This window comes from Candidatus Bathyarchaeota archaeon (genome assembly GCA_026014585.1).
Lineage (GTDB): Archaea > Thermoproteota > Bathyarchaeia > Bathyarchaeales > Bathycorpusculaceae > Bathycorpusculum.
Genome location: JAOZIA010000019.1, coordinates 1 through 56,777, shown reverse-complemented (window position 1 = coordinate 56,777; position 56,777 = coordinate 1). Strand labels below are relative to the sequence as shown.

General features: G+C 43.5%; 68 protein-coding genes and 1 tRNA gene (1 of these 69 running past the window's edge). 25 read left to right on the top strand and 44 right to left on the bottom strand.

Annotated features, from left to right (window positions below; translation table 11 throughout):
• Positions 1-120, top strand: the final stretch of a protein-coding gene (locus NWF01_06405; protein MCW4024651.1) for an XTP/dITP diphosphatase. It extends 462 nt beyond the left edge of the window; only the last 120 of its 582 coding nucleotides appear in the window; the start codon falls outside the window, past its left edge; the stop codon is at positions 118-120.
• A 149-nt stretch (positions 121-269) separates the two neighbouring features.
• Here NWF01_06405 and NWF01_06400 read toward each other — a convergent pair whose 3' ends face one another.
• From NWF01_06400 to NWF01_06375, 6 genes are all read right to left on the bottom strand, one after another.
• Positions 270-671: a tetratricopeptide repeat protein gene (locus NWF01_06400; protein MCW4024650.1), complete on the bottom strand. Its 402-nt coding sequence runs from the start codon at positions 669-671 to the stop codon at positions 270-272.
• A gap of 99 nt (positions 672-770) precedes the next feature.
• Positions 771-1,064 (bottom strand): hypothetical protein, encoded by a 294-nt coding sequence (locus NWF01_06395; protein MCW4024649.1) that lies wholly within the window; start codon positions 1,062-1,064, stop codon positions 771-773.
• Positions 1,061-1,813 carry a hypothetical protein gene (locus NWF01_06390; protein ID MCW4024648.1) on the bottom strand — a complete coding sequence of 251 codons (753 nt, stop codon included), beginning with the start codon at positions 1,811-1,813 and terminating at the stop codon, positions 1,061-1,063. The genes NWF01_06395 and NWF01_06390 overlap by 4 nt, the downstream gene beginning before the upstream one ends.
• 20 nt (positions 1,814-1,833) lie before the next feature.
• Positions 1,834-2,256: a hypothetical protein gene (locus NWF01_06385; protein ID MCW4024647.1), complete on the bottom strand. Its 423-nt coding sequence runs from the start codon at positions 2,254-2,256 to the stop codon at positions 1,834-1,836.
• A gap of 101 nt (positions 2,257-2,357) precedes the next feature.
• Positions 2,358-2,801, bottom strand: coding sequence for a hypothetical protein (locus NWF01_06380; protein MCW4024646.1), 444 nt, complete (start codon positions 2,799-2,801; stop codon positions 2,358-2,360).
• A 203-nt stretch (positions 2,802-3,004) separates the two neighbouring features.
• Positions 3,005-3,340 carry a hypothetical protein gene (locus NWF01_06375; GenBank protein MCW4024645.1) on the bottom strand — a complete coding sequence of 112 codons (336 nt, stop codon included), beginning with the start codon at positions 3,338-3,340 and terminating at the stop codon, positions 3,005-3,007.
• 164 nt (positions 3,341-3,504) lie between these two features.
• Here NWF01_06375 and NWF01_06370 point away from each other — a divergent pair, with 164 nt between their 5' ends.
• Both NWF01_06370 and cgi121 read left to right on the top strand, forming a co-directional pair.
• On the top strand, positions 3,505-4,083 hold the full coding sequence (locus NWF01_06370; GenBank protein MCW4024644.1) for a phosphoribosyltransferase: 579 nt from the start codon (positions 3,505-3,507) through the stop codon (positions 4,081-4,083).
• 11 nt (positions 4,084-4,094) lie between these two features.
• Positions 4,095-4,655 (top strand): KEOPS complex subunit Cgi121, encoded by a 561-nt coding sequence (cgi121, locus tag NWF01_06365; protein MCW4024643.1) that lies wholly within the window; start codon positions 4,095-4,097, stop codon positions 4,653-4,655.
• Between the two features lie 644 nt (positions 4,656-5,299).
• Here cgi121 and NWF01_06360 read toward each other — a convergent pair.
• The 10 genes from NWF01_06360 to NWF01_06315 form a co-directional block, all read right to left on the bottom strand.
• A complete protein-coding gene (locus NWF01_06360; GenBank protein MCW4024642.1) occupies positions 5,300-6,292 on the bottom strand; it encodes a hypothetical protein in 993 nt (330 codons plus the stop codon).
• 78 nt (positions 6,293-6,370) lie between these two features.
• Complete coding sequence (locus NWF01_06355; GenBank protein ID MCW4024641.1) at positions 6,371-6,601, bottom strand: DNA-directed RNA polymerase subunit N; 231 nt, start codon at positions 6,599-6,601, stop codon at positions 6,371-6,373.
• Between the two features lie 15 nt (positions 6,602-6,616).
• The gene (locus tag NWF01_06350; GenBank protein ID MCW4024640.1) at positions 6,617-7,027 is read right to left on the bottom strand and encodes a 30S ribosomal protein S9; all 411 of its coding nucleotides are present in this window, start codon (positions 7,025-7,027) and stop codon (positions 6,617-6,619) included.
• Between the two features lie 2 nt (positions 7,028-7,029).
• Positions 7,030-7,476 carry a 50S ribosomal protein L13 gene (rplM, locus tag NWF01_06345; GenBank protein ID MCW4024639.1) on the bottom strand — a complete coding sequence of 149 codons (447 nt, stop codon included), beginning with the start codon at positions 7,474-7,476 and terminating at the stop codon, positions 7,030-7,032.
• Positions 7,477-7,481: 5 nt separating this feature from the next.
• Positions 7,482-7,844, bottom strand: a complete 363-nt coding sequence (locus NWF01_06340; GenBank protein ID MCW4024638.1) for a 50S ribosomal protein L18e — start codon at positions 7,842-7,844, stop codon at positions 7,482-7,484.
• A complete protein-coding gene (locus NWF01_06335) occupies positions 7,841-8,659 on the bottom strand; it encodes a DNA-directed RNA polymerase subunit D (GenBank protein ID MCW4024637.1) in 819 nt (272 codons plus the stop codon). Before NWF01_06335 ends, NWF01_06340 begins: the two co-directional genes overlap by 4 nt.
• 34 nt (positions 8,660-8,693) lie before the next feature.
• Positions 8,694-9,098 carry a 30S ribosomal protein S11 gene (locus NWF01_06330; GenBank protein ID MCW4024636.1) on the bottom strand — a complete coding sequence of 135 codons (405 nt, stop codon included), beginning with the start codon at positions 9,096-9,098 and terminating at the stop codon, positions 8,694-8,696.
• A complete protein-coding gene (locus NWF01_06325) occupies positions 9,095-9,676 on the bottom strand; it encodes a 30S ribosomal protein S4 (GenBank protein MCW4024635.1) in 582 nt (193 codons plus the stop codon). The genes NWF01_06330 and NWF01_06325 overlap by 4 nt, the downstream gene beginning before the upstream one ends.
• A 2-nt stretch (positions 9,677-9,678) precedes the next feature.
• On the bottom strand, positions 9,679-10,152 hold the full coding sequence (locus NWF01_06320; protein MCW4024634.1) for a 30S ribosomal protein S13: 474 nt from the start codon (positions 10,150-10,152) through the stop codon (positions 9,679-9,681).
• A 143-nt stretch (positions 10,153-10,295) separates the two neighbouring features.
• Positions 10,296-11,927 (bottom strand): ATP-binding protein, encoded by a 1,632-nt coding sequence (locus NWF01_06315; protein MCW4024633.1) that lies wholly within the window; start codon positions 11,925-11,927, stop codon positions 10,296-10,298.
• A gap of 313 nt (positions 11,928-12,240) precedes the next feature.
• On the opposite strand from NWF01_06315, the gene pstS reads away from it, so the two are divergent.
• On the top strand, positions 12,241-13,293 hold the full coding sequence (gene pstS, locus NWF01_06310) for a phosphate ABC transporter substrate-binding protein PstS (GenBank protein MCW4024632.1): 1,053 nt from the start codon (positions 12,241-12,243) through the stop codon (positions 13,291-13,293).
• Positions 13,294-13,326: 33 nt separating this feature from the next.
• Here pstS and NWF01_06305 read toward each other — a convergent pair whose 3' ends face one another.
• The 14 genes from NWF01_06305 to NWF01_06240 all read right to left on the bottom strand — a co-directional run bounded on the left by NWF01_06305 (position 13,327) and on the right by NWF01_06240 (position 28,084).
• A complete protein-coding gene (locus tag NWF01_06305; GenBank protein MCW4024631.1) occupies positions 13,327-15,555 on the bottom strand; it encodes an HAD-IA family hydrolase in 2,229 nt (742 codons plus the stop codon).
• A 275-nt stretch (positions 15,556-15,830) separates the two neighbouring features.
• Positions 15,831-16,088 carry a KEOPS complex subunit Pcc1 gene (locus NWF01_06300; GenBank protein MCW4024630.1) on the bottom strand — a complete coding sequence of 86 codons (258 nt, stop codon included), beginning with the start codon at positions 16,086-16,088 and terminating at the stop codon, positions 15,831-15,833.
• 71 nt (positions 16,089-16,159) lie between these two features.
• Entirely contained in the window at positions 16,160-16,480 is a 321-nt protein-coding gene (locus tag NWF01_06295; GenBank protein ID MCW4024629.1) for a 50S ribosomal protein L37ae, read from the bottom strand.
• Between the two features lie 5 nt (positions 16,481-16,485).
• Positions 16,486-17,277 carry an exosome complex protein Rrp42 gene (gene rrp42 / locus NWF01_06290; protein ID MCW4024628.1) on the bottom strand — a complete coding sequence of 264 codons (792 nt, stop codon included), beginning with the start codon at positions 17,275-17,277 and terminating at the stop codon, positions 16,486-16,488.
• Complete coding sequence (gene rrp41, locus NWF01_06285; GenBank protein MCW4024627.1) at positions 17,277-18,011, bottom strand: exosome complex exonuclease Rrp41; 735 nt, start codon at positions 18,009-18,011, stop codon at positions 17,277-17,279. The genes rrp42 and rrp41 overlap by 1 nt, the downstream gene beginning before the upstream one ends.
• The gene (gene rrp4, locus NWF01_06280; protein MCW4024626.1) at positions 18,004-18,741 is read right to left on the bottom strand and encodes an exosome complex RNA-binding protein Rrp4; all 738 of its coding nucleotides are present in this window, start codon (positions 18,739-18,741) and stop codon (positions 18,004-18,006) included. The genes rrp41 and rrp4 overlap by 8 nt, the downstream gene beginning before the upstream one ends.
• 26 nt (positions 18,742-18,767) lie before the next feature.
• A complete protein-coding gene (locus tag NWF01_06275; GenBank protein MCW4024625.1) occupies positions 18,768-19,457 on the bottom strand; it encodes a ribosome assembly factor SBDS in 690 nt (229 codons plus the stop codon).
• Entirely contained in the window at positions 19,454-20,194 is a 741-nt protein-coding gene (locus NWF01_06270) for an archaeal proteasome endopeptidase complex subunit alpha (GenBank protein ID MCW4024624.1), read from the bottom strand. The genes NWF01_06275 and NWF01_06270 overlap by 4 nt, the downstream gene beginning before the upstream one ends.
• A 332-nt stretch (positions 20,195-20,526) precedes the next feature.
• Positions 20,527-20,805 carry a DUF167 family protein gene (locus NWF01_06265; protein MCW4024623.1) on the bottom strand — a complete coding sequence of 93 codons (279 nt, stop codon included), beginning with the start codon at positions 20,803-20,805 and terminating at the stop codon, positions 20,527-20,529.
• Positions 20,802-22,436, bottom strand: coding sequence for a DNA topoisomerase I (locus NWF01_06260; protein ID MCW4024622.1), 1,635 nt, complete (start codon positions 22,434-22,436; stop codon positions 20,802-20,804). Before NWF01_06260 ends, NWF01_06265 begins: the two co-directional genes overlap by 4 nt.
• Before the next feature lie 164 nt (positions 22,437-22,600).
• Positions 22,601-23,017, bottom strand: a complete 417-nt coding sequence (locus tag NWF01_06255; protein ID MCW4024621.1) for a putative metallopeptidase — start codon at positions 23,015-23,017, stop codon at positions 22,601-22,603.
• Between the two features lie 93 nt (positions 23,018-23,110).
• Entirely contained in the window at positions 23,111-24,181 is a 1,071-nt protein-coding gene (locus NWF01_06250) for an acyltransferase family protein (protein ID MCW4024620.1), read from the bottom strand.
• A gap of 108 nt (positions 24,182-24,289) precedes the next feature.
• Positions 24,290-26,905 (bottom strand): cation-transporting P-type ATPase, encoded by a 2,616-nt coding sequence (locus tag NWF01_06245; GenBank protein MCW4024619.1) that lies wholly within the window; start codon positions 26,903-26,905, stop codon positions 24,290-24,292.
• A gap of 117 nt (positions 26,906-27,022) precedes the next feature.
• Positions 27,023-28,084 (bottom strand): acyltransferase family protein, encoded by a 1,062-nt coding sequence (locus NWF01_06240; GenBank protein MCW4024618.1) that lies wholly within the window; start codon positions 28,082-28,084, stop codon positions 27,023-27,025.
• A gap of 277 nt (positions 28,085-28,361) precedes the next feature.
• Here NWF01_06240 and NWF01_06235 point away from each other — a divergent pair, with 277 nt between their 5' ends.
• Positions 28,362-29,309: a hypothetical protein gene (locus NWF01_06235; protein MCW4024617.1), complete on the top strand. Its 948-nt coding sequence runs from the start codon at positions 28,362-28,364 to the stop codon at positions 29,307-29,309.
• Positions 29,310-29,353: 44 nt separating this feature from the next.
• On the opposite strand, the gene NWF01_06230 is transcribed toward NWF01_06235, so the two are convergent.
• Entirely contained in the window at positions 29,354-29,782 is a 429-nt protein-coding gene (locus tag NWF01_06230; protein MCW4024616.1) for a hypothetical protein, read from the bottom strand.
• A gap of 153 nt (positions 29,783-29,935) precedes the next feature.
• On the bottom strand, positions 29,936-31,600 hold the full coding sequence (thsB, locus tag NWF01_06225) for a thermosome subunit beta (GenBank protein ID MCW4024615.1): 1,665 nt from the start codon (positions 31,598-31,600) through the stop codon (positions 29,936-29,938).
• A gap of 284 nt (positions 31,601-31,884) precedes the next feature.
• Between thsB (NWF01_06225) and NWF01_06220 the strand changes: the two genes are divergently transcribed.
• Entirely contained in the window at positions 31,885-32,619 is a 735-nt protein-coding gene (locus NWF01_06220; protein MCW4024614.1) for a thymidylate synthase, read from the top strand.
• On the opposite strand, the gene NWF01_06215 is transcribed toward NWF01_06220, so the two are convergent.
• A complete protein-coding gene (locus NWF01_06215; GenBank protein ID MCW4024613.1) occupies positions 32,616-33,065 on the bottom strand; it encodes a PAS domain-containing protein in 450 nt (149 codons plus the stop codon). The two genes, NWF01_06220 and NWF01_06215, sit on opposite strands and share 4 nt — an antisense overlap.
• A 111-nt stretch (positions 33,066-33,176) precedes the next feature.
• Between NWF01_06215 and NWF01_06210 the strand changes: the two genes are divergently transcribed.
• The 3 genes from NWF01_06210 to NWF01_06200 all read left to right on the top strand — a co-directional run bounded on the left by NWF01_06210 (position 33,177) and on the right by NWF01_06200 (position 35,580).
• A complete protein-coding gene (locus NWF01_06210; protein ID MCW4024612.1) occupies positions 33,177-33,692 on the top strand; it encodes a DUF2096 domain-containing protein in 516 nt (171 codons plus the stop codon).
• Positions 33,693-33,777: 85 nt separating this feature from the next.
• Positions 33,778-34,617 carry a glycosyltransferase family 2 protein gene (locus tag NWF01_06205; protein MCW4024611.1) on the top strand — a complete coding sequence of 280 codons (840 nt, stop codon included), beginning with the start codon at positions 33,778-33,780 and terminating at the stop codon, positions 34,615-34,617.
• 63 nt (positions 34,618-34,680) lie between these two features.
• Positions 34,681-35,580: a glycosyltransferase family 2 protein gene (locus tag NWF01_06200; GenBank protein MCW4024610.1), complete on the top strand. Its 900-nt coding sequence runs from the start codon at positions 34,681-34,683 to the stop codon at positions 35,578-35,580.
• Here the strand turns inward: NWF01_06200 and NWF01_06195 are convergent.
• The 4 genes from NWF01_06195 to NWF01_06180 all read right to left on the bottom strand — a co-directional run bounded on the left by NWF01_06195 (position 35,577) and on the right by NWF01_06180 (position 39,397).
• Entirely contained in the window at positions 35,577-36,431 is an 855-nt protein-coding gene (locus tag NWF01_06195; protein ID MCW4024609.1) for a GDP-mannose dehydrogenase, read from the bottom strand. The two genes, NWF01_06200 and NWF01_06195, sit on opposite strands and share 4 nt — an antisense overlap.
• 156 nt (positions 36,432-36,587) lie before the next feature.
• Entirely contained in the window at positions 36,588-36,833 is a 246-nt protein-coding gene (locus NWF01_06190) for a DNA-directed RNA polymerase subunit K (protein MCW4024608.1), read from the bottom strand.
• Positions 36,834-36,836: 3 nt separating this feature from the next.
• Positions 36,837-38,504 (bottom strand): thermosome subunit beta, encoded by a 1,668-nt coding sequence (gene thsB / locus NWF01_06185; GenBank protein MCW4024607.1) that lies wholly within the window; start codon positions 38,502-38,504, stop codon positions 36,837-36,839.
• A 332-nt stretch (positions 38,505-38,836) separates the two neighbouring features.
• A complete protein-coding gene (locus NWF01_06180; protein MCW4024606.1) occupies positions 38,837-39,397 on the bottom strand; it encodes an amino acid-binding protein in 561 nt (186 codons plus the stop codon).
• Between the two features lie 63 nt (positions 39,398-39,460).
• Between NWF01_06180 and NWF01_06175 the strand changes: the two genes are divergently transcribed.
• The 3 genes from NWF01_06175 to NWF01_06165 all read left to right on the top strand — a co-directional run bounded on the left by NWF01_06175 (position 39,461) and on the right by NWF01_06165 (position 42,620).
• Positions 39,461-40,885 carry a TrpB-like pyridoxal phosphate-dependent enzyme gene (locus tag NWF01_06175; GenBank protein MCW4024605.1) on the top strand — a complete coding sequence of 475 codons (1,425 nt, stop codon included), beginning with the start codon at positions 39,461-39,463 and terminating at the stop codon, positions 40,883-40,885.
• A gap of 70 nt (positions 40,886-40,955) precedes the next feature.
• Positions 40,956-42,080: an ATP-NAD kinase family protein gene (locus NWF01_06170; protein MCW4024604.1), complete on the top strand. Its 1,125-nt coding sequence runs from the start codon at positions 40,956-40,958 to the stop codon at positions 42,078-42,080.
• Positions 42,081-42,134: 54 nt separating this feature from the next.
• On the top strand, positions 42,135-42,620 hold the full coding sequence (locus NWF01_06165; protein MCW4024603.1) for a ferritin-like domain-containing protein: 486 nt from the start codon (positions 42,135-42,137) through the stop codon (positions 42,618-42,620).
• Here the strand turns inward: NWF01_06165 and NWF01_06160 are convergent.
• Together NWF01_06160 and NWF01_06155 are read right to left on the bottom strand one after the other, a co-directional pair.
• Entirely contained in the window at positions 42,599-43,789 is a 1,191-nt protein-coding gene (locus NWF01_06160) for a hypothetical protein (GenBank protein MCW4024602.1), read from the bottom strand. The genes NWF01_06165 and NWF01_06160 overlap by 22 nt on opposite strands.
• A gap of 53 nt (positions 43,790-43,842) precedes the next feature.
• Positions 43,843-44,640, bottom strand: a complete 798-nt coding sequence (locus NWF01_06155) for a molybdopterin-binding protein (GenBank protein MCW4024601.1) — start codon at positions 44,638-44,640, stop codon at positions 43,843-43,845.
• A gap of 142 nt (positions 44,641-44,782) precedes the next feature.
• Between NWF01_06155 and NWF01_06150 the strand changes: the two genes are divergently transcribed.
• Entirely contained in the window at positions 44,783-45,610 is an 828-nt protein-coding gene (locus NWF01_06150) for a hypothetical protein (protein MCW4024600.1), read from the top strand.
• Between the two features lie 94 nt (positions 45,611-45,704).
• On the opposite strand, the gene NWF01_06145 is transcribed toward NWF01_06150, so the two are convergent.
• Both NWF01_06145 and NWF01_06140 read right to left on the bottom strand, forming a co-directional pair.
• Entirely contained in the window at positions 45,705-46,019 is a 315-nt protein-coding gene (locus tag NWF01_06145; protein MCW4024599.1) for a nascent polypeptide-associated complex protein, read from the bottom strand.
• A 286-nt stretch (positions 46,020-46,305) separates the two neighbouring features.
• A complete protein-coding gene (locus tag NWF01_06140; GenBank protein ID MCW4024598.1) occupies positions 46,306-46,770 on the bottom strand; it encodes a pseudouridine synthase in 465 nt (154 codons plus the stop codon).
• Positions 46,771-46,859: 89 nt separating this feature from the next.
• Between NWF01_06140 and NWF01_06135 the strand changes: the two genes are divergently transcribed.
• The 7 genes from NWF01_06135 (at position 46,860) to NWF01_06105 (ending at position 51,323) form a co-directional block, all read left to right on the top strand.
• Positions 46,860-47,420: a multiprotein bridging factor aMBF1 gene (locus NWF01_06135; protein ID MCW4024597.1), complete on the top strand. Its 561-nt coding sequence runs from the start codon at positions 46,860-46,862 to the stop codon at positions 47,418-47,420.
• An 11-nt stretch (positions 47,421-47,431) separates the two neighbouring features.
• Positions 47,432-48,670, top strand: coding sequence for a GTPase HflX (gene hflX / locus NWF01_06130; protein ID MCW4024596.1), 1,239 nt, complete (start codon positions 47,432-47,434; stop codon positions 48,668-48,670).
• Positions 48,642-49,217, top strand: a complete 576-nt coding sequence (locus tag NWF01_06125; protein ID MCW4024595.1) for a tRNA (cytidine(56)-2'-O)-methyltransferase — start codon at positions 48,642-48,644, stop codon at positions 49,215-49,217. The genes hflX and NWF01_06125 overlap by 29 nt, the downstream gene beginning before the upstream one ends.
• A gap of 37 nt (positions 49,218-49,254) precedes the next feature.
• A complete protein-coding gene (locus tag NWF01_06120; protein ID MCW4024594.1) occupies positions 49,255-49,806 on the top strand; it encodes a transcription factor in 552 nt (183 codons plus the stop codon).
• A complete protein-coding gene (locus NWF01_06115) occupies positions 49,799-50,329 on the top strand; it encodes a TIGR00295 family protein (GenBank protein ID MCW4024593.1) in 531 nt (176 codons plus the stop codon). The genes NWF01_06120 and NWF01_06115 overlap by 8 nt, the downstream gene beginning before the upstream one ends.
• A complete protein-coding gene (locus tag NWF01_06110; GenBank protein MCW4024592.1) occupies positions 50,326-51,081 on the top strand; it encodes a DUF2110 family protein in 756 nt (251 codons plus the stop codon). The genes NWF01_06115 and NWF01_06110 overlap by 4 nt, the downstream gene beginning before the upstream one ends.
• Positions 51,082-51,167: 86 nt before the next feature.
• Complete coding sequence (locus NWF01_06105) at positions 51,168-51,323, top strand: hypothetical protein (GenBank protein MCW4024591.1); 156 nt, start codon at positions 51,168-51,170, stop codon at positions 51,321-51,323.
• A gap of 75 nt (positions 51,324-51,398) precedes the next feature.
• Here NWF01_06105 and NWF01_06100 read toward each other — a convergent pair whose 3' ends face one another.
• The 3 genes from NWF01_06100 to NWF01_06090 form a co-directional block, all read right to left on the bottom strand.
• Entirely contained in the window at positions 51,399-51,563 is a 165-nt protein-coding gene (locus NWF01_06100; GenBank protein MCW4024590.1) for a hypothetical protein, read from the bottom strand.
• 88 nt (positions 51,564-51,651) lie between these two features.
• Positions 51,652-51,729, bottom strand: a tRNA-Val gene (locus tag NWF01_06095).
• 57 nt (positions 51,730-51,786) lie between these two features.
• Entirely contained in the window at positions 51,787-52,695 is a 909-nt protein-coding gene (locus NWF01_06090) for a hypothetical protein (protein ID MCW4024589.1), read from the bottom strand.
• Positions 52,696-52,852: 157 nt separating this feature from the next.
• Between NWF01_06090 and NWF01_06085 the strand changes: the two genes are divergently transcribed.
• The 5 genes from NWF01_06085 to NWF01_06065 all read left to right on the top strand — a co-directional run.
• Entirely contained in the window at positions 52,853-53,926 is a 1,074-nt protein-coding gene (locus NWF01_06085) for an ATP-grasp domain-containing protein (GenBank protein ID MCW4024588.1), read from the top strand.
• Positions 53,923-54,411 carry an HAD hydrolase-like protein gene (locus NWF01_06080; GenBank protein MCW4024587.1) on the top strand — a complete coding sequence of 163 codons (489 nt, stop codon included), beginning with the start codon at positions 53,923-53,925 and terminating at the stop codon, positions 54,409-54,411. The genes NWF01_06085 and NWF01_06080 overlap by 4 nt, the downstream gene beginning before the upstream one ends.
• A gap of 2 nt (positions 54,412-54,413) precedes the next feature.
• The gene (locus tag NWF01_06075; protein MCW4024586.1) at positions 54,414-55,388 is read left to right on the top strand and encodes a DUF354 domain-containing protein; all 975 of its coding nucleotides are present in this window, start codon (positions 54,414-54,416) and stop codon (positions 55,386-55,388) included.
• A gap of 58 nt (positions 55,389-55,446) precedes the next feature.
• Positions 55,447-56,025 carry a DUF488 domain-containing protein gene (locus NWF01_06070; protein ID MCW4024585.1) on the top strand — a complete coding sequence of 193 codons (579 nt, stop codon included), beginning with the start codon at positions 55,447-55,449 and terminating at the stop codon, positions 56,023-56,025.
• Between the two features lie 163 nt (positions 56,026-56,188).
• Positions 56,189-56,777: hypothetical protein (locus tag NWF01_06065; GenBank protein MCW4024584.1), on the top strand; the 589-nt coding region annotated here is incomplete at its 3' end.

Genomic DNA, 56,777 nt, shown 5'->3' with positions numbered 1-56,777 from the left:
CAACCTAAAAGCAGCGAGAAATCGTTTGCGGAAATGACCATTAAGGAGAAAAATGGTTTTTCTCATCGGGCATCTTCGGTGCGTAAGTTTGGCGAATGGTACAAAACCCAAACAACCTAAAGGTAATATGCAACATTTCTATTTGCCGCCTATTAGGCTCCAAATAGTTGATCTATGCAGAAATGATAGAGGGGTCTACAGAACTCTAAGAGGGGCAGGTAACTTTGGATGATTTTCCAATCCAAAAATGTTGAAAAATGAAAAAGGGTTTAGGAGAAAACTGAGAAACTGCTTTCTTCGTCTTGTTCTTGCTGTTTCTTGTTGAAGTCATCGATTTTTTTGGTGATAGCTTCAACTTCTTGAGTATTCCCTAAGGCTTTTTGGCATTCCCGTGCAGATTCAAGCGCGCTTATGCCGTAGCGTTCAAAACCTTTGTTAAAGCTGATTTCTGAGGATTTAGTAAAAAGCTCAACGCCCTTCTCATATTCTTTAAGAGATAGGCTGCATTCGCCTGCTTTATAGTTCATTTCGGCAGCGCCAAAATAGTTTTGACCTTTATAGTAGAGTTCGGCAACTTTTACGAAAAGCTCGCGTGCTTCTTCGTATTTGCCGTTTTCCATTAGGGCGTTTGCGTCTTTGTGAAGTTTAATTGGGTCTTCTTTAATACTCATTAATGTTCACTGACAGTATTTGACTGGGAACTTGCATTTAGATTTTACCCCCAAAAGTGAGAACCAAAGAAACAGAGGTTGGGTCTTTTTAATAGACGCTTAAGTTTTGATGAAAACGCAAGTTTTTGTTTTGCCTGAGATTTTACAGATGGTTTTGATGTTTTTCCCAGCAACAACCACCTGATCTGCACCGTCGATGCCTATTGCTTCTGCCATGCCATGAGCGGATTCAATCAACTGCGAATTAAACATGGCGTAGTCAACAATTTTGTCAGACTCGACAAGGTTGATTTTGGCAGTGGACTCCGTTCGCAAAATATAACCGATAACTTTCTCACTCATTTTTTGGGTTTCCCCAAGGATAACAGCTTGGTTTTGGGCTTTTCGTGTCACATTTGAGCCTCCAATTCTACAACAGGTGCAACCATAACCAACTCGCCCCTACCAACTTTTAGCGCTGACATGATTTTTTCTGGAACCAAAATTGTACCGCTGAGCTGTTTTTGGTTCTTGTTGGATTTAAATTTGCAACGTGTGATTTTCCCGCTTATGCTTTCCAAGTTGACTTCGCGGATTTCTTGATTACTATACAGGTTAAACCAGCCTTCCACAGTTATGCTGTCAACACGCACGGTGTCCTGTGGTGTTAGCAAGCCACCTATTTTTTCCACAATAAACTGGTTAACAGGCACTTTAGGAAGACTAACTGAATCTTGCACAGGTTGCGGTGTAGAGTTCTCTTGGGGCAGTTCCTGCGAAACAGGAAGTTGGGTGATTGGCGCGATTTGGTCTACCAGTTTTATTATGGTTGGCAGAGTGATTTTGGTTAGGGCTTTAACAGTTTTTTGGTCTGTTTCGCGAGAAAAAACAGTTCCAGCATACAAGTCGCCAATGCAGCAAACATTGAGCGTTGACTTCGAGCCAGCAAGTGATAAGTCAGTGAGGGCATCAACGTTTTCTGCACGGTTCAGCAAGGCTCCAAAAAAATCTGCTAAAGCCCTAACTTGTTCATCGCGGGTTTGGTCATCTTTAGCGATTACTTGCCCGTCTTTTTGAAAAAGAAAAATATTTTGCAGGCAAGGCTCCAGTTTTTTAATTTCCACCACGGTGGTTCTTAGTGCAAAGATTCGTGCTTGGCTCATGGCTGGTTCCTGCCTTAAAGTTACATGTTAAATAGTATGCGTTCAGGAACAGCGTCTGATTCCAGAACGAGGTAGCTTAAGCCTTCGGTGTCTCCGAGTTGGTCTAGCCATTTGAGTGCTTCGCGTGCCTTCTGCAAGGTTAGCAGGCGTTCTTGGTGGCTTCTTACTACGGCTTCTATTGCGCTTAGTTCATGGAAGGGTGTGGCATCTAAAACTATGGTTAAGGAGCCTACAGTTACTTCACCGACGCCATCGTCACGGTTTTTTTTGCCGGCCAGTTTCATGACGAGTTCGCGGACTTTTTTGGATTTTTCTGCCATGATTCGGATTTCGTCGAGTTTGCGCAGTTGCTCGCCTAGAATGCTTTTGGTTTGGCTGATTTGGTTGTCTATGTTTTCTGCTATTTCGTGTGCTGAGTTGTATTGTTTTATTTCAACGACCATTTTTTGTTCCCCTTTTTGTTAATTTTTTTGTTTGAAGAAAAGGAAAAATTAGGTGAAACTTTTTTCACCTTACCCCGAAATATCTAAACAAGTTTATGATGTTAAATTGGGTTGTATGTTGCAGTGTAGACGATTGTTGTGCCTTTTGTTGTTGTCAGTCTGGCTTCGTATTGTGCACCTGAAGTGAAGGTCGAGCTTCCGCCAAGAGTTAAAGTAACTTGTGTAGAATTACCTTTGGTGACATCCAAAGAATACCCAGATGCTGCCGCTAATGTAACGCTGGTTCCGTCGATTGTTGCTGTGTCAAGTGTTACAGTTGCACCGCCAGTATTGCGCACAGTCAAAGTGAGTACGTTATCTGCAGTGAATACAGCGTTAGATACTGAAACCTGTTCTGCATTACCCATTAAACCGATGGTCATTCCACCCATCCATGCTGCAACGACAACACTAACTGCTACAGTGACTGCGATGAGGATGATTGATGCTACTACGGGGCTGAGTGCTTTTGTGTTTTTCTTTATTTTTCTTATGTAGTTGTTCATTTTTGTTTTTTCCTCCCTTGTGGGTTGTGTAAGCTAGTGAGCAATAACCTGTCTTTTAAATATTATGACTTAAGATACAATACTATACACTAGTACAACAAAACTACAATAAAATCCATAAAAATAGCAACAAAATTTCCAATTTAACATAATAAAAGAAAAATGTACAACAGTTAAGCGAAACTACACTTAACCGCCTAAATCTAGGCTTCCACCTTGTCAAAAAAGTCCAAGAGAAGCTTTGCGACTTTCCCGCCCAACTCGGTTTTTACGTAGTATTTTTTGAGTGGGTCGATGCGTTCACCTTTGGCTAAGCCTAGGTCTTCGATTTCAATCATTCTTGCGCGGAAGGTTCCGTCGCTGAGGGTGAGGCTGTTTTCGCGCATGAAGTCTTTTGCATCTTTCCATTTGCCTTTTCCCATTTCAAGCAGCATTAGGCAGTCGATTGCGTGGTCTTTTTCGAGCATTGCTTTTATCGCCGCCATTTTTTGGTCAGTTAGGATGCGTTTTATCTTCTCCTCTTCTCCATTATTTTTCATTTCATTCACCTTTTCATCATAAAACTAACTGGTTGGCAGCATTTATAACCTATATTACGAATTGTGATACATATCTGCATACGCCTTTCTCCCGACACCAAACAAGATGACAGAACAGACTTATAAACCTAAATCCAATTCCAACCATGCGAGACAAACAAAAAATGCCCAACCCCCAGCAATACGAAGTCCCAACATGGAACCAAACCTACGAAATGCTCCTCTGCCAAACACAAAAAATCCGCCAAACCTTCCAACCTGACCTAATCGTGGCCATCTGCAGAGGCGGCTTAGTACCCGCAAGAATCCTCTCTGACCTCTTGGAAAACCCCAACATAGCCACAATCCAAATAAAATACTACGTTGGTATTGCCAAAACAGAAAACATCCCCGAACTAAAACAACCTGTAACCGGTAGTGTTGAGGGCAAGAAGGTGTTGCTTGTCGATGATATCTCAGATAGCGGGGAGAGCTTAAAACTTGCCAAAACCCACCTCATCGAGCAGGGAGCTAAAGAAGTAAAAATCGCCACACTATACCACAAACAAACCAGCATCACAACCCCCGATTACTTTGAAAAACAAACCAACAACTGGATAGTTTTTCCCTGGGACACTAAAGAAGCAATCCGAGAAATCATCCAAACAAACCAGAGCAGCCGCGCAGTCAAAGCAGAAATTGGCAAACTCATAAAGGCAGGCTTACCTAAACATCTCACAGAAAAACTGCTATCAGACATGTAACAGTGAAAAAAATGCAGCACACGTTTGAAAAATATGGCAAATACGCGGAAATCACGGGGTTTAGAGGTGTAAGCTTTACGGTTGCAGAGCAGTTTCTTAAAGAGAATCGTAAACAAAATGGTCAAACCGTAATTCAGTTTTTTAACGCTGACCTAATTGCCACAAACCAGCACCTAAAATTTGCAGTCATAAACGCAGTTGAAGCATTCAAAGGAAAAACTAACATTTCCAAAAATCTCGCTGTAGAAATCATGCTCTACGCATCTATGCAAAGGCAGATTCAGAGGGCTATCGAAAAGATTGGTGCCAGCGAGGATTCCAAAAACGTTGCCGTTGTCGTTTTAGGTGAAAGCCAAGAGAAGACTGCTTTGGCGCTTAAGGAAATCGTGGAGTATTTTGGAGTTCAGCCTGATGAGTCAGTTTTGGAATTAACCTCTAAGAAAGAGGCGCATATACTGCAGGCTTTTCGGATAACTGATAAGGAAATCCAAGCCACCAGCCAAAATGACAGCGCAGAGGCAGTAGTTAATTTGATTATTGAGCGGGAAGCGTTGTTGGCAACTCAGTTTTGATAGCTCTTGAAGGGCAGAGTCTTTTTTGAGAGCTGGAATTTAGGTGAAAGTTGTTTTGGGGCTTTTTCTTTAATTGTTTCAAATGGTGCAGTTTTGTTCTTTTTTGTTACATAAATGTCGCAATATTTATACTAAGCAAACACCAAACAGGTTATTGCGGGTCAGGGAGCAAGCTTTAGATGCAATGCATTGAGGCACAGAATTGCACTGATTAAAACAGCGAAAAATTAGTGCGAGACCAAGACTTTGCCTCATTGGGCTGAACATGCACAGTGTTGAAGCATCCAAGCCATGAGATGTGGATTCAAAACGGCGAAAGAATCTGCACCAAACAAGACAGGCTTAGATGGGCCGTAACCAACAATAAGGCTCAGATCTGACCTACTACAAAAGTGGATAAAAAAACAGTTTACGGACAAACCGTAAATAACCTTCCACTTTTTTTAAAACTTTTAGACCACGCACTTACTTTTTGGATTGAAAATCATCTAATAGGACCATTCCCTCTGGACTTCTAAGACCCCTCCCATAGATTCTGCAATGAATTACTATTTGGAACCTAATAGGAATGTTGACCTCTCCCTATCGTTTCTACATACCTTGACTAATAGGCTCCAAATAGACTGCAAACTAAACAGAAACGTTTAGCTGAACCTTTTGAATATTCTAGTTATCTTTAAGGTGAGCCATAACTGGTCAGCGGCATCTTTGGCTTTGTCTTTGGCGCCTTTAGCATAGCTTAGCTTCCACAAACCATTGGGCAACTGGTTTTGCACAAGCCAATTCAACCCAGCCGCGATGTCAGGGTCATCTTTAGAGTACCCCATCAAGGAGAGCGAATCCAGCGCAGTTACGAGGTTTGGCCACCAGAACAGAAACCGCACCCAGTAGTCCGCGTCTTGATATGATGTGTAGTAGTCGGGTTGGAAAAAGCTTGATTTGAGCAAATCCGCAGCCTTTCTAATGTCAGGGGAGCGTTGATATTGAGGGTGCACTGCAAAGGCGCGCAGTACCATGTCGGTCCAGTTATGAGAAAAAGGCTTAGACAAATCAGGCTCCACAGGCTCGGCATACTTGCTTGTCAAATCATAGAATGTTTGCTTATCAAATTTATGGGTTAAGATGGGAATTGTCCATCCGCCATCAGTTTGCCGCATCAAAAGCAACCAATCCAGCCCCTTCTCGATGCGTGGGTCTTCACTGTAACCCATTTTTATGAGCAGCGCCAGTATTGCACCTGTATAGTAGGTGGCATACTGGTTTGCAATCATGCCGCGGATGTCGCCCTGACTGGTTTGGGAAGAAAACAGGAACTCAGCGGCTTTTCTTGCACCTTCATGCTCGCGGGTGAGTTCGTAGTGTTCAACTAATATTCGGAGGGTTTTCCATGTTTCTACCAGTGATGCATGGTTTTGGGGATAAGTTACGGTATTTTTGCCGCTGTGTTTCCATGAACCGTCAGGTTGCTGTTTTTGGAAGACCTTTTGAACATTAGGAAGTTTCCACAAGTTGCTTATTGGTTCAACTGGTTCGCATAGGAGGTCGCGTCGTGTAAAATATTCAACTGCGCTGTCTCCTGACATAGTCAATGCTAGGATAGGATTGAATTTTAGTGTCGTTAACCAGTTTTGAGACATGGTTTTCTTGTTTAGGTTAGAATAAGTTGCTTTTATTATTTAACAAACAGGAAATAAAAGAAAACACAAGAAAGGGGTTTAGTAGAAGTTGTGGGCTTCTTTGCGTTTTTCTGCTTCCTCGTAGAACCGTAGAACCTCATCCACGATTTCAACGTTGGCAAGCAGCATGCGTCTGCAACAGTACCGTTTGATTCCTAAGCTGTCAAGTACGTCGCCTGCGTTTTCGCCTGTTTTGATTCTTCTTGCGAACTCTTCCCATTGGTCGCCGACCAGTTTGCCGCAAGTGAAACATCTTACAGGAATAATCACGCCAAAGCCTCCAATTTACCTGTAGCTCTTTTGCTCCTTGGTTCTTGCGCCTGGTCCACCGAACTTCTTTGTTTCTTTGGCTCGGCTGTCTCCGACAATCATTGTACGGTCGTATTCGCTGAAAACTGTGCGTAGGTGAGAGCTTTTGGTCCATTTCAGAAGAGCGTTGGCTACTGCCATTCTTGCTGCTTCGGCTTGTCCCATGTATCCTCCGCCTGAAACGGAGATGTCCATGTCTACTTGATGCCAAACATCAGAACCTGCTTGTAGCAGTGGCTCCATGATTTTGGCTTTTGCGATGTCTGGGCTGTAGATTTCTACTGGTGTCAGATTGACTCTGACTTTTCCGTTGCCCTGCTTTACGACTGCGCGGGCGCTGGCGGTTTTTCGTTTTCCGCTAACGACTAAAACTTTTTTTGCTGGCATAATTATGCACCTTCGTTCCATCCTATTTCTTTTGCCATCTCTGACAGGGTGAAATGGGGACCCTTAAGTTTTGAAGCTTGTGCAACATCAAAGGTTATCATGTTAACGTCTTTGAATTCCAGTGGCACACCCATGTAAACCTTTAGGCGTTTGTAGGCAGTTTTTCCTTTAGGCTGCTTAAAAGGCAACATTCCACGGGCGGTTTTTTTGAGAATACGGTCTGGTCTTCGGTAATGGAATGGTCCACGCTCTGGAGCGCCGACTTCAAGAAATTCTTTAGCTTCGGCAACTTTGCTCTTTTTCTTGCCTGAGAAAACGGCTTTTTCAGCGTTAAGTATGATGACTTCTTCGCCGCTTAGCAGTTTTTTGGCTACTTGGCTGAGCATTCTGCCAACTATTAAGCCTTCAGCGTTAACGAATACTGTTTTGCGTGGTTTTAGGGTTTGCATTATGTTCACCGGATAATTTTTACATTTGAGCCTTTAGGATTCTTAGCCATTAGCTCTGGAATTGATAAGTATTTTGCTTTAGCAACTTCAAGTTTTGCCTTAGCTTTCTCAGAAATGCCAAATGAAGCAACTGTTACTGAATGGTCTATGCTACCTGAACCCAAGAGTTTGCCTGGAACAACAACTACTTCTGCACGTTTAGTGTTGCGGTTTAGACCACTGAGGTTTACTGCGACGCGTTGGCTACGTGACTTAGAGAGGTATTCTGCTACGTCCAGCCAGATGCCTGCTTCTTGCTCGCGTCCCTCTTTCTTTAATTGTTTAATTAATTGCACTAATTCAGGGTTTGTGGTTTCTGTTTGTCTCATTGCTTTTCTTCAACCTTTACTAGTTCCATAAATTCAGCAAGTTGCTTGCCAAGGATTTTTGTTGCTTCACTTAGGATTCTCTCTGGAGGAAGCACGCCAGATGATTCGATGTTCATTATGAACTGGTTCTTTTCCCACTCTATTTTGAGTGGAGAAGGCTTTTGTGGGCATGCTTCAACACAGTCCATGCATAAAGTGCAAGCAAGCAAATCTCGCACGTCAACTTTGTTACCTTTCATTTCTAATACTTTCTTGGGGCAGATGTCAACACATTTTTGGCAGTCACTGCACTCTTGCTCTGGAGTGGTGATTTTTGGGTAGTACTTGTATGTGCACATTGACACAGGCTGCCATTTAGCGTGGATTTTACCTCTGCCAAGTCTTGCGTAGGCTTCAAGCTTTAGTTTCTGTCCTTTAGCCAGTTTAACAATTGGGATTTTGTCAGAAACAGGTATGATTTCAGGGTTTTCTGAAACCAATTCGCCGCTGTAAACGGTGCGTGTTCCGTCTTTGGCTTCTGCATCCAAGGTGAGGGTTACTCTGCATTGGGAACAGCCGAACTCGTTTTGGCAACTGCATTCTTCAGGCAGATTGTAAGTTTCCAAGCTGGTTTTTAGTGGTGTAAGTCCTAATCGGTGGGCGATGATTTCGTCCTGCAAAATGGAGGAGTTTTCTATCATGACAACCTCGTCAATTGCCATGCATGGAACTTCAGCAAGTGCTATGCGCCGCAATGCGTTCATAAGTGGTACTTCTGCGTCTTTTACTATTATACGCAGGTTCATATCATTTTTTTCAAGGACTTCAATTTTCACTTGCATTCACTCCATAATTATAAATGAGGAGAGCTTAAACTCTTCTTCCTCTTCTACCGCCAGGTCGTCTTGTACCGTCATGTGGAATCGGTGTGACTTCCTCAATGCGTTCAATACGGAAACCAAACCTTGCCAGTGCCCTAATGGCTGCCTGTGCACCTGGACCAGGAGTTCTTGGACCACTGCCGCCTGGAGCGCGGACTTTGATGTGGATTGCGGATACGCCTTTGTCTCGGGCTATTTCTGCTGCTGCTGTGGATGCGCGCATTGCCGCGTAGGGTGATGATTCCATGCGGTCTGCTTTGACGAACATTCCGCCGCTGGTTCTTGCGATGGTTTCTGCACCGGATATGTCGGTTATGTGAATCATAGTGTTGTTGTAGGAGCTGAAAATGTGGACTATGCCCCATTTCTCGTTTCGTTTACTTGTGGTGCTCAGAATCGTCCGCCTCCGCGTCTTCCTCTACTTGGCGGGCGTATCTCAGGCTGCTTTGCAACAACTGTTAAACCCAAACGCAAGGGGTGGGTTTGGTTTGCAACTGCGCTTTCCCCTGAATAAGCAATTTGTGGCTCTTCATCTTTTGGAACGATGTAGCCAGGGATTGTGACACGCTTGCCGCCGATGGATACGTGACCGTGAGTTATGAGTTGGCGTGCTTGGAAGATTGTTCTTGCTAAGCCTTTTCGGAACACGATGGTTTGCAGCCTGCGCTCCATGATGTCTTCAATGGAAAGGTCAAGCACGTTATCGAGAACGGCGATTTCTTGCAAAATGCCGTTTTTCTTTAGTTTTGCAAGAAGCTCATTTTCCATTTTTGCACGTTCTTCAGTGCTTTTGCTGATGAGGGAACGTGCGATACCTCTGCTTTTTGACAGAAGGGTCTTGTGCCTCCAAAGCTCATGCTTGTTGCGAAGGCCATATCGACCTAAAAGTTTGAGTTCTTCTTGAAGTATGTCTTTACGCCATTGGAAACGGGGCGTATCGAACTTTTTACGTTGTTTCTTTGGATCACCCATGCTTATCTACCTCCTTCTTTTGCACCCATGGTCTTCTTCTTGACACCTAAAGATTTGCCTGCGCGACCGGTAGTTTTGGTTCTTTGCCCACGGACTTTGAGGCTGTATGCGTGACGGTAGCCTCTCCATGAACGGATTGATTTTGCTAGGTCAATGTCGTTTTTGGTTTTGAGTGCTAAATCTGCAGTTAGCATGTGGATGTCTTTTCCAGTTTCAACGTCTTTTTGCCTGTTAAACATCCATGAGGGAATGTTGTATTTGGCGGGGTCTTTGACTATATCTTCAATTTTTGTGATTTCTGAATCTGATAAGAATCCTGCTCGAAGGTCAGGGTTTATGCCTGCCTTTTTGAGTATTGCGTTTGACAGACTCCTACTTACGCCTTTTATGCTGGTTACGGCGTAGGAAACTTTTAGTGTGCCTGCTGAGTCTGCACCTAGAATACGCACTATGTGACGAAATTCCTGACTTGACATGTAATTTCTTCCGTTTTTAGCTTGAAGCATATACGAAATGAGGTATAATTTATTTAAACCTTCCCTATCTGATATTCGCGTCCTATTTGGCATAACTCAAATACGCTAAAAGAAAAACAGTGCCTCTTTGGCCTATTCACCAATCATTTGTGAGAATAATCATAGAGGGGAAGACAAATTTTAAAGGTTGACCCCACACCTACCGCACTCTCAACAATGATTTTTCCTCCGTGAGCATCAATAATTCTTTTACAGATTGATAACCCAAAACCCATACCTTTTGCTTTTGTTGTAAATAACGCTTGAAAGAGTTTTTCCTGAGTCTCTTTTGACATACCAAAGCCCGTGTCTGAAAACATAAAACAAGCAAACCCATCAATCACTTCACAACTAATTTTCAAAGTTCCACCATTAGACATTGCATCAACAGCATTGGACAAAATATTCACAAACACACGTTTGACACTATCTTTATCAACCATTACCAAAGGCTCATCGGTTGTGCAATCAGAGAGCACAATTTTTTCTGGAACAGCCACCAAAGAAAGACTCGTCCACACAAGCTCCTTTGGAGTAGCTTCCTTAAGGTCCAGCCTGTAAGCTTTGGAGTAATCAAGCAAATCTTTGACTATTTTCTCAGAATATTTAACATCATCCTCAATAATTTTGAGCACAGCTTTCTCTTTATCGGTTGTTTGGGGGTTCGCTTTTCTTTTAAGGTAAAAAATTGCATTAGCTATTCCTTGGAGGGGATTACGGAGGTCGTGAGCAATCATTGTTGCTAACTCACCGATTGCGGAGAATCTTTCGGCTTTTTGCAGTTTTTTGGTGTTATCTTCGATTTCGCCGAGCATGTTGTTTATTGATTTTGTAAGGGTTTCTATTTCATCATCGCCGTGGGTTGGTAGTCTTTCAGAGAGGTTATTACGCAGTGTAATGTTGCTTACTGCCTCATTTAGCCTGCTTAATTTTGAAAGAAACAAAAATTCAAGCAACAATAATATAGCTGCACTAAACACCACACAACTTACCAAAAGCAACCTATCAATGTAATTAACCGTGATTACCCCTTGAACGTAAACACTTCTAGGCATGGTAACAGTTAAAATAACTGCGGGGTCACCCGTAATGTCTTTCAAAACATTGTAGGCAACTATGTAACTGGAGTTTACAGGTTTAGAAAAAGTCAAGGGCAAAACCGAGGATTCTGAGTCACTGTTTGAAGCTTGCCAATCACTACAGAGCACAAAAGTTACAGGTGACTGCACAGTTCTTGATAAAGAAGCAAGCACTGCAGAATCAATATATCTAGCAAAAACTAAACAGTGGTCAGCAGGCTCATCGGGAAAACTTGACGGAATTAGGCTTGATGCAATAATTAAGGGTTCATCGTGGATTAGGAGGATACCTGTTATGGTACTGTCCATGTTATTTAGGTTCCAGATTACGGAATCATTTGAAACTTCAGTTAGGAGATCACTGGGCAATGGTTCTTGCTGAAATGTTGTCAAGTTGAAGCCGATTCCAGTTTCAAAGTTGCCTTTTAAATCGTATATCAGCAAATAATTAGCTCCTGAATTGACTAATAGGTTAATTGTTTGAGAGGATTTATCAAAAGTGCTGCTTTGGTTTTTTATAAAATCATAAATGTCATTTTTCTGAGCCCAACTGTTTGCTTTATTTTGAAAATAATTTAACTCATTGGCTAAACCAACTTGAAGTTGCCCCAGAACATTACTTGCTTGGGTTTGTTCAAGCTGCTCAAAATTACTCAAGATTATGCCCTCAGATATAAAGTGAAGCAGAAAAATCAAACAAATTGTAGTGACTATGAAGACAATAATTGTTTTTATGCGGAGCTTCATAGCACGCCATCACGGCATTGAAGCCTTTGATTGATTTCTGGACGAAACACAGAGATAGCGCTTACTTGAGAGTTTAAAAAAATATGCTATATAGTCTATATTAAATATAGAAATTAACAATAAAAGGTTTCAGATATCAAAGTAACCTACCAAGCTATAGAGGAAGGAACTTCTTCTGAAAAATAACACCAAAATAGCAGTTGCAGCAATCTCTGTAATAATAATTTTATCAACTGCTTTAAGTTATCTTTATTTTTCGCAGCCTTCAACAAACGTTTCTCTAAGCGGTTCAGGAGCCACCTTTCCAGCCCCATTACTAACAGCAATTATAACAAACTACCATAGCACAAACATCCACGTACAAATCACCTATGACGCAGTAGGCAGCAGCAACGGAATAACAGCGCTACAAGACAAAACGGTGGACTTCGCCTGTTCAGATGCCCCCCTAAGTGATACAGATCGCACAAAAGCACCAAATGCACTCCACATTCCTGAAACAGCAGGTGCTGTAGCTGTAGCATACAACATTGAAGGCATCTCAACTGGTCTTAATTTAACTGGAACAGTTATCGCAGACATTTTTTCGGGTCAAATAACAAAATGGAACAATGAAGCCATTCAAAGCTTAAACCCAAACCTAACGCTGCCAGCAAACGACATAACCGTGGTTCACCGTTTAGACGGGTCAGGCACCACTTTCATATTCACCAGTTACCTAAGCGAGACAAGCCCCGAATGGAACAATTCAATAGGCAGCGGAAAAAAGGTTGAGTGGCCTGTTGGTCTTGCAGCAACCGGAAACCCCGGAGTTGCAGGAGTCATTCAAGGAAACCGTAACTCGATAGGTTATGTTGAGTTAGCTTATGTTATTGAAAATAATATGACAGCAGCAGCAATAAAGAATCCTGCAGGAAACTGGGTTACGCCATCTCTTCAATCAACCCAGATAGCTGTTGAATCAGGTGCTTCAAGTGGACTGCCATCAGGAGAGGATAATTGGTCCTCTGTGAGTCTTTTAAACGCTCAAGATGCACAAGCCTATCCCATAGTTAGTTTCACGTACACTCTTGTTTACCAAGAACTCAACGTGATTCCCGACATGACTAAAGATATAGCAGATGAATTGGTGAATTTTCTGTGGTGGATGATGCATGATGGGCAAAATCTTGCGCCTGAACTAGGATATGCAGAGTTACCAGCCAATGTAATTCAAGTTAATGAAGATACAATTAAAACCATAACATTCAATGGTCAACCATTAACAATCACATGAAAAAGATAGTGTAAAAAGAGAAAATGTGAATTGCTAAGTTTTGATTACTGCTTGAGGTGCAAAAAAAGATACCGCAGAATCATTGCTTAAAGCAATTAACTCCTTTTTTAACTTCTCAAAGTTGCTCTCTATTCTCAAAATTAAGTCCTTGTCCTTATTTGGGTCCAAAAACGCATAGTGAGATTTATGATGTTCATCACTGTAGGTTAAAACATCAATCACCGATTCACGTTCTTGATAGATTTGCCGAATCCTCTGGCTTTCCACATCTTTTTTGTCAATAGATAAAACCGAATACATAATTCCGCAGGCAGCACCAAACTCTAAACCAGTGGTTTTTAAGTCGTATTTTTTGGCAAGTTGAATTGCACCCATTACGCGTTCACCTCGTTGAAGTTTTCTCATAGGGTCTCTACCGACACGGGCACATTCGTCTTTAAAGGATGCTCGGCAACGTTGAAGGAAATCGTAGGTTATGGAGGTTATGTATTGTTTTGAATGGGGGTTTTCAATTAGTAGTGCGGGTTTGATTTCGTGTTTGATTATGCTTTCTGCAAGTTTTGAAACCCGTGGGTCACCCATGCCTTGCCCAATGGTTTTGTAGCCCAAAAGCGCGGAGTACCAAGCTATTATTGCGTGTGTTCCATTTGACAGCTTATTTTTTATTTCCTGCATTGACCGAATATCTTCAACCGTTACTACCTGTCGTAACCGTTCCAGTATGGGGCTGCCTTTGCTGGCGTAAAGGGGCATATCAGGTTCGCTGCTAAAGAGGGTAACGTTAAATCTGGAGAGTTCAGTGGCAAATTTGGCTATGGGGGTAATGTTGTCAGCGATATTTGCTTCTTGCTCGGTGACTTTGGTTTGGTTTTTTGCTTTGGTATGTTTTGAAATTTTGTTTTCTAAAAGGTAAGTTTTAGAGGTTTCAAAGACATCCGCCATCTTTTTTGAGTAATCCAAAATGTTTTTGTGCATTTTATACAGGTTAACTTCCAGTATTGAAAGGATAGTTTCGTCAGGAACCTTTGACACCATACGGTTAACAACAGTTTCCGTAAAGTAAGTAGACGACACAATTTTTTTGGCTTCATCTTCACCCACCAGTAACTTGAGTGCGTTCTCAACATGGTTTCGAACAAATTTTGCAGCGTTAATTTTATTCATGACAATAAGCAATGTAAGCCCTTCCCTGCCGCTGTCATAATGTGCCTTTAAGCCTTTGGCAATCACTTTTGCCTGAGAACGTATAGCTTGCTCTGGAAGAGAAAGTCCCACTATCTGCGCTTTCTTGTACATCTCAATTACTTGAGCTTCATCATTGGTATCTATTATTGTCACGTTTGAAATTTTTTGGAAATGCGCAAGACGCTCATATTTTACCTGATACTTGCCCAAAGAGTTTATCAACTGACGCATAAACCGATTAGATGTAACCCCAATTATCTGCCGAGGTCTTGTGTATCCGTCCCAATGCGAGAAAATCTGGGCAAGATAACCACCACCTATCGCACCAAACCCATGTATTCCCGCAAAAGTGTATCCTAAACTTTGAGGGAAATGCTCGTTGAGGCTGGGCATGGGCATTTTAGGCATCTGCTGGCTGAGTTCATCCAGAAAATCTGTCATTTTATCATATGACTTGTACGCAAGCGCCTTAAATTCAGGGTCAAGCTCTTTTATGTCCTTTATGAATATGGGTATTCCGCCTGCTGCACTTGCTGCAATTAAACCATTGCGTGAGTCTTCAATGATAATGCAATTAGCTGGTTCGCAGTTTAGTTCATTTGCGGCTTTGAGAAATATTTCAGGGTCAGGTTTTCCTTTTTCCACTTCTTCGCCGCATACGGTGATGTCAAAAAACCGCAGTACCCGCGCATTTATCAGGTATTCCTCGGCGATTTCTCTTCTGCTGCTGGTAGCCAATGCGATGAGTACGCCGTTTTTCTTTAGGCGTTCTAGCAGGTTATAGAGTCCTTCTTTTACAGGAACTCCTTTTTCCCGTACGTAACCGCGTTCAAGTTGGTCTGCGCGTGCCCTTATTTTTTTGTAAGGGTAATCATCGCCGTAACATTCTTTGGCGAGGTTTTCAGCGGTTACAGCACTTATTCCAAGGGAGTTGTATAAGAGTTGGTCTGAGATTTCTTGGCCGTAGATTTCTTTGGAGGCTTGTTTGAGCATTTTGAAGCGTAGTGTTTCGGTGTCAAACATTGTGCCGTCCATGTCGAAAATGGCGCCTTCTATGAGTTTGTTCTGAAAAAGCATAATTCCGCTCTCCGAATTTCTTTTATAGAGGTAGCGCCATCTCTTATAAATTTTTTACACAAAAACTATATAAAAAATCATTTTTTATCAGGTTACAGCAACCTTTTTGTAAGGTTAACAAAAAACAGAACAGAACAATGGAAGTTCCACACAGAAACTAAACAAACAACACCAACGATACACCAACAAAAGAAACTATACATCCTTTGCCAACCCATAACGATTAAGCCAAACAAACCCTCAGTAGCAAAAAACATCAACCACCACGAATAAAGCTACGTTTGCTCAACAAGTTCCAACACGCTCACCGTTGAACCAATCCACCGCAGATAAGCATTCAACGCTGCACGCAAAGCCACAGTGTCCTCTGCCTCCACAGACAAAACCAGAAAAGCATCCTTTGCCGCCAAGCTGATTTTGGTTCGCCTATTCAGCGGAGAATTTACTTCGGGTTCAAGAGCGTTCAGCAAAGTAGCAGCTTGTTTTTGGTTTTTGAGTTTGAAACGTATGGTTGTTTTAGCTGAGGTTGCCATTCAGGGTGAACCCTGAAGGTATAAGGATTAATGAAAAATATAAAAATTTAAAAAAGGAAAAGCTGGTTGGTTTATTCGGTTTTTTCTTCAGTTGCCGTTTCAGCTACTACGGGTCTTGCAGTTTCCTCTGCCACAATGCCCTTAGCTGCTGCTCTGCGTGCAATAGCGCCCAGTTTCGTGTTTGGAGTGTATGCGCCGCCTGCAAAAGTAAAGTCGCATTTACGGCATTTCCAAATGCCCACGCTTTGACGGCTAACCCTCATAAAGCCACATTGTGGGCATCTATGGGGTTTTTTGAATTCAACCATTACTTTTATGTAACGTTTACGGACTGCAGAGCCGTAACGTGCACCTAATCCACGAGTTGGACCTACTTTCTTTGTTTTCGACAACTTTTTCACCAGTCAAGTTTCTTGCGCATTTCTGCTGCTTTTTGTTGAGCAATCTTTGAGGCTTCTAAAATCTGTTTTGGTGTGAAATAGCCAGAACCGCCTTTCTGAATAGCGCAAATGTCGCCTTCATCGTTGATTGCAATTGAAATTCTGCTGTCCATTACCTGTTCTTCTTCAGCGTCTGGGTCAACTATTAGGGTGTCTTTGATTTTGCCGATTGTCACAGTGATTGGATGATCACGCAAGGGCAGTGGAGTGTAGCCTTGTTTGAATTTGACTTCTCCATCTTTAACTTCATAGTTCTGCATTTTAGTGTTTAACAATGCAGCCATTGCAGCTAATGCTGAAGCATCAATCAGGTTCCCATCATAGTTTAGTACATAAACATCAACGAAAACCACGAAAACCTTCTGACCTGGAATTATGCAGAGCTTTTCTGTGTTTATGGCTTTGGATTCTCTGATACCGCGGTCAACGATTCTTGCAAGTTCAATGCTGTTCTCATCTGGTGGACCAGTTTCATAAGTTGGTGATGCCAATGGAACAAGTTCAGCGTTTACTGTTTGAACTCCGTTGTTTGGTGTGTCTGGGAATGGCTCGCCAGTCTCGATTTTTACGCCGACCAAAACCTCTGTTTTTCCTAAGGTTACTTTTGCGGAGCCTTCTGCGCGTTCGATTAATCCTTGCTCAATGTGCAGGTCTCGGTAATCTTGCATTCCGCGTTCGCTTGCGCGTTTGCTTTGTTCGATTAATCCTTCGATTTGGCGTAGTCTAACTTTGGTGATTAATGATGACATTACTCTTCAGCCTCCTTAACAACCATGTACTTGGTTTTTAATGCTTCCTTTTGCATCTGATAGATTACTTTGCATCCATCAATTGCCATGCTTACGGCTTGTTCAAACTCTTCAGGTTTAAGGTTACCGTCCATCTGCAACAGTGTGATTGCATCCAAGTTTGGCATGTAAGCCACGGGCACGTCAGCGGCACCCAGTTTGTCTTCTGCATCGTAGAGGTCAAGCACGACTGTATCGTCGACTTTTCCTGCTGCACAAGCAACCACCAAATCCTTCATTGGGATGCCTGCATCGGCAATTGCCAAGGCTGCTGCGGTTATGCTTGCACATCTTGTTCCGCCGTCAGCTTGAAGTACCTCAATGAACACGTCGATTCCGGTTCTTGGGTAGAGTTCAAGGAACAGTGCGGGCTCGATTGATTCACGGATAACTTTGCTGAGTTCAACTTCTCTTCTGGATGGTGCGGGTGATTTGCGTTCCTGCACTGAGAAGGGTGCCATGTGATAGCGTACCTTTAGAACCATACGGTCTGGTTGCATAAGGTGTTTTGGATGTACTTCTCGTGGTCCAAAGCATCCGGCTAAAATTTTGTTTTTACCGTGTTCAATGTATGCTGAACCGTCAGCGTTTGGCAGTACACCGACTTGAATTTTTACAGGTCGTAATTCGTCTGCTTTTCTGCCATCGGACCTGATGCCTTTTTTGTCGATTAATTTATCGGGTTTTTCATTCATCTTTTGTTTCCTCCACTTTCTTTTCATCTAAATTTTCTTCAACTGTTACTTTGCTTTCTTTCAATAGCTGAGTGATACGATCTGTCAAACCGCTTGTGTGAGATTCCTGCTCGATTTTACGTATCGCCGCAATCGCAAGTTCCTCATCCTCAGGGTTCTTTCCAGTAACGAGAACTGTACCGTTTAATCCAAGGATGATTTGACAACCTGTCTCCTGCTTAATCATGCTAATCATTGAGCCTTTTCTTCCGATTACACGAGGAATCTTGGTTGGTGTCACATGCAGGATTTGCCCACGGGTGATTTTTCCAAGTCCGGGTTCTCCAACGGTTAATTGTGGGTCGTGTGCTCGGTCAAATGAGGCGATTTTTGCAACAATTAAGTCGCCTGCGTTTAAGACTGCGGATAACTCGTCACTTTGAGGCTTGAAAGCTCTGCTTAATACGTCTGATGCACGTAGCAACGCCGTGTAGGGTGACTTTATATTTATTGTCCAGCCGTTAAATCCAACTTCTGTGACTGAACCAATCACTATGTCACCAACTTTTGGCATGTAAAATGCGCGGAGTGCGACAACATTTACTCTTTTGTTGTCAGTATCTACAAGCCCTATTCTTGACGCGTAGATTTTGTTTTCTTCAGTGTATGTGTTTTCGCCGGGCAGATACTCGCCTTCTGCAAGCAATTCCCCAGGCGTCACAAGCTGTTTTTTTTCAAAGAATGTTGGCATAAAATTTTTTCTCCATTAATTTTTAGTCATTTTATTATTTTTGCTTCTCCACTACCCTTTGTTACTTCACCAAGCTTGTTTAGCAGTGAAGCATACGAACCAGCAGGCATCTCCATCTCACCAATCCATGAACCGTCACTTCGCCACTCCTCACGCTTAATTGCTCCATAATTTTTAAGTGTACCATAAGCCCTCGATGAATACATAGCGGGAATCCTGACGGCAACCAGCACCTGCTCAATTTTCAAAGGCAAAATAGGACGTAGCAGCTTTATGATATCGCGTGCTTGCTCCTCAATAGACTTGTAGGGGTCTATTGGGTAGCGGATTTGGTCCATGGCGTTTTCGATTCGTAGTGGTGGATGGGGCAGGTTGGTTTTGGGGTCAACGGCTTGTCGTGAGATGAAATCGATGACTTGTCTTTTTTTGTCTTCAACCATCTTGCGCCGCTGGTCTGTAGTTAATTGTAGGGTTCCTTTTTTTAGGATTATATCCGCTATTTTGAGTGGATCCACTGTTGAGAACGCTTTTTTCATTGTTTCTTCAGAAACTTTGGTGCCCTTGTTTGCGTCAGAAAAAATCATTTCAGCAGCTAAAACCTCAGTTATTCCTGAGATTTTGCCGTTGCGGTAACCTAGTGCTTTGTCGGGTTTAACCAGAATTTCGAAGTGCTCGTTGTCTTTAGTTAAGCGTGCGACAGTGAACTTTTCACTCATTCAGTTGTCACTTGCTTCGAACCCAGCTCTTTAATGTAGCCGTCCACTACATCATCAGCTAACATATCCATTTTTTTGGTGTTAGTGGGGATAACTGCGATTTTGATTCTTAGTGGTTGCTGCCTTGCTTCTAACGCTTTAACTAAGCATTTTACGGCTAAGTGAACATTTGCGTCAAGAGTCATGTCTTCTTTGTATTCTTCTTTTAGAATTGACAGCACTGTTTCTCTGCCTGCACCCAGCGCTGTAGCTTTATAGCTACGGTATGTTCCGCTTGGATGTGTACCGAACACGCGTGGACCTGTTTTATCGACGCCACCAAAGATTATGGAAACGCCAAAAGGTCGCACACCAGCATGCTGCGTGTACATTTGCTGGATGTCGCAGATTCGTTTTGTTACAACTTCCACATCAATGGGTTCGTCATAGGTTAGTTTGTTGCTTTGTGCGTAAATTCTTGCTTGATCTATTAGGATTCTTGCGTCTGAACTTAATCCAACTATGGCCGCGCCTATGTGTTCATCTACCCTGAAAATTTTGTATGAGAAACCGGCTTCTTCGAGGGCTTCAAGGCTTTCTTCTGAACCTAAAACTAGCCCTTCCTTGCATGCGATTCCTAAAATTGTGGCACCTCGGTTAACTAACTCCATGGCGTACTCTACTTGAAACAGTCGCCCATCAGGGGAGAAAACAGTAATTGCACGGTCATATGCTCCTGGAGCTGCAAATACGGACATAATGTTAACCTCACTTTACACTCTTACACTTTGCAAAGTCTCATATAATAACTAAACTAAAAACCTTTCCTATAAAAGCAAAAACAAGCCAAACCCCACAATCCTAATCCAAACCAAAAAATTTGCCAATTAGACGGATTTTATCTGTTTTTTGAACCATAAAACCATCCATGCTACACACCAGATTGAATCAAATAAACACAAAACAGGTCAAACAATTATTTTGTTGGGGTAAGGTGTGGGGGTCAGCCCCATCCTTTAGCATAGGAAACGATTTGACATATTCAAGAAAAGATTTTTAGCTTATAAGCGATATTACGAAACCCGATACGTCAGGCAAGCTTTTCTAAAACCTGCAAAACCTGACCTTCAGCCACACCATGCACAATAAACTGTTTTTGTCTTGACGTTGCACCTGAAGCTAAATCCACTTGAGCATGGAAAAGTCGGGTGAGTTCTTTTATTATTTCCTTGTTAACTTTGCCCTTTTGGGGTTCCTCAGTTGAATAAACCACAAGTTCCCCGCTGTCTAGCAGGATTTGAAATTTGGGTGAGTTAGGTTTAACAAAAACTGTGAGGATTACGCCATCTTTGGTTTCTTTGATGCTCACGGCGTTATACACTCAGACTCGGATTTGTCGCTGCTCTTTATTGCCCAGTTGAATTTGCTTCGGAGAGTCTTGGGGTAGAATTTTTCTATGTCGAATTTGACTTTTTTTGCCCATTTGACGTACGCGTTTGGGTCAATGTATGATTTGAGGGAAGTGCCGAGGTTGTATTCTTTGGTTAGCTTTGTGAGTTCAATATCCAGTTTAGCCTTTTCAATGCGAGTTTGCAGGGACTCTGTTTTTTTGCCGTCTTTCTTTTTCTGAATCAGCAGTTCTTCGAGTTTTTTGAGGTTTTCCTGCTTCTTAGCTAAACGGGCATCAAAGGTTGGAGGAATCTTGCGCTTGTGATTTGCAACTTCAGCAACTTTATAGTTGGCGATTTTTGCCGCGTAACTCTTCTTGTAGTCAGGGTCTTTCTTGGTGACCCCGCTTTTTTCTAGCTCTTCACGCACAGTTTTGGTGCAACGCCATGTTCTAAAGACCTTGGCGGTGAGTTTGGGCATTTTTTCAGATAGAAACCGCGAAACGTTTCTTGAATCTACGCCTTGGAAGAGGTATTCAATTTTTGGGTTTGTTTCTTGGGCAATCTTGAATGCTTTCATGTTTTTGATTACTGGAGGTGGTGCAGGGAAATTTTTGACCCAGCGGACGCTGTCTTTGCCTAAAAAGTCAAAATGGATAACGTTACCCTCAATCGTGACATGTTCACTACGTAGAGTGATAGCACCCACGGTATCGGCTTCGTCAGGGTCTTTTTCGTCTCCAACCCTCATGTTAGCAACCAAAATCAACCATGAAACCGTCGCTACCTTGCGGCGTAGTTCATCCTTTGCATTTAGGTTTTTGAGGATGTGATGCTCAACCTGCTTAATTTGCTTGCCCAAAGTTTCGGCTTTCTGGAATTTCTCTTTCTCGCGATTCTGCTTCAAAAACGCGGTGTCGCTAAACCAGACATACTTGATTTTTCCTGTTAGCTTATCTTTCCAGCTGGCAACGTACATCTTATTTTTTTCCCAAACAGCCCCAGCCCAACCGTCTTTTTTAGCTTCTTCATCACTCATACTTGAAATATTTAGTGTTATATCGCTCTTGCTGGGACCCTCTTTCCATTTGCCGCGCTGTGGATGGTCGCCTCTTCCTGCGAAAAGGCAAGATGGTTCAGCAGTCCAGTTGGCGATTTCTAATTTTTGGTCATCAACCGCGGCGTAACCGAGTTTTTCTTTCAATTCTAACCGTTTGATTTTGCGTTCTTCTGCTTGCTGTTTTTTGATTTCTTTGGTTAAAGCTTCTTTTGCTGCTTTTTCATCTAGAATAAAATTTTTAATCTGATTGAAGTCCATTTCCTGATTTAACTTTTCATCATCTACGTTTACTAAATATTTTGAAACAAAAGCATTCAGGAAAGCGGTTTGGGGGTTTTCTTCCATGAGTTTTTCTAAGAACTCTTTCATAAAGTTCTTTTTAAAAACTGTGTCTGGAGGAGCTATCGTTGTTGAAAGGGTTCGACGTACCCACGCAACTGCCATGGGTTCAGTTCTTTCTGAAAGTTTAAGAGCGTGCCCTTGAATTTTTATGGTGAAACCTTTGTAATCGTATGGTGGAACGTAAATGCCATTATGGACTAAGCTTTTCATAACATGTTTCAATTTCCAAATCTCCACTTAACTTGGTTGCGGGGCATTTTTTGAAGACCTTGCTTCTTTAAGTACATATTGAACATTTTTATTTTTCGATACTGAGCCTAAAGCTTTCTATTACCTTTTACTGGCACCTTAAAAACATTGACTAAAAAACAAAGTTAAACACCAGAAAACAGGGATTTCTGCTGCTTTTTCTGAGCCCGTGAAGCCAAAAGTTTACGGTAAACTGCCTCGACGTCTTTGCGTTCAACATAGCCTTTGTGAGGGCGAAAACCACCAGAGAACCCTCCAGGTATGTGCATGAGTTCGTGAACAAGGGTTTTTTCTTTATCCTCAGGGGACATCCTGTCAAAAATTTCTGAAATAACCTCAATGGTATATGATGGGGGAAGGTTAAGGACACCCTGCCAAATTTTTCCCAACCCGTGGATTCGGGCGATGGTGCGGCGTGCTTTGGAGCCTTTACTGCGAACACAGAAAACAAACTGGGGAACTACATGGTAAAATTCGCATTCTGCCGCGAGTTTGTCAACTTGAGCTTTGATTTCTGGAGCATCATAATATTTTATGGGCATAGCAGTCAACCTTGATGGTTTGATTATAGGTTTAGGGTTAAAAAGCTAAGTGCTTTTTGCCGCCATGTTTTCTGGGATTTTTGGGCAGCAGCTTTAGCCGATAATTTTTTTCACGTAAGGAATCCTTTTGAGGGGATAAATGATGGCGGTGGTTATGGTGAATGTAAGCAGCGCCAGAAGGGGTATCCCCATTATAGGGTTTAGGGTGTTGCGGCTGATTTCTATGCCTAAAAATCCGTATTCAAGTGATTCAAGAACAATTATGTGAATAAGGTAAATTGATAGGGTATTGTGGCTTATCCAGTTGATTAAGCGGTTTAGGGTTTTGTTGCCCCTTTGTATTCTACCTGTGGGAATAGTGGATAAAAGTAAAAACATGGCCACGGAGGCGATTATGATGTTGAAGCTTAGGGATTCATGGAAAAAGCCTGAGTATGCTTCGCCGTATAGGAAAGTTGTAAGATAAGTGCCGACTATCGAGAAGGAAACACCGAAAACCACAGCAGCAACAAGCATCCAGTTATTTTTAACTTTGACGTCTTTAAGAAAACCGCCCAGCAGGAAGTAGCCAACCCAGCCTGTGAAGATAAACATTACAGGGTTATATGCGAAAGCTCCAAAAGTGCCAATTATGGGGATGGAAACAGTGCCAACGAACCAGAGAACAATGAGGTACTTGAATTTGGTCCATTCAATATGGCTCACTAATACCCTTAAAACAGGAGTAACAAGATACAACCCTATTAGCAGATACAAAAACCACAAATGAAAGTATGAACCACCAAAAGTACCCTGTAAAACAGTATTTGTAGTTAATGCATTGCCCCAAATGAAGTAGTCGTACCCGAAATAGAAAAGAGTCCAAAAAATCATGGGCAATCCAATTCGGATAAATCGTTTCTTAAAGAATGTACCCAGTGGTTCGTCAACTTTGCTGCTGTCCAAAAGCAGAGCGCCACTTAGCATAACAAACAATGGCAACCCGATTGGCCCAATTCCGCCGTAAATATCAACAGTCCACCAGTTTGAAACAACCGCAGGGGTTATTTCGCCTGGGATTTTGTAGGGAAAGCTTGTGGCGTGTAGAAAAACAACAAGAAAGATAGCCACCACTCTGATAATATCCACTGATGACGTATTGCCTTCAGATTGGCGAGCCAGCAAAAAGGTCCCCTCTCTTTTCTTCTCAAAAAGCAGAAGAGTTTGTTTTAAAGATTCGGTAACAAAAAATAGATAAACCGTCGATAAAATAGGGAGAACCGTTTTACAAAATCAGCGTTTCCAGAAAAGCTTTTTGAGCTCCAGCCAAAACGTTCCCAAAACCGCCGCCAAAACAACTACAACCCAGTCAACAGCACCCAAACTGACTAATTTCAGCGGACCAGCTATGAAAGCAAGGTTAGTTCCCAAAAGCAACACAACAATCACAACCAGCGCCCATGCCACCATAACCCTGTTTGAGAGAAAACCAAGCTTAACCAGCGGTTCACGCTCCGAACGCAAATTCAAAGCCAGCAAAATATGCCCAAGCATCCATGTCGCGAACGCCACGGTTTGTGCGTGCACGATGTTTGCTGGAACGGGGTTTTGGTACCATGCAATCAGGTATGCTACTGAAACAGCTGCAAACAGGCTCAGCGCACCTACGGCTATGCTGATTATCATTTTTTTGTTCATGAATTTTTCTTTGGGGTTGTTTGGTGGCTTGTTCATTATGCCTGTTTCTGCGGGTTCAGCCACGAATGTCGCCGACGCTGCCAAGTCCATGAAGAGTTCTAGCACGATTATTTGAATGGGACTAAATGGTAGCGGCGCGCCCAAAAGAATAGGCAACAAGAAAATCGTGACCAATGCTAATTTGCAAGCCAGATAATACCGCACACCTTTGCGTAGGTTCCCAAAGAGTTTGCGTCCTTCGTGGACAGCGGTTTCGATAGTGGTGAAGTTGTCATCGGTGAGTATCATATCAGCGGATTCTTTGGCGACATCAGTGCCTTTTATGCCCATCGCAATGCCAATGTGGGCTTCTTTGAGTGCTGGGGCATCGTTTATGCCGTCACCCGTAACAGCTACGACTTCGCCGTTTTCTTTAATAAGCCTAACCAGTCGCAGTTTTTCCTCAGGAGTCACCCGCGCGAACACAAAGGTGTTTTGAAGTGCTACTTTTAGGTCGGAATCATTCATTTTTGAGAGTTCGACGCCAGCTAGGACGTGGGTGCTGTTTATGCCAACTTGGGTGGCGATGGCTTTGGCAGTGAAGGGGTGGTCACCTGTTATCATGACAACGTTTATGCCTGCTTTTTGGCAGTTGGCGATGGCGTCTTTGACTTCTTTTCGTGGTGGGTCAATAAATCCTACTGCACCTACAAAAACGATATCTCGCTCAAGCTGTTCAGGCTCAAAATCAGAATCCGCGGACAAACGGTGATAGCCAAATGCGATTAGGCGTTCGCCAGCCTGAGCCATCTTTGCCATTATGTTATATGCTACCTGCTTATCTTCGGGGGTTAACGGTTTTTCTTCGCCGCCAAGCAGGATTTTTGATGATTTCGCCATTAATGCTTCAGGTGCACCGCTGGTCATGACTATTGAGGATTTGCCGTACTGGTAAATGTATGAAGCAAGTTTACGTTTATCATCAAAGCTTGCTTCCCCTTTTAGAACCCAGTTATTATCCATTGGCGGATTGTTTTCATCCATCATTAAGCGGTCAAAAATCGCTGATGACATCGGATTACTCAGCACCAAGTTATCACCAGCACTTTTTATGGCATCACTTGCCAGCAACGCAGTTCGCAAAACGGATTTTTGGTTAGGTCCAAAATCGCGCGTCCAAGTCATTTCGCCATCAAAGCAGAGATGCCCAACCTGCATCTTTCCCTCAGTGAGCGTACCTGTTTTATCCGTAGCGATAATGGTGACGCTGCCCAATGTTTCTGCTGCTCGCAACCGCTTAGCAATAGCACCTCTTTTGGCTAATGCGTAACCGCCGATACCCAGAACCATTGTGATTATTATTGGGAGTTCCTCAGGGATAACCACGAAAGCTAACGAGAGCCCGTACAGGACTGCTTCTGCAGGGTTGGGCTGTAAGCCTCGGGCAAAACTTAACACAGGAATCAGAATGCTAAAGAACAAAGCTACCCAAACCAGTGTTTTAGAAAGTTGTTTCATGGCTAACTGTAGCTCGGTTTTAGAGGGCTTGACAGTTTTGGTTGTTTTGGAGATTTTTCCAAGTTCCGAATTCAAACCTGTAGAGATAACCAGTGCTTTTGCTCTGCCCCGTGTAATAATGGTTCCAGTAAAAACCATGTTGGATTGCTCAGCAATTCGGGTTTGAGCTGACAAAACAATCTGGGAATCCTTAGAGACAGGGTACGATTCACCTGTCAGGGAGGACTCGTCAACCTGCAAACCGTAAGCTTCCACTAATCGGGCATCCGCTGGGACGCGCTGTCCAACTTTGAGCAGTAAAATGTCACCTGGAACCAAATCGGAGGTTTGCACCTCTTTAGGTTCGCCGCCTCGCATTACCAGAGCAGTTGGCGGGGCAAGTTGTCTTAGGGCGGAGATGGAGCGTTTGGTACGGTACTCGTTGTAGACTTCGGCTAAGACAAGTACGATTATAATAGAGATTATTGTTAATGCATCGGTTAAGCCGCCAAGAATACTGTAGAGGACACCGATGGCGATTAGTAGCAGAATCATGGGTTCGGTGACTTCTTCTTTGAAAATATCCAGAAACTGAACATGTTCTTCTTGGAGGAGGCTGTTTTTGCCGTATTTTTTCAGCCTTAATGCTGCCTCTTCATTGGACAATCCCACGTCAGGATTCACAGATTGACCCTGAATAACATCTTGAATGTTTTGCGAATGCCCTTGACTCATTGCAGCCCTCTAACATGCTTTATGTTACTTGTTAAACTTGCGACTATGTGAAAAGAACCTAAAAAGATTATGCCGTTAACTTGGCATTAACGGCTTGAAAAATTTAATGCAAAAACGCTATCCAATCAGTTTTGATATACCCGGGATTTTTTTGAGAACATAAATAAGTAAAACAGTCAAGGTGAACGCAACCGAAAACCACATAGCAACGTCTAAAATTTCAATGCCACTTTTAGGCAGATAAAAGCCCAAAAGACCTCTATGTAAAGTTTCCAGAACTATAATATGACCCAAATACATTGGCAATGTGTTCTGACTTATCCAACCGATTACGTCATTGAATTTTTTATGAGATGCAAAACGGTTTATGGGAACCCTCATCAAAATAATAAACAGACCTATCGAAGCCAAAATTACACCAAAGCTCATGTATCCGTGGAAAAAGCCTGTGGCGGCTTCACCGTGGTTTCTGGTTATCCACCAATCACCTAAAATTTGTCCCAAAAGACCCAACAACAAGAAAGCAGTTGCTTTGGTGGGGCGAACTTTCGAGTTCACAAGGTAAATGCCAAGCAGAAAATAGCCTACCCAGCCAAGAAAGAAAAATATGTCTGAGTAAAAATTAAAATCTGAGACTTTTCGGACAAGATGTGGAACAACTGTGCCTACAAACCATAGTATAAGCAGGTAAGTGAAGAGGTTGTGTTTGAGGTTTTTGACTAAAACGCGTAGTATAGGTGTAACAGCGTAGAGCCCCAAAAGCAGGTACATGTACCATAGAATACTGTGGGGTCCAGTAAGTACGCCCTGCACGATATTGAAAACTGTTAACGGTTGCTCGTGAATTAGAAAAATCCAAGCAAAATAAATTACTGTCCAAAAAATAAACGGTAACCCGATGCGTTTGTATCGTTTTTTGTAAAATTCACGCAGTGGTTCATCAGATTTTTCAGGTGTAAGCAGCAAGGCGCCAGTGAGCATAACAAACATAGGTACGCCGAGAGCGCCAAATGCAGCATAAGTGTTAGTTGTAAACCAGTTAAAAGCGTCCAAGAGGGTCATTTGACTGTCTATGAATTTGTAGGGGAAGTTTGAGCAGTGGAGAAGTATAACCAGTGCAATAGCTGTTACTCGTATGATGTCCACGTTATAATTGACATCTGCCCGTTTAGGCTCCAAGCTACTCCTTGTCCCACCCCCCTAGCATTAGACGTATTTTAATAAACAATTGATAAACTACTGTTAATAAATCATACCTTATTCCACTTAAAACAGCATTATATCGACCAAATGTTGAATTTTCTTATTGAAATTATATTCCTTACAAGTGTTCTAACACACTCAAAAAAAATTCAGGCATCATGATTTCTGCTTTTAGAGGGGTTAGTTATTACATAGAAAAGTTTCAATCAATACTAGAGGAATTTAGCAAAACTTTATAACAGCGCCAAACGTTTTGGATTCTAAAAAGGTAGAAAGCAAGATGAAATTCGGCACATACATGTTTGTAGCAAATAAGAGAGTTCCAGGCTTTGACTATGACCTTTACCGAGTTAAACCAGAAGTAGGCAGACGAATGCCACCAAAAGCAGACATGCACAGCAACATCGCCATCTTCGGAGACAACGTAGCCGCACGCAACCACCCAGACTGGATTTCACAGTCACCTCTAGGTCCAGCATGGAGAACCAACGACAACTACAACGTTCGCTGGGACGTACTATGCGCAACACAACCAGAACACAGAGCAGAACAACTTGACTACATCGAAGAAGTCGCACGCAAAAGCCAAGGCGTCTGGCTAAACAGCATCCACTTCGCAGAACACGGACACTGCACATGCCCACGCTGCAAAGAACTACACGCAAAATCAGGTCTAAGCTGGTATGAATGGAGACGCAAAGAAATCACTGAGTATATGGCACAAGTCAGCGAACGTGTGCGTGATCGTGCAAAGAAAAAATTTGTTATTGGTGTTCTTCCAGACCCAGTTACAAACTATGAGCGCTTTGGCGTTAACTTTGACGACATGCTGCCACTCACAGACGAAATGCTCGTTGTCATGTTCAGCAAGAACTATGCGACCCCATGGTACTGGGAAATGTTGGTACGCAACTTCAAGAAACTCTTCAAAGACGTTAAACTGAACTGCGCATTATACGTTATCGGTCCAGGCGACGACCCCAAAGAAACAGCAACCCCAAGCGAACTTTTAACAGTATCAGTTCGTATGGCAAGAGCAGGCACAGACGGTATACTTTACCTCACCGAAAACGACGCCCTAATGCAAAACTTCCAGAAAGCAGCAATCGCTGAGAAAGCTACAAGAGAAAGACTGGTTACCTACGGCGGCAAACAAGGTCAAGAAGTTCTTGATTTAGTTAGCAGTTGGGAAAAGTTATAAAAAAGCCTATAAAGCAGGATTAACCTGCCCTTTATTTTTTCCCTTTAGTGAATATAGCTCAAGTTAGTTTGGTTATCATGAATTTCCTTCGTTGACTTATAATGAGCCTCAATTAGGATTTTGAGCGCGTCAATATTCTTTTTAATATGCTCAATTTCAGCTGTTTTCTCCAACGCACCCGATTTTGCCAGTTGCTCGCTGATGTTGTCAACAGAGATATCTAGAACTTTTACTTTGAAAGCAAAAATTTGAAGTGCATACAGGAGGCTTAGCTGCGAGTTTAAGCGTTCAAGACGGTAAAGGTCAAGGGTTTTAGCGATAAAAGCGCAAGTTTTCTGTTCCTGCGTGGATTGCGCAGACTGCAAAACCTTGTCATACACTGGCGCTTGCTTTGAAACTGCCTCTTTTGAGTCATCAGCTGTTTTCTGAACACGTTTTGTCATTTTAGTAAGCATTTCTAAAACTTCATCCAAGCCATAATTCCCTTCCATTCAATTTTGATTTAATGTTTCTTGGTTCTATCTGTTGGGGTAAATATGGCTTACGGTAAAGCGCTAACTCCTCAAGTATCAGAAGAATTTATGAAGAAAAGAAAAACAAAAAATTCCCAAAAAATCGGAAGGGGTTTAGTAGGGCATTCCGCCCATGCCAGGCATACCGCCCATACCACCCATGCCTCCCATTCCTCCTGGGGGCATTGGGGGCATCTTTCCGCCGCCTTTGACACTGATGAGGTCATCGATTTTCAGTATCATGTTGGTGGCTTCGGTTGCGGATTTGATGACTTGCTGTTTAACACGTAGTGGCTCAACGATTTTGAGGTCTATCATGTTTTTGATTTTGCCTGTTGTGACGTCGATGCCAAAGGTTGCAGTGTCAGCTTTCTCATGCTCTGAACGCAATGCTACCATTATGTCAATTGGGTCTAAGCCAGCGTTTTCTGCCAATGTTAGTGGGATTGCTTCAACTGCTTCGGCGAAAGCTTCAACTGCAAGTTGTTCTCGTCCGCCAACTTTGACTGCGTAAGCGCGAAGGTTCTTGGCGAGTTCTGCCTCTGGTGCACCGCCACCTGCAACGATTTTGCCGTCCTCGATAACATTTCGGACAACACATAATCCGTCGTGTAGGCTGCGTTCGGCTTCGTCAATGACATTATTTGATGCGCCGCGGATTACGATGGTTACTGCTTTGGGGTTTTGGCATTCGCGTACGTAGAGGAGTTTGTCGTCACCGATTTTGACTTCCTCTACACGTTTGGCTTTGCCTAGGGCGTCTTCGGTTAGGTCTTTGAGGTTTGAAACGATTTTTGCGCCTGTTGCCCGTGCCATCTTCTCTGTGTCACTGCTACTTAGGCTCTTAACTGCAAGTACACCTGCTTTTGCCAGGAAGTGCAGGGCTAAATCGTCGATGCCTTTTTCGCAGAAAACCACGTTAGCGCCAACTTTGGTGACGCTGGTTACCATTTCTTTTAGCATTCGTTCTTCTTCGTCGAGGAAGAGCTGCATTTGTTCTGGGCTTTCAATGTTGATTTTTGCGTCAAACTCGGTTTTCTCGATTTCCATTTTGCTGTTTAGTAGGGCAATTTTGGCGTCTTCGACGAGTTTGGGCATTTGGCTGCTGGCAATTTCCTTATCAATTACCATTCCTTTGACGAGTTCAGTTTCGTCGAGGCTTTTGCCGTGTTTTTTGACCACTTTGATTAGGTCAATGTCAGCTACGTTTTTGCCACCGACTTCCTCAGTTACCTGTTTGACTGCTTCAACAATCATCTTGGCAAAGACGGAGATGGTTACGCCCTTGCTTGATAATGAGGTGATTGCGGCTTCTTGGAGAAGTTCTTCATCGGTTATTTTGACTGGGATTGCCATTTGGTTGAGGATTTCTTGGGCTTTTTCGCCAGCTTTTTTGTAGCCTTCGATGATAACGGTTGGGTGAACGTTTCGGTCAAGCAGACTTTCAGCTTTAGCGAGAAGCTCACCTGCTAAAACCACTGCAGTTGTGGTTCCATCACCAACTTCGTTGTCTTGCGCTTTAGCTACTTCCACGAGCATTTTAGCTGCTGGGTGCTGTACGTCAAGCTCTTTCATTATGGTTGCGCCATCGTTAGTGATTGCAACGTCACCTATGCCTGATACGAGCATTTTGTCCATGCCGCATGGACCAAGGGTGCTTTTGATTGATTCTGCAACAATTTTTGCTGCCATAATGTTGTTTCGTTGGGCTTCACGGCCAGTTGATCTACCTGTGCCTTCCTTTAATACTAGAACGGGAATGTTTGAGCCTTGAGACATAACTTTTTCACCAATTATAACTTGGATTTTAGTGTAACGAAAACAACCGACTATTTAAGATATAAATTTTTCTCAAACACAGAATAAACCCAACAATAGCAACCCCGAAATAGAGGCGGATAACTTGCTGTTTTCTATATCCCCTTTATTTATAGGCACACAAACGCAGATACAAAAAGAAAGGTAACTCCTAACCTAAACGTTGTTTTTCTTAATTACGCCAGTTTTATATCTTGCCAGAACAAAAGATAGCCTATTAGAGGGTACGTTGAGGGATAAACTGTTTGAAGCACGTAAAGATTTCCGCATTTGATTGCCCAGATGCATGGTTCAAAGTTTTAAACACAATATGGAAGGAAGGTGACATATTCAAAGTCGGGTTTGGCTCTGAGGAAACCGAAACCAAAAAACTCAACCTCTCCATCGAAATCGCCCACCCAGAAAACCGTCCACTGGTCAGTGATAAGGCACCATGCGATTTCAAGTACGTGCAGGGTTACGCGCTTGAATATTTGTGGAGTGGCGAATGTGAAGAAACCGAAGTTTACACTTACGGCAGCCGACTAAACAAACCAATAAACCAAATTGAAGAAGTCGTGAAACGGTATGCGGAAGAGCAAAGAGACCGACAAGTCACCATGGTCATCCGTTTACCCGGAGACATAGAAAAATATGATGCCAGCCACAAAAAAAGTGAGCCACCCTGCCTAAGCCTAATTGACACGGAAATCCTTGACAACCAAATGCACCTAACCTGCTACTTCCGAAGCTGGGACGCCTACGGCGGATTACCAGCAAACATTGCAGGACTACAACTTTTCAATGAAGCGTTTGTTGCAGAAATCAATGAGCGCGGCGGGTTGAATTTGAAAACGGGTAAGCTGATTTTCCACAGCAAAAACTGTCACATCTACCAACGCCAATACAAACTGGTTCAGGAATTGGTGGAACCCAAAGACAACACAAAACGGTTAGCAAAAACACTAAACGAGAAAGAAAAAGAGAAACAACAAAACTAATCTGTCCAATCCAGCAGTCGCCGCTCACCTTGCAAAGCACGGGCTTCAGTGATATCTTGCACCACTTCCATTGTACCTAAATATTTTCCTGCGGGGTTTCTGATGGCGTAGAAGCGGATGTAGATGATACGGTTGTTTAGGTTTATCCAAAACTCAGCCAAGCTTTTTTTGCCGTTTTTGAAGGATTCCACGATTTTATTTACGGTATCGAGGCTTTTGGCTGGGTGACAGTTCTGCACTTTTCTGCCGATGATGGCTTTGGTTCGCATGAAAATCATTTTTTGTGGCTGATTAAAGTAGCGCACTGTGTCGTTTTCGTCGATGAAAGTGATTTCTACAGGTAAAAAATTTAGCATTGCAGCAAGCTGTTCCTTAAACAGTGCACCGTTTTCAAACTGCATAAACCCTGTTGGTGAGGGCACGGTTTGCTGTTTTTCATCATCCATAAAACAAGCCACCTTGTATATTATAAGGAAAGCGAGTTTATGATTTATTTTTTTCTAAGACGCAGATACGCTTAAACTCTTTAAGTTACCATTCTAGCTTAGGGTGAAGTTATGAGTAACGCGGCAACCTGGAAAATCCTTGAAGACATGACCATAACACTAACAAAAAAAGGAGTAGAAATCCCAGCAAACATAATGGTTGATTTACGTGCAGCCAAATGCATGCTGGAAATTTCGCCAGCAGAAAAAGGCAGCGGCGAATCATTAGCAAAATCCCAAGAATGCCTCGACATAGTTGAAGCCTTCATAATCAACAAAACAGAAGAGATTTTTGGAGCAGAATACACCGATACGTTTTTGAGGGAACTAGAAGAAACAAAATGCCCCGTTTGCCCAACCTGCTCAAGCCGAAAAGAAGACGAAAACAAGTTTGTTGCAGGTGTACCCAGAAACCAAAAATGGATAAGAGTTGAACCCATTGAGGAGTTACCCACGGAACGGTTAAGGCAGCTAGCACAGGAACTAAACCTTTCAATTATACCTCAAGAAGACGGCAAACTTGTAGTTTACGGCGAATCAGAGGACATTAAAACTTATGTTAAAAAAATGGTAATTCCCAAACAGTAACAAACATATCATAAACTTTGTCCTATTATTTTTAAATAACAGTCGTCCTCTATAGGTTACTTAACTGCTCTTTGGATGTTCTGAAATGGTTGGCAACGTTGACATAGTCATGTGGACAAAAAACGGCGCAGCCTACCTGCCCACTGTACTTGCACAAATCGACAGAGTTATTCCTCGCGAGCGCATCTGCCACAAAATCATGGTTGACGACCACAGCACAGACGGCACACCAGAAATTGCTAAACGTTTTGGTTGGACAGTGTATCCGAACCCGAAAAGCGGTATATCAAGTGGAGCCAACGAAGCCTTAAGTCACGTGGATCAGGAATTTTTTGTCAGCGTAGAACAAGATGTTGTTTTGACAAGGGAGTGGTGGACAAAAATTTCCAAGCACTTAGATGACCCTAACGTTGCGTGTGCACAGGGCATCAGAATACCCACAAACCCGGTTTTACGTTTGCTCGATCAGTGGCAGTACGGTGACCCCGCTAAACGCTCTTTGCTGGTCAGTATGGACAACAATTTGTTCCGAACCAAAGTGGTGCGTTCAGTTGGCGGTTTTCCCGATATTTGCAAACTCTGCACTGACACCGTGCTGATGAAATTTATTCAGACCAAGACGCCTTATCGTTGGGTAATAGATACAGAAGTTGTTTCTGACCACATCAGAAGCAATTTTCGCGGCGCAGTTGAACATGAATACAAGCTTAACGAGTTATGCTCTAGAACCCCATATTGCCCCACAAGAAAGCCAGATAACAATTTACTTAAACTGTTTCGAATATTAATCACCAGCCCCATCCGAGCCCTGCAGATTGCAATAAAAAAGAACTGCCCCAAAGTCATCTATGCTTACCCCTTAATCCGCTACTATCACATCAGTAGCGAAATAAACTGGAGAAAACAGGCTTCCAAAAAAAATTGAGCAACTGCTTTATTTTTAAATAATAGTTTCTTCTCTGTTGCGTTTAACTTTGGGGTTAATTGCGTGATTGGCAAGGTAGACTTGGTAATGTGGACAAAAGATGGAGAGGCAACCCTGCCAGTGGTGCTCAAACAAATCGAGCACGCAGTCCCCAAAGAGTACGTGGGCAAAAAAATCGTCTCTGACGACGGAAGCACCGACAAAACCAGAGAAATTGCCAAAGCATTTGGGTGGACAGTTGTCTCAAACGAGGGCAAAGGTATAAGCGATGGCGCAAACACCACCCTAAAACATGTAGAAGCTGAAGATTTTATCAGTTTTGAGCAAGACCTGTTTTTGAACCCACAGTGGTGGAAAAAGATTCCTCAATTGCTATCTGACCCCAAGGTTGCGGCGGCTTCAGGAATGCGTTTTGCAGACAAACCTCGTGGAGTAAAAAACCTTCAGATGTATGTGGCTAAAAAGTACCGTGGCGAGGCTCAGTTGGCATCGTGGCTGCGGTCTAGGCAGATGTCTGCGTTCACTCTGGGTAAAACGTTGGATAATACCATTTACAAAACCAAAGTTATGCGGGAAATCGGGGGGTTCCCAAAAATGCCGGTTAACGCGGGCGTGGACACGATTTTAGCTTATAAGCTGCATGAAGCGGGTTATCAGTGGATTGTTGACTATAATGTGCAATCAATTCACATGCGCAAGGGTTTAATGCAGGAGCTTCATCACCAATTCTGGTATGGCACTCAGCTGTATGAGATTTGGAAACGCATCGAATCCGAAACCAACCGTGCCCCACCAGTTACCAAATTCGGCATAATATACCGCTTCTTCACCTCGCCATTTACAGGGGTTTTTGTGGCGTTTAAAACCAAAGAACCCTCAATAGCTTACATTCACCCATTGGTTAGGCTGTATTACATGCTTGGACTGCTAAGAGCTCAAAGACCTGCCTCAAGTCCGCATTAAGAGCCAAGTTTTTTTAGCAGTTCCTGCTGGAGTTTTTCGCTGCGTTTCTTGATTTTTTCCACTTCTTCAGCAACGGAGGGGTCTTGCATTTCTTTTTGGCGTTTCTCATTTGACTTGAGCATATCCCGTAGCAAATCGGAATCGTAAACACTGAGCAAAAGCTTCGTGTTGGGGATTAAGCAGTGCCCGCCGATAAAAGCTGGATATTGCAGGGGCTTATTGAGTTTGGCACGTTGAATGTCCTCTATCATCTCCACAGTTTGCTCAAAATCTGCACCAAATTTGCGTGCGGCACGGTGGGCTTCTTGGAAAAAAGTTATCATCCAAGCCATGTACACTGTCTCGTAGAGCTTGGAGAGTTCTGTTTCAACTGTACCTGCCAGAACCTTAACGGTTAAGCCGACTTTTTCAAAATGCTCCTTTGCTAACTGTGCAGCTTGATGCGAGGTGGGACCAACGTATTTGTTCCAGAATTTTATGTCAGACTTCATGGTTTCAAGCGTTTTGTGCATGCCCTGAATTGGCGAATGAACCAGAGCCGCTTTGGTTTGTTCAAAAATATTCTGTGTTGTGCCTGGAGGAACAGTGCTGTCTATGATTGTGAGTTTAGGCTGGATCTTTTTGATGTATTCAACTGTGAGGGCTTGGAATTTCTCCTGTACCGCGCATCCAAAGCAGATATGCATAACATCAATGCTTGTGGGTGGTGTTCGGTTGCCGGCGATGGCTTGCTGTTTTTGCTGGTCAGCGTCTAAGCCATAAACATCGAATTTTTCTGTTTCATCTATGATTTCATAAAGGGATTGCCCTACTTCGCCTAAACCTACGATTAGCACTACATCTTTAGCCATAACAGTCACATACCTGCAATATCAGAATGCATGCTGGATACCAGATTTAAACTCTTACCTGAAATAAAAGCATACAACCCAGCAACATCAAACTACTACAAAATAAACTGAGCAATATAACATTAAAAAGTAGCTAAAAATAGTTAGAAAAATGGCTTAAGAGAGCCATTTAAGCGGAATATCTTGGAAAGTCCCGTCGGGCAGTGTTCTGCGAATGGTAATAGGCAGAATTGCCGCGGCTAATTCTTTAAGTGCAATGTCGATGGGGTTTGAGATGCTTTCGTCAGCATCAACAAGTATAGGTGCTCCCATGCTGATTTGAAGCGCACGAGCGCCCACGATTCTGGCTTTTTCAAATCGCGTGATTTTTGGGGGACCTACATTAACGGTTTGGTTTGACAACTTTTAGAATCCTCCTGGATATCCTCCACCAACGCCCATTCCGCCTGCGCCTCCTGGTGGAGTTGGTGGCGCCTTCATTTTCTCTGATGCAATAACATCGTCGATTCGTAGAGTTATTGAGGCTGCTTCGCTTGCGGATTTTATGATTTGCTTCTTTACTGATAGCGGTTCAAAGACATCAGTTGTTGTCATGTCCACGATTTTGCCTGAGAGCACTTCAAGACCAGCCCATGTTTCGCCTTTTGCATGTTTTGAGCGCAGTTCGGAGATAATGTCGATTGGGTCAAAGCCTGCGTTTTCTGCAAGTGTTGTGGGTATGGCTTCGAGGGCGTCTGCGAAAACTTTGACTGCGAGCTGTTCACGTCCCGGCAAGGTTTGTGCATAATTCCTGAGCGCAGTTGCCATTTCCATTTCTGGAGCGCTTCCGCCAGCAACGATTTTTGGTTCAAGTAGCAAGTCTTTTACTACGCATAGTGCGTCGTGTATGCTGCGTTCGGCTTCTGTGGTCATACGCATTGTTCCGCCGCGGATTAGGATGGTGACTGAACGAGGATGCTTACATCCTTCAATGAAGGTCATTTTGTCATCGCCAACTTTTCGTTCCTCAACGATGCTTGCTTCGCCTAAGTCTTTAGCGGAGAGCGCGTCAAGGTTGCTTAGGATGTTGGCGCCGACTGCTTTGGAGAGTTTTTCCATATCAGATTTTTTGGCGCGTCTGATTGCAACTATTCCTTTTCTTGCAAGAAAATGCTGCGCCAAGTCATCAATGCCTTTTTGGCAAACGACAACGTTTGCGCCTGAATCAATTATCTTTTTAACCATGTTTTCCAGCATAACTTCTTCTTCATGAAGGAAAGCAACCATTTTTTCTGGGCTCTCTATGCTGAGTTTTGAATCCAACTCTGTTTTCTCATTCTCTATGGAAGCATCTAGAAGCGCAATTTTGGCGTTTTCGATGCGTTTGGGCATGCCTGAGTGAACAATTTCTTTGTCTAAAACTATGCCGTTAATTAGTGTGGTTGCTTGGAGTGATTCGCCGACTTTCTTTTCCACCTTCACATCGTCAACATCAGCTTTGTATCTGCCATCTGCTTGTTTTTGGGCGGTTGCAAGCATGGCTTTAACGGCGATGTCTGCAAGATACGTTTTGTGTTCAGCAACGATTTTGCTTCCCATTGCGGTTTCGGCGGCTTTCTTTAGAAAGTCTGATTTTTCTAAATCAACTGGTATCGCGATTTTTTCTAAAACCTCAAGGGCTTTTTCGGCGGCTTTTTTGTAGCCATCTTCAATTACGGTTGGGTGAATGTTTTTTTCTGTGAGTTCTTCTGCTTTGGCTAAAAGTTCGCCGCTGATGATTACGACGCTGGTTGTGCCGTCGCCGGCTTCGTTGTCTTGTGCTTTGGCTACTTCCACGAGCATTTTAGCTGCGGGGTTTTGTATATCCATCTCGTCTAGGATGGTTCTTCCGTCGCTTGTGATTGTTACATCGCCAAAGTTGTCCACGAGCATTTTGTCCATGCCTTTGGGTCCAAGTGCGCTTCGCACTGATTCGGCGACAAATTTAATGGCTGTTATGTTGGCGTGTTGAGCTTCTCTTCCGCGAGAACGTTGTGAACCTTCTTTTAGGACGACAACTGGAACGCCACCAGCCTGAGTTGGGTAAGATGACAAGTAATAATCCTCCTTAAATGCGCACAACAACAAAACACCTTACCCATATAAATTTTTCTAACAACAACCCAATGAAGCGGTTAAAAGGCAAAGAAATTGTGCATCAATCGGAACCTTTTTGGCGATAGCGTGTTTACCTGAAAGGGCGCATTAATAGCTTGAAAAAACACCAATAATGCGTCCCCCTCTATAGTTTCTGCATTGACTTTCTAATAGGAACCAAATAGACTTTGACCTCTCTCTATCCTTTCTGCAATGATTGGCTATTAGGAGCCTAATAGACAGCAAATAGGAGCAAGAAAATCAATAGTCACCAACAAAATAGAGAATGATTAATACACGGAAACTTTGGCTACTCCGGGAATCTTCAGAATTTCCGGGATGATTTCGCCGGGTACTTTTTTCTCCACAATTAGGGTCAGTTTTGGTTCTGGGCTTAGTTCGGGGTCGTCTACGATGGCTTGGCGTATGCTTAAGCCTGCCTGATTGAGAATGTTAGAGGAGCTGGCTAATATGCCTGCTACACGGGGGTCGTCTACAGAAATTTCAAGCACACCCAGATTGATGTGTTTGGCGATTTCTTTGAGACTGAGTCCTGCGGGGCGTATGCCTTCGAAGATGAGTTGGAGTTCGGGGATTGTTTTGATGGTGTTTAGGGTTTCGTTGACGGTTCGGCGGTCGACTCCTGCGGCTCGTGCGATGCGGACGGGTGGGATTTCGATTTGGTTGAGGTAGATTTTGTTGTTTTTGATGCATAGTCCGTTTTCTATTAGGACGCGGGCTACTTTGAGGCGTTCGGGGTAGTCTTGGAGTTGTTGGGTTATGTTTTGCCACATGTGTTGTCGTGTATGTTTGGTTGGTTGGCGTATAAAAATGTTGACTTTCACGTACATTAATGTACACAAAAGCCTTAAATAAAGCACAAAAGTACATTCATTTTACGCACAGGTGAAACAATGCAACCTCAAAAGAAAATCCTACTCAAAGAGGAAGACATACCCAAACAATGGTACAACGTCGTACCAGACCTACCTCACCCTCTTCCTCCATTCATCGACCCCGCAACCAAAGAACCCGGAGTCGGAATAGTTCCAAAAATTTTCCCCAAAGAAATCATCGGACAAGAAATCAGCCAAGAACGCTGGATAAACATTCCAGACGAAGTACGCGATGTCTACCGCATCTGGAGACCCAGCCCACTCTTCCGCGCCCTGCGACTGGAAGCCGCACTGAAAACGCCTGCAAAAATCTACTACAAATACGAAGGCGTCAGCCCACCTGGAAGCCACAAAATCAACAGCGCCGTACCCCAAGCCTACTACAACATGAAAGAAGGCATCACCCGCGTCACCACCGAAACAGGCGCAGGACAATGGGGAAGCGCGCTCTCATTTGCAGCAAACACATTCGGATTGGAAGCAACCGTTTACATGGTTCGCGCAAGTTTTGACCAAAAACCATACCGCAAAGCCATGATGAACGCTTTTGGTGCAGAATGCGTCGCCAGCCCAAGCAACAAAACCGAGGCAGGCAGAAAAATTTTAGCCGAAGACCCAGACAATAAAGGCAGCCTTGGCATCGCCATCAGTGAAGCAGTAGAAGACAGCTTAAACAGCGAAAACACAGGCAAAAAAGCCAACTACACCATAGGCAGCGTCTTTAACCATGTCTGTATGCACCAAACCGTTGCAGGTCTAGAAGCCCAAAAGCAACTGGCAACTGTGGAAGATTATCCTGATGCAATTTACGGATGCATAGGCGGAGGCAGCAGCTTTAGTGGTTTATTCTGGCCATTCTACCATGACAAAGTCTCCAAAAAAGCACCCAAACAAACCCAGTTCATCGCCGTTGAACCCACAGCATGCCCCAAAGTTACCCGTGGATACTACACCTACGACCACGGCGACACCGCCAAAATCACCCCACTCGTGCCCATGCACACGCTAGGACATGACTTCATGCCAGCACCCATCCATGCAGGCGGACTTCGATATCACGGAATCGCACCAACCATCAGCGCCCTAGCAAAAGCAAAACAAATCAGCACCAAAGCAGTCAACCAAGTTGAAGCTTTTGATGCAGCAAAAATCTTCCTGCGCTCAGAAGGCATAATTCCTGCACCCGAAGCCGCTCACGCAATCAAAGCCGTCGTCGACGAAGCATTACGATGCAAAGAAAAGAACGAAGAAAAAACTTTGATGTTTGCTTTGACGGGTCATGGATTCTTTGACATGTCAGCCTATGAGGAGTACTTTGCAGGCAGACTGCAACCGTATGAGTACCCCGCTGAGAAAGTCGCGGAGTCAATGGATAAACTGCGCAAGCTGTACCCATGGCTAAACGATGTCTCAAACAAGTTCATCGGCTGCACACCAACCTAAACCCACTTTTATCATTTTTTTCTTTTTTATTTTCTCAACTCATTTATAGCCACAGTGACAACTATTGAGTATGGAAAATCTCCCAAGCAAAACCATCGGCTTTATCGTTAACCCTGTTGCAGGCATGGGTGGAGCCGTAGGACTAAAAGGAACCGACGGCAAAGAAATCCTAAACAAAGCAATCACGCTTGGAGCCAAACCTGTCGCGCCAGCCAAAGCCGAACTTTTCCTCTCAAGCATAACTCAAGCCAAAGAACACCTAAACTTGATTGTAGGCGCAGGCAACATGGGCGAAACACAAGCCAAAAACTTGGGCTTCTCCTACAGGGTGGTGGGTGAAGAAAAATCAGACACCAACGCACAAGACACGCAAAGCGTCGCCAACCAAATCCTAAACGCCAAGGTGGACCTGCTGGTTTTCTGCGGTGGAGACGGCACAGCCCGCGACATCCAAAAAGCCGTTGACCTGAAGGTTCCCGTGCTGGGAGTGCCCACAGGCGTAAAAATGCACAGTGCAATTTTCGCAATTACACCCCAAGCTGCTGCGAGAGTCACGTTGAGGTTTTTGTTTGCCAATTTACCCCTGCATGAGGCGGAGGTTATGGACATTAATGAGCAGGCTTTCCGCGAGGGGCGCATGTCTGCGGAGCTTTACGGTTATATGCTTAGCCCCTTTGAGCCGCATCTGATTCAGGGTAACAAGATGGAGAGCCCCATGACTGAGGATGAGGTTCGCAATCAAGCCGCCATTGCAGTGTACATTATAGAGGAGATGAAGCCTGAGGTGCTCTACATTTTGGGTCCAGGAACCACCACACGAACCGTCAGCGACCTGCTCGACGAGAAAAAAACGCTGCTGGGCGTGGATATTTTTCAAAACAAAAAAATCGTTGCAAGAGACGTTAATGAGCAACAAATCCTAAACGCCATCGAAGGCAAACCTGTCAGAATTATTGTGACCCCAATTGGAGGGCAAGGGTTCGTTTTTGGACGGGGAAACCAGCAAATCAGCGCCAAAGTCATCCGAAAAGTCGGCATGGAAAACATCACAGTGATTGCAACAAAAAGCAAGCTGGACAGGTTGAGTAGTTTGAAGGTTGATACGGGTGATTCAGAGTTGGATGCTTCTTTTAGGGAAAAAGGGGTAGCGGTGGTTTTGGATTATAAGAATTTGCGGGAAGTGAAGGTTGAGTAGGGTTTCCGAAAGCCTTATTCATTATCCGCAGTTTATTTTATTGGGCGATTTATTGTGACAGCAAACAAGAATGAGGAACTCTTGGCTTTTATTAAAAAGCAAATTGAGAACGAGAATGCGATTGTGGAGTCCTTGGAGAAGTCTCTTGGCAACATCAAAAACCCCGTGGTTAAAGGTGTGCTTAAGGGTGTCTCGATGGATTCTGTGAAACATGCAGAACTCTACACAGCAGCACACGTACTTCTAACCCAAACATCTACGGCATTGACACAGGAAAACCTTGATGAGCAAAAGAAGCTGGTTCAGAAACACATCGACATGGAAACCGAATTAATCAAGCTGATAGAGAAGGTTTTGCCTACTCTTGAAAATCAAAAAGTAGCTTTTCTGTTGCGGTCTATATTAAGTGATGAGTATAAGCATCATGCATTACTAAAGTCACTGCTTGAGATTATTGTGAAAGGTGAGACAATTACTGAAGAAGACTGGTGGAAGATGCTCTGGGAAGATGTGCCGTTTCACGGTTCACCAGGCGGCTGATAAAGCGGCTTATCAGTTGAAGTAAAACCCAATTTTTCTTCTTTGTGTCCACGAGAAAAATTGAGAACCAAAAAGAACCCAGCCAATATGCTTAAAGTTATGGTGATAGCGCCAATCAAAAGATAAGTTATATCTGGCAATATGACCACGCCTTTTTGAGAGCTGCTTGAACCACAGTATTGACTGTTTCCAGACCAAAACGCTTGCAACCGATAAAAGCCAATATTTTGCGGGTTCCACTCAAACACAAATTTGCCATCAGCACCAGTTAAAACTGAACCAACCTCAAACCATTGGTCACCTGACCCCTCCGCAAACAAGGTTATGTTTTGATTAGCAAGAACAGGAGCAATTTGACCAGCAATCACTAAGGGACTGTTTTGATACAGGGCTGGTTCTGAAAGGGTCAAACTCAAACAGGATTCTTCTTGACCATGTAGACTTGCAGAAACAGTTTGCATTCCTGTTCTTTCAGATTCATCAATGTTAACAATTTCTACAGGAGCGCCAATGAGGTCTTGTGGGCACTCACCAATTCGCCATCCAGACTGCCAGTTTTCACCAGTAGATTCTCCAATGTAATATTTTTCTCCGTTATAGGTGATGCTTGTTACGTTATATCGGGAGTATACGGGAGGATTTGGAATATGCACCCCTATCTGCAGATGATTTTGATTACGGTTTTGGTCATCTTTGCGTTCATAAAATAGAAAAACAACGTCTATTCCGCCAGCTTGCAGGATGGATGCAGCAATTTGGGATAGAAGGTCGCAGTCGCCTACATCGTTAACCATTGTTTCTACAGGGTATTCACCTGGACCTGACGCCTCGTAGCTTATTTGATGTACGATTTGAAGGACGCCGTTTGTGAAGTCTTCATCATTTTGGTAGATTTCCCACAGTGCATCAGCTATTGGCTGAAGAGCATACGGAGTTACAAATTTGGGGTAGTCACTTAGGAAGGATAAACGGTGGTTTTTTTGTTGATACTCCTCAAGTAACGTGTCGGGTATAGTCACCGTGAGAGTGTAGGTTTTCTGGTCGTTTGGATGCTCAGTTAGACGATAAGTCAGCGTTGTAGCACCCTGTGCAGTTGACAGCGGAATCATTGAAATAACAAAAACCAAAACTACAAGCATAGTGACTGCTTTAGAGATTTGTCTTTTCATTTGTCAACGACACTGTTAAACCCTAAATTAGTAAGGTCTAATGCAGATTAAGTTTACTCATTAAAGGAGGGTTTGCCCCCATGCTGTTCAATAAGCTTAGCAAGTTGACCAGCGGCTTTTTGCAGTTTTTCCACGCCATCTCCAGAGCAACTCAGAGTCAGGTGCAACTCAACCCGAAACGTTTCACCCACTTTCAGGGGATGAGACTTAAGGTAAACCGCCGCATTATCCCTCATAACAGCATCAATCAGCGGCGCTAAAGCAGCCTCCGCGATACAATCTGCAAAAAGGCTCCGCTCAAAAAACCTCAATTCACCCACAGCACTCTTAAGAAGAGGAGCGATGGATTCATTAAAAATTGCCTCCATCTCCAAAGGAACACCAGGCAAAACAAACAACATTACACTCTCCAAATCCACACGTAAACCAGGAGCAGTTCCAACAGGGTTGTTGATTGGTTGTGTTCCCTGTGGGAGAGCAGCCATTTTGATTCTGGGCGGCGTCATTTCTATGATGGGAAGACCGTGTTTTTTGGCGTAGGTTTCGCATTTTTCTTTGACAAAATTTAGGGCTTCGGGGTTGACTTCTAAGGGTCGGTTGAGAGCTTTTGCGACTGCCTCAAAGGTTTTGTCATCAAAAGTTGGTCCCAGTCCGCCTGTGGTTATTATGAATTGAGGTTTACGCCGGATTGTTTCTTTGAGGGTTTGAGCGATTACGTCAATAATGTCGGGGATTGTTGTTTCTCTTGTTACGTTAACGCCTAATTGTGTTGCCTGTTTAGAGAGCCAAAAAGCATTTGTGTTTTGAATTTTTCCTATAAGTAGTTCGTTTCCTATGCTTATTATTTCCATTTTTACCGTGATAATCCCTGATTATCATGCCTTTCATGGCTGGATTAAAATTTTTCCATTTAGACGGCGATTTGTTTTAGTGTCTTTTGAGTAAAGCTTTTATTCAGAAGCCCATTTCAAAATAATCAGGAGAGTTAACAAATTGAAGAAAAATAAAATAATAACAAGCATGAGTATTATGCTTTTCTTAATGCTTTTTACTGCTGTATTATTTTCAACTGCTCCTTTAGCACAAGCAACTGCACCAGAAGAGATAATTGTTTATGGTCCAAACGGGGCAGAGCACAGTCTAAGTAACATAAATGACACGTCCACGTTTATTCCAACAATCAATTGGGGAGGATACGTGTTAGATTCAGAGCTTTACGCTGGAGAGTATCAGGGCGTCTCGCTTTATCAACTCTGCATAGTTGCAGGTTACACATTGGAACCCTACCAAAATGTTACAGTGCAAACAGAGGGAGACGACGGAGCCAACATGACATTTAGCTACGCCCAAGTAGCTTATGGATTTAATATTTCACCACAATACACAGTTTACGATAACAGTACAGGTGAAGAAACGACACCACTTTTGCCCTTGACGATAATGGTGGCATATCAATTTGCAAACGGCACAGCGCTTCCAAACGGCGAAGCATCCAGGCTTTTGGTAGTTGGCTCACAAGGTTTACTGTTCAAAGGACAAAACCTGTCAGCAGTAAAATCACTAAGTATAACCAATGTTGGCGAAGCACCTACACCAACACCCACAGCAACACCAACTCAAACACCTACCCCGCCGCCAGCAACAGCAACCCCTCCAGTCACAGCAACACCGACTGCTACGTCGCCACCTGAAACCACAGGAATACCATCAAGTTATATCGTTGTTGCCATTGGTGTAATTGCAGCAATAGCTGTAACAATCCTTATACTAATTCGCGAGAAAAAACCAAACAGTCCACTGCCACCAGAAGAACCAGTTTAATCAGCGGTTACGCCGACACCAGTTTTTACTACGCTAAAGAAGCTACGAAACTGTTTTCTAAAGTTAGACGTACAGACAAAGGAATAAGGAAAATTTAGGATTGAAGCAGTAAAATAGCCTTTGCTAAGTCTCCAGCACATTCCTGCAATGCTTCTTTGGCTTGTTCTAGGCTTTTGCCTGTTTGGTCAGCAACCAACTGGACATCTTCTTCAGAAAAAGCTGGTTTTGCTTCTGCCTTCAGAGTTTGCCCGGGGGCTTGTTCGCTGACGTCTCCACCGATGATTTGGTACATTTTTTGTCCCTGAACATTCATTATCATAACTTCAGGTTCCTCAATCACGATGTCTTTGTTTGCGGTTTGAATAATGACCTGTTTAACGTCGGAAACCGCATCCATGTTCATGCCCATACGCTACATCATACGTTTCTGTTCACGAGGATTAATGCGTCTATGCATAAGACTTCACCAAGATTGAATGATTTAGTTGTTGTTTATGTTTATAGATGTTGCCTTCTGGTTTAGTCAAGAAAGTTTGACTTGGCTTAGTCAAGAAACCTTGACAAAAATCCTTAAATGAAAAAATTGGTTCGCCTTTTGCGGTGGAAAAGTTGAAGACTACCAGTATAATACTTCTTTCTCTTGCCAACTAGAGTAGCTGGCAGCCTTCAGCTTTTCCACTAAAATTGTTCAGCAGCTATTTTTTGATACCGTGCCGCACTTTCACTGCAACCCCAGTTCTAAAAGCCTTCATTTCTGCACTTGACAGAACTGCCCGGCCAACTGCCAACACCTGTTTCTGCTCATCCAAAACAACCACTTCATCTCTGGCACGAAGCTCCTCATCAACAGCTACAACGTGAACCGCAAAAACGTCTCCGCCTTCAGCAATATACTTGGAAACATCGGTTTGTACTGTTACAAAGCATCTGGCTGATGGCAGGCTTTCTGCGAGGGTTTTGGCGGCTTTGATACTTAAGGAGTAGAGTCCATCGGTAGGTCGCAGGGTTGCTAAACGTTCGCCGTGGTGGTTTATGTAGCGTATTCTGCCTGTGCGTTTTGAGTATTCGATTTGGATGTTTTCAGGGAACAGCGTGTTGCCTGCGCCCTGCCCGAACTGGTAATCTGCGATGCTTCTGACTTTATCAAGTGTGCTGTCCATGCTTAATGCACCATTCATTTTTTTCTGATGATTCGATAAGTATAAACTTATCAATTTAATAAAGACAATGAAAAGGTGAAAAAGTTACCTTGCGATGTGAAGTTTGTGGACGAAAAATACATTCCGACCCCATACGAGCAATAATTGAAGGTGCAAGATTGACCGTTTGTGCGGAGTGCTCTAAACATGGAAAAGTAATTCTGCCACAAGAAGAAGCTGAAATAGAAAGAAAAAAAGCAACGGCAGCCACATCAATTGCACCAAAAAGAACAGCTGTTCCAGTAAGTATGGTGCAGAAAAAATCATCCGTTCCCCAAGTTGCAATTACCACAGAAGTCGTTGAAGATTATCAAACCAAAATTCGCGCTGCCAGAGAGAAACTTGGGCTGTCTCATGAAGACTTGGGCAAAAAAATCAACGAGAAAGCCTCAGTTCTAAGACATATTGAAACAGGCAAAATGGCTCCAAACAACCTTTTAGCATCCAAGCTGGAACGCACCTTAAAAATTACGCTAATGGTCCCGATTGAAAAGGAGAAAGAGAAAGCGCCACCAGTACTTACCAAACCAGCAAATGAAGAGTTAACCTTGGGGGACCTCATACAGTTTAACAGTAAAGGGGAGGAGCCCTCTAAACGAAAGCAATCCTAGCTCAACGCAGACTGAACCGTGAACCGTCAAGTTTAGAAGAACTCAAAAGGCTCGCCCAATCCGCCGGCGACACTATCGTGGGCACTTTGGAGCAGACAAGACGTGCGGATGCCCGATACCAGATTGGCGCTGGAAAAGTTGAAGAACTCCGACAGATGGTAAAAGACACTGGTGCCGACAAAGTTATTTTTGATAATACTCTACGGACGATACAATCATATAACCTCGCCAAAGCAACCAAAATAGAAGTCATCGACCGCTTCCAACTTATCTTGGAAATTTTCACTAAACGAGCAACCACAACCGAAGCCCAACTCCAAATCCAGCTGGCAACACTGAAAAACGAAATTAAACATGCCAAAGAAAAAGTGCGGCTTGCCAAAAGTAGCGAGCAACCGGGTTTTATGGGGTTAGGAGTGTACGAAGCGGATGTTTACCGTGAAGCCATCAAACGCCAGATTCAAACTATCCTAAAAAAACTCAAGCACATTAGAGAAAAAAGGGTTCTGCACCGTGAACGCCGCACCGAACTTGGATTTTTATCCATTTCTCTTGCGGGTTACACTAGCGCGGGAAAGAGCACGCTGTTTAATGCATTGGCACAAGAAGCCGTGCGCGTAGACAAATCCCTGTTCACTACTCTTTCAACGACAACAAGAATCATCGAATTTTTGGACCACAAATTCCTTTTAACAGATACTGTGGGCTTTATTGACCGATTACCAATTGGGTTAATGGAAGCATTTCACTCTACACTTGAAGAGACCATATTCTCAGATTTAATAATTCTAGTTTTAGACATTGATGAGAGCCAGGAATTAATCGAGAAGAAAAACAAGATATGCTTAGAAACAATTGACATGTTAGGCGCATCAGGTATCCCAATTATAACAGCCCTCAACAAAATTGACCTAATGAAACCAGAAGAAGCTGAAGAGAAACTTGCAGCGCTAAAACCTATAGTGAAAAACCCAATTTTGCTATCTGCTAAATGTGAAAAGAACCTTGACGGCCTTAGCCATGAGGTACTGAAGATTTTGGAAAATTACATTCAAGCAAGTTTTAGCGTGCCCATAAACAGTCAGACCATGCAGTTTATCGCTTGGGTCCACGACAAAGCACACGTGATAAAAGAAGAGTTCCAAAACACATCCGTTGAAATGGATTTTGAAGCAAACCCATCAATATTTGACCAGATAAAAAGAAAAGTGGAAAAGCTAAATGGAAAAGTCCAGCTCTCAAAACCTTAATGGCAAAACGCCAAAAATTGTTATTCTAAGATGGGGACACAGACTACAAAGGGATGCCCGTTTAACCACTCATGTTGCTTTGACGGCACGGGCGCTTTGCGCTTCAGGTTTTATACTCGCTGACATTGAAGACAAAAGCATCCAGCAAACTGTGGAGAAGCTCACGGGGCATTGGGGTGGAGAGTTTGCTTTTAGGATGGGGACGTCTTGGAAAAGTGAGGTTCGGCAGTGGCATGATGAAGGCGGCATCGTGGTTCATTTGACGGTGTATGGTGAAAACATCCAATCCAGCGACGTTTTAAACCGAATTAAAGCACAAAACAAACCAATCATGGTTCTTGTGGGTAGCCAAAAAGTTCCTGGCGAATTTTACTCCAGCGAGGTCTCGGATTTTAATGTTGCAGTTGGGAATCAGCCGCATTCGGAGTGTTCGGCTTTGGCGATTTTTCTTGATCGCTTCTTTGAAGGAAAGGAGTTAGCCGTGAAATATGATGATGCAGAAATGGGTGTTGTACCACAGACGCGGGGTAAGAAAATCCGAAGTTAACAGGGGTTTTCCTCGTTTTAAGTAATAAAAGTTTTATTTGAGCATAATACATTATTATGGTCTAGGAAACTTGATTATGCTATCTACAATTGATGAGTCTACTTTAACAAAGGTTGCTATGGCTCTTGGCGATGAAGACGCCGTTAAACTTATCGAACACCTAAAAGGCGTAGAAGAAATAACTGATGATGAAATAGCCAACAAAACAGGCATACGCCTAAACTCAGTTCGCAAAATCCTATACAAACTCTACGACCACTCCCTAGTTAGTCTTAGGCGAACCCGTGACCCCAAGACAGGATGGTTTATTTTCCACTGGAAACTCCAAGCCGACCAGTTAGAAGGATTTATTTTAAGCCAAAAACGCCGTGTTCTAGAAAAACTCAACGTGCGTTTGGATTATGAGCGAACCCATGACTTCTATTATTGTCATTCGCCTGAATGTAAACGGGTAACTTTTGAGGATGCAGTAGAATCAGTTTTTCACTGCTCAGTTTGTGACAAGCCATTGGTGCATTTTGACAATGAAATAATGATTGAGCATCTCTCAGCTAAAGTTGAGGTTTTAAGGAAGGAACTCGGTGAATAACCAGCTTCCCACACGGGAGCAAGCAACCCAACTTCTACAGGATAATCAATGCTCAGAAAAAGTGATTATGCACTGTCAAGCAGTAGCAAACCTATCCGTGCAAATCGCACGTGAACTATCCCAGAAGGGTTTTGATGTTAACGTTGAACTGGTGGAGGCGGGAGCGTTGCTTCATGATTTGGGACGCAGCAAAACCCACACCGTAGAGCACGCTATAGCAGGAGTTCAACTTGCGCAGCAGCTAGGGTTACCTCAAGAAGTAATCAACATTATCAAGCGTCACGTTGGCGCAGGAATCTCACAAGAAGAAGCGGATTGGCTGGGCTGGCCAAAAGACAACTACATTCCTCAAACGTTAGAAGAAAAAATTGTGGGTTACGCTGACAAACTCATTGATGGTACAAGAAAAACCAGCATCGAGGTTGAGTTGCGGCGTTTGGAGGAGGATGGAAGAAGTGAAGCAGCAGAAAGAGTTAGAAAGCTGCATGAAGAAATAACTGGATTATTGGGGCATCAAATATGACCACTCTAACATTGTTAACCAAAGCTCCACGCGGGCACCAATTAAAAGAAATCGACGATTTCTTACAAACCACCTTTGAAGAACTTGATGTGCAAGCTAAAATCGTTGGCAACGCAGGCGGCTGGGTGCAGGTTTCAGTTATGGGTGAGGATGAGGAATTTGCCAAGAATTTTATTGCTAAAGAAATCGGTTTAGCCCCAACCACCATAGAAAACGTACAGGTTGGCATGGAGCTTAAAGGGTTAATTAAGAAAAACTCAAACCCCAGCTTTCTTGCAGTGGATGTTGGAGTGATTGAACCAAAAATTTTTCAGGCTAAGGTCTCGCTGAGGCATCTGCGGGAAGTTTTGATGGAGGAAAAACCTGTTGAGCTTCCAAAAATTGCGGAGTTGTGGGGGTTACGTGAAGGCTTACCTATAACCATCAAGGTTATGGGCATTAATTTGGATGAAGGCGTTTTGGAGGCTGAGCTTTCGACGGGTCAAATTGATAAGTTGACGCTTTGGCGGGATTCCCTTCTGGACAGATTAATTGTTTTGGGGGCGTCCAAGAGCAGGGTTTTGGAGGTTTTAGAGCGGACACGGTTGAATCGGGATGTTGTTGATGTTGAGTCTTTGGGTCTTTTTGATCAGGTGTTAACTTGTAAGCTTGGAACGGATGCAGCGGGAGTGATTTCGCGTGTTGGCGGTTACTTGAAAACTGCGGGTTTTGTTGTTTTTAATGCAAGAAAAATCAGGGATTTTCTCAGTTAACAGGGATTAAGCTTATAATGTAGATAATGCACACTGCAATAAATTATAAGCCAATTTTGGTTTATACATGAGAGGGAGAGGGACTCATGAGCATAAAAGATGAAGGAAAAAAATACCGAATAGACATAGGCGCATACGGTAGCATAGCCGTAGAAGCACCAACCAAAGAAGAATGCATCGAACTCTTCAAAGAAGTCACACAAACCAAACGCGAAAGCAGAATCGACGAAGCCATACGCTAAACCAACCTAGCACCAAACCATCAACTTTTACGTTAACCTAAACTCAACCGCAATTTTCACAGATTAGCCCTTAATTTATAGGACATCATGCTCTTCTTTGCAATGCTTATTGTACTCTTTACGGTCAGAATAAACCGCCTGGTCCAATGGACACCTATACTGGTGATCCTTGGTCATCTCGGGTTCAGGAACAGTCACACGAGGCGCAGTACGCCGCAAATCATCATCTTTCTTAGGCAAACACGTCACCTCCAAAGACACCTATATCCTAGCGGCTAAGCTAACTATAAAAAACAATGTGACAACAACAAGCAACAACCAGAATTTGTGGTGGGCCGAGCCGGACTTGAACCGGCGACCTTTGGCTCGTAAAGCCAACGTCCTAACCAGGCTAGACGACCGGCCCACAGGTTTGCTGTTGTATTGTTTTTCTTCTTGTTGATAAGGTTTTTTGCTAAAGAGTTTAGGAGTTGGCGATTTTCTCTAAGATACTGTCGCGCACTGTGTAGCTTTCCTGTTTGCTAACGAGGAGTTCATGCATTATTTTTGGGTGGTCCTCAAGTTTGAGCGTTGCGAAATCGCCTTTGTAGTGCGCACTGTACTTGAAATAGTGTTGATGATGCATGGCTACTGTGCGTTCTACAAAATCGTCCTCACCCATCTGCTCTAACTCGTCAACGAACTTGTGAAATTCAGGTAGCTTAAAGTATTCTTTGTGTTCCTTGCAGCGTTCGATGTAGTTGGTTTTAAACAGGGCAGGGTAGCGGATGATTTCTTTGGGCAAATAAATCATTCGAGAGCGCGTGTTGTTCATGCAACTTGCAAAACGCCACTCCACACCTCTGCCAACAAGATTAAGAAAACTTTTTGGACTCTTCAAATTCCGCCTTGCCTCAGCACGCACAAATTTTTTGGTCACACTCAAAGCCCACGCATCCCCCGTAGCCTCCAGCCAAGGCAGGTTTTGGCAAAACCGCAACCGCGCCTCATCCGCGATTTTATAGTTTCCAATCACAGTAACATACGGAAAGCAGAAAGTTTCAGTATCAGGATAAATTTCAGGCAAGGATGCTATCACGTTTAGGTTGTCTTCGTGTATGACTTCGGCGGCTTGCATGTAGAAGAGGTGTTTGCCTTTGCATTTCCAGCGCAAAATGTTAGAAACTGTGGAGAGCGCCATTAAACCCGTGTTTGGCCACTCATCTTGGGAAAGTATAATTTTTTTGTTTAGCTCAGGCAGTTTTTTGAGTACTTCATAGGTGCCATCAGTTGAGTAACCATCTGATATTAGAAATTCATCACAGATAGGAAGAGCGGAAGCGATTGCTTCAACAAAGGGGTAGCCTTGTTTTAAGCCATTTTTTACTATCATGAATCCTGAGATGGACAGTGTAGTGCACCTTTAGTTTAGATGGTTGTGTATTTTGTATTAAATTTTTTCTTTGCCAAGGGGTTGGATAAAAATATTAACTTGGTCACATGTATTAATCATCTAACCTAAAAAGATAACAAAGAGACGGGGTAAATTAATGAAAAGGATTCTTTGCACGGGAGCAGGTGGACCAGCAGGCATAAACTTTGTCAAGTCACTTCAAATCGCGCCCGAACAAATGCACATAGTTGGCACAGAAGCCAGCGAGTACTTTCAGTTTATGGCACCAACTAAAACAACCTACAAGGTACCACTTGCCAAAGACCCAAGCTACATAGACACACTAAACGAGATAATCCAAAAAGAAAACATTGATTTCCTCCATGCCCAACCAGACGTAGAAGTCGAAGTCATCTCAGAAAACCGAGAAAAACTCAACGCACCCGTCTACTTACCCTCAAAACAGGCAGTACTGGCATGCCAAGACAAATTTGAATCCGCACGCGTCTGGAAACAAAAAGACATACCAGTTGCCAAAACCATCCTCATCAAAAAAGAAGAAGACATCGACCGCGCCTTTGAGGAACTGGGCAGTCCCATTTGGATACGCGCAACTCATGGTGCTGGCGGACGTGGAAGCACACCTGCAGACAATCGGGAAACAGCGGTGTCGTGGATTCGTTACTGGAAAGCCCGCAATGTAGATTGGGAGTTCATTGCGCAGGAGCATTTACCAGGCAGAAACATCGCGTTTCACAGCGTCTGGAAAGATGGCGAACTAATCACGTCGATGTCCCGGGAACGTTTAGAGTACATTTATGCTTATCTTGCACCCTCAGGCATCATGGGAACTCCCGCAGTGCAAAAAACCGTGCACAACGAAATCGTCAACAAAGTCGGCACCGAAGCGGTGTTGGCTATTGATGGCAACTTTAGCGGTATAGCAAGCGTGGACCTCAAAGAAAACAAGGACGGCGTCCCCTGCGTGACTGAGATTAACCCTGGCAGAATGTTTACGACCTCGTTCTTTTTCAGTTTTGCAAGCAAAGTCATACGGCAAGACTACGCAATCAACATCCCGTATCTTTACACTAAACTTGCCTACAAAGAAGAGGTGCCTAAACTGGAAAAGTACAACCCGTTGCCAGCAGAAGTGTTCTGGATTCGGCATATGGATGCGCCTGGACGCATTGTGTTTAATGGCAAAATTATTGGAGAGATGTATCAGTGATTGATGCGGTGATTTTTGATTTAGACGGAACCATAGTGAATTTACCCATTGATTATAAAAAATTAGAAGCCGAAATAAAGAAGCACGCCAAAACCGACGATGTTAAACCCGTAACCAAAACCATCGCGGGTCTTGATGTGCAAGCAAAAAAAGAAGTGTTCAGAGTTTGGAGTAAACTGGAAGCTGAGGCATGGAAAAAAGCGACTGTTAACCAAAACGTCATAGAACTCTTCGAAAAATACCATTTTGAACGCAAAGCTCTTGTCACCATGCAAGGCGAAGCATTAGCAGACGAAATCAGTAAAGCGCTAAATCTGCGTTTTGACTTCATCATCACTCGCGAGATAAGTTTGGATAGGTTTAAGCAGCTTGTTTTGGCTAAGGAGAAGCTCGGGGTTGACTTTAGCAGGATTCTCTTTGTGGGCAATACTGAAGGGGACCAGAAAGCTGCTGAAAGGGCAAACTGTCAATTCTTGAAGGTTTAACCGTGAAAGTCTGGTATGATGCCTTAACTGGAAAGCACATGCGCTACGGCGTAGCAATCGCTAGGCACTTACGTAGCAGGGGGCATCAGGTTTTCATAACCACCCGCAAACACCCAGACACCACAACAATGGCAGAGTTCCTCAAAGAAGAAGTGAGAGCATTTGGGGAATACAACCCTGAGTCGTTGATGTCGCGGCTTGAAAGCGGAGTTTTGCGTCAGGTGGAAATGTGCAAAATTTTTAAGAACCAAGAGTTTGACGTAGCAATTTCGCATGGTTCAGCTGACTTGTGCCGTGTCGCATTTGGCTTAGGAAAACCAGTCATTACAACAGTTGACACGCCATACGCGTATGCTGTTCATAAGCTTACGTTGCCGCTATCAAAGTATATTGTGAAGTCGTCCTCGATTGCTGATGATGCCGTGGAGAGGTATGTGTCTGATGGGGCGATTGTTGATTTTGACAGTGTGGATGAGGTTGCGTGGATTCAAGGGTTTAAGCCAGCAGTGGATTATGGTTTTGGCAGACCTCTTGTGGTAATTCGACCCCTTGAGGACAAAGCGATTTATGCCCAAAAACAAATGGACATCCTGCAGCTCACAAAGAATCTTAGCAAAATCGCACGTGTAGTATATTTGGACCGGTATCGCCGAGATAACATTGAGGACCTGATTGTTCCTCAAGGGTTTGTGGATTCAGCCAGCCTGGTAGCGCAAGCGGACCTTTTCATTGGTGTGGGCGGAACAATCACGCGGGAAGCCGCATTGCAGGGAACACCAGCGATTGTGCTTAACGCATTTGAGAAGCAGGAAGTCAACGATTACTTAATGGAGGGGGGTTTCCCAATTTTTAAATCAGAAATTTCTGGTGCACAGGCGTTGGCAGAAAAATTGTTGGGGCAACGGTTTGATGTGAAAGAGAAGCTCGCGGGGCTACAGAATCCGTTAGATGTTATTGCGGATTTAGTTGAGTGTTAGCTGGTTTGTTTTGTTTTATATTTCATGAATGCTATAGAGTGGTTAGGGGTGTGATTGGTTGTTTAAGAAGCCTGCCTTGACTGTTTACACGATTGGGCACTCAACCCGAACCGTGGACGAGCTCATTGAGCTTCTTAAGGCATTTCAAGTTACATTGGTTATTGACGTGCGCACTGTACCCCACAGCAGACATAATCCACAATTCAACAAAGAAACCCTACCATACACCCTCAAACGCAACGAAATAAAATACACGCACATACCAGGAATCGGCGGACTACGCAGACCAATCAAAGACTCGGCGAATTTGGCTTTGAAGAATACGGGTTTTCAGGGGTACGCGGATTTTATGCAAACCAAAGACTTCACAGAAAATCTTCTGAGCGTTATTGGGTTGGCAAGGGAGAACACGGTGGCTTTGATGTGCTCTGAGGCAATGCCGTCGCGTTGTCACCGAAACCTCATCGCGGACGCGCTGGTTATTCGCCACATCAAGGTGGAGCATATTTTGGGCGTTGACAGCTGCATCAGTCATCACCTAAACGAGCTGGCGCAGGTGGAGGGCACAAAAATCACTTATCCGCTCTACAGCAAAGAAACCCCGCAACGCATGCTTTCGGATTTTGCAAGCAAATAACCCCCGTTTTTGGCTGGAAAAGTGCCATTACGGACCTCCCCTCTATAGTTTCTGCATAGAGTTTCTAATAGGCTCCTATTAGGCTCCAAATAGGTTGGTAAGTGGGTTTTCCATGCGGGTTTGCTTATTTACTAGGTTCTGCACTGATATGGCGTGAACTAGTTTGTTGAAGGATGCTTGGACAATCGCCATCGAAACCTTGAGCTGGATGGAAATGCAAAAACTCAGCGAGCACCTCGCCCTTACACGTACAATAAAGCAGCTTAAAGCCCAAAACCCAAACGCCATCCGCTACGCCTACGGCTTAGTCGTGGAAACCACAAGGCGCAAAAACCTCATCGACAAATACATCAACACCGCCATGGCACCCAAGCAAATCGGCGAGTTCAACATGGGATTGCAAGCGTTTCTTAGGCTTTATGTTTATCAAACCCGCACATCTAAGGGCTGGCAAAAATTCAGCTACCAAGAAGCCTCAAACATCGCAAGCATGGGACGCAACATTTTGGGCTGGGAAGTCATGCGGGAAATCGAGGGGTACTTAGGTTTTCTGCTAACACAAAAATTGGAACCCATTATGGCGGCGGTTTCGGATGAGGAACAGTTAAGCCTCAAAACCTTCCATCCCCTCTGGTTTGTCCAGTACTGCATTGGGCTTTTCGGACGGCAAGAAGCCGAAGCATTCCTACATGGCAGCATGAAAACACCGCCCGTATACATCCGAGTTAACACCCTCAAAGACCTCGAAGAAG

Coding starts and splice junctions, on each gene's coding strand:
- NWF01_06400 (MCW4024650.1), bottom strand. CDS start 671: ATGAGTATTAAAGAAGACCCAATTAAACTTCACAAAGACGCAAACGCC.
- NWF01_06390 (MCW4024648.1), bottom strand. CDS start 1,813: ATGAGCCAAGCACGAATCTTTGCACTAAGAACCACCGTGGTGGAAATT.
- NWF01_06385 (MCW4024647.1), bottom strand. CDS start 2,256: ATGGTCGTTGAAATAAAACAATACAACTCAGCACACGAAATAGCAGAA.
- NWF01_06380 (MCW4024646.1), bottom strand. CDS start 2,801: ATGAACAACTACATAAGAAAAATAAAGAAAAACACAAAAGCACTCAGC.
- NWF01_06375 (MCW4024645.1), bottom strand. CDS start 3,340: ATGAAAAATAATGGAGAAGAGGAGAAGATAAAACGCATCCTAACTGAC.
- NWF01_06370 (MCW4024644.1), top strand. CDS start 3,505: ATGCCCAACCCCCAGCAATACGAAGTCCCAACATGGAACCAAACCTAC.
- cgi121 (MCW4024643.1), top strand. CDS start 4,095: ATGCAGCACACGTTTGAAAAATATGGCAAATACGCGGAAATCACGGGG.
- NWF01_06360 (MCW4024642.1), bottom strand. CDS start 6,292: ATGTCTCAAAACTGGTTAACGACACTAAAATTCAATCCTATCCTAGCA.
- NWF01_06350 (MCW4024640.1), bottom strand. CDS start 7,027: ATGCCAGCAAAAAAAGTTTTAGTCGTTAGCGGAAAACGAAAAACCGCC.
- rplM (MCW4024639.1), bottom strand. CDS start 7,476: ATGCAAACCCTAAAACCACGCAAAACAGTATTCGTTAACGCTGAAGGC.
- NWF01_06340 (MCW4024638.1), bottom strand. CDS start 7,844: ATGAGACAAACAGAAACCACAAACCCTGAATTAGTGCAATTAATTAAA.
- NWF01_06325 (MCW4024635.1), bottom strand. CDS start 9,676: ATGGGTGATCCAAAGAAACAACGTAAAAAGTTCGATACGCCCCGTTTC.
- NWF01_06320 (MCW4024634.1), bottom strand. CDS start 10,152: ATGTCAAGTCAGGAATTTCGTCACATAGTGCGTATTCTAGGTGCAGAC.
- NWF01_06305 (MCW4024631.1), bottom strand. CDS start 15,555: ATGCTTTTTCAGAACAAACTCATAGAAGGCGCCATTTTCGACATGGAC.
- NWF01_06300 (MCW4024630.1), bottom strand. CDS start 16,088: ATGGCAACCTCAGCTAAAACAACCATACGTTTCAAACTCAAAAACCAA.
- rrp42 (MCW4024628.1), bottom strand. CDS start 17,277: ATGTCATCATTAATCACCAAAGTTAGACTACGCCAAATCGAAGGATTA.
- rrp41 (MCW4024627.1), bottom strand. CDS start 18,011: ATGAATGAAAAACCCGATAAATTAATCGACAAAAAAGGCATCAGGTCC.
- rrp4 (MCW4024626.1), bottom strand. CDS start 18,741: ATGCCAACATTCTTTGAAAAAAAACAGCTTGTGACGCCTGGGGAATTG.
- NWF01_06275 (MCW4024625.1), bottom strand. CDS start 19,457: ATGAGTGAAAAGTTCACTGTCGCACGCTTAACTAAAGACAACGAGCAC.
- NWF01_06270 (MCW4024624.1), bottom strand. CDS start 20,194: ATGTCCGTATTTGCAGCTCCAGGAGCATATGACCGTGCAATTACTGTT.
- NWF01_06260 (MCW4024622.1), bottom strand. CDS start 22,436: ATGAAAAGCTTAGTCCATAATGGCATTTACGTTCCACCATACGATTAC.
- NWF01_06255 (MCW4024621.1), bottom strand. CDS start 23,017: ATGCCCATAAAATATTATGATGCTCCAGAAATCAAAGCTCAAGTTGAC.
- NWF01_06245 (MCW4024619.1), bottom strand. CDS start 26,905: ATGAGTCAAGGGCATTCGCAAAACATTCAAGATGTTATTCAGGGTCAA.
- thsB (MCW4024615.1), bottom strand. CDS start 31,600: ATGTCTCAAGGCTCAAACATTCCCGTTCTAGTATTAAAGGAAGGCACA.
- NWF01_06215 (MCW4024613.1), bottom strand. CDS start 33,065: ATGGATGATGAAAAACAGCAAACCGTGCCCTCACCAACAGGGTTTATG.
- NWF01_06210 (MCW4024612.1), top strand. CDS start 33,177: ATGAGTAACGCGGCAACCTGGAAAATCCTTGAAGACATGACCATAACA.
- NWF01_06205 (MCW4024611.1), top strand. CDS start 33,778: ATGGTTGGCAACGTTGACATAGTCATGTGGACAAAAAACGGCGCAGCC.
- NWF01_06195 (MCW4024609.1), bottom strand. CDS start 36,431: ATGGCTAAAGATGTAGTGCTAATCGTAGGTTTAGGCGAAGTAGGGCAA.
- NWF01_06180 (MCW4024606.1), bottom strand. CDS start 39,397: ATGTACGTGAAAGTCAACATTTTTATACGCCAACCAACCAAACATACA.
- NWF01_06175 (MCW4024605.1), top strand. CDS start 39,461: ATGCAACCTCAAAAGAAAATCCTACTCAAAGAGGAAGACATACCCAAA.
- NWF01_06170 (MCW4024604.1), top strand. CDS start 40,956: ATGGAAAATCTCCCAAGCAAAACCATCGGCTTTATCGTTAACCCTGTT.
- NWF01_06160 (MCW4024602.1), bottom strand. CDS start 43,789: ATGAAAAGACAAATCTCTAAAGCAGTCACTATGCTTGTAGTTTTGGTT.
- NWF01_06155 (MCW4024601.1), bottom strand. CDS start 44,640: ATGGAAATAATAAGCATAGGAAACGAACTACTTATAGGAAAAATTCAA.
- NWF01_06145 (MCW4024599.1), bottom strand. CDS start 46,019: ATGGGCATGAACATGGATGCGGTTTCCGACGTTAAACAGGTCATTATT.
- NWF01_06140 (MCW4024598.1), bottom strand. CDS start 46,770: ATGGACAGCACACTTGATAAAGTCAGAAGCATCGCAGATTACCAGTTC.
- NWF01_06125 (MCW4024595.1), top strand. CDS start 48,642: ATGGAAAAGTCCAGCTCTCAAAACCTTAATGGCAAAACGCCAAAAATT.
- NWF01_06110 (MCW4024592.1), top strand. CDS start 50,326: ATGACCACTCTAACATTGTTAACCAAAGCTCCACGCGGGCACCAATTA.
- NWF01_06105 (MCW4024591.1), top strand. CDS start 51,168: ATGAGCATAAAAGATGAAGGAAAAAAATACCGAATAGACATAGGCGCA.
- NWF01_06090 (MCW4024589.1), bottom strand. CDS start 52,695: ATGATAGTAAAAAATGGCTTAAAACAAGGCTACCCCTTTGTTGAAGCA.
- NWF01_06085 (MCW4024588.1), top strand. CDS start 52,853: ATGAAAAGGATTCTTTGCACGGGAGCAGGTGGACCAGCAGGCATAAAC.